This window comes from Ruegeria sp. YTSB088 (assembly GCF_059609825.1).
Genome location: NZ_JBXWMM010000008.1, coordinates 166,386 through 216,288 on the forward strand (window position 1 = coordinate 166,386; position 49,903 = coordinate 216,288).

Annotated in this window: 52 protein-coding genes (1 of these 52 running past the window's edge); 19 read left to right on the forward strand and 33 right to left on the reverse strand. The window is 55.1% G+C overall.

The window, feature by feature from the left end:
* The 10 genes from AC2FFA_RS14690 to AC2FFA_RS14735 all read right to left on the reverse strand — a co-directional run.
* Positions 1–779 carry the 5' portion of a cytochrome-c peroxidase gene (locus AC2FFA_RS14690; protein WP_117870041.1) on the reverse strand. 349 nt of this gene lie to the left of the window's left edge, so only the first 779 of its 1,128 coding nucleotides appear in the window; it begins with the start codon at positions 777–779; its stop codon lies off the left edge, out of view.
* A complete protein-coding gene (locus AC2FFA_RS14695; protein ID WP_162896822.1) occupies positions 776–1,081 on the reverse strand; it encodes a hypothetical protein in 306 nt (101 codons plus the stop codon). Before AC2FFA_RS14695 ends, AC2FFA_RS14690 begins: the two co-directional genes overlap by 4 nt.
* A gap of 68 nt (positions 1,082–1,149) precedes the next feature.
* A complete protein-coding gene (locus AC2FFA_RS14700) occupies positions 1,150–1,956 on the reverse strand; it encodes an amidohydrolase family protein (protein ID WP_117870045.1) in 807 nt (268 codons plus the stop codon).
* Between the two features lie 21 nt (positions 1,957–1,977).
* The gene (locus tag AC2FFA_RS14705; protein WP_117870048.1) at positions 1,978–2,844 is read right to left on the reverse strand and encodes a dioxygenase family protein; all 867 of its coding nucleotides are present in this window, start codon (positions 2,842–2,844) and stop codon (positions 1,978–1,980) included.
* A gap of 10 nt (positions 2,845–2,854) precedes the next feature.
* Positions 2,855–4,159 (reverse strand): TRAP transporter large permease, encoded by a 1,305-nt coding sequence (locus AC2FFA_RS14710; protein ID WP_117870050.1) that lies wholly within the window; start codon positions 4,157–4,159, stop codon positions 2,855–2,857.
* Positions 4,156–4,707: a TRAP transporter small permease subunit gene (locus AC2FFA_RS14715; protein ID WP_496852157.1), complete on the reverse strand. Its 552-nt coding sequence runs from the start codon at positions 4,705–4,707 to the stop codon at positions 4,156–4,158. The genes AC2FFA_RS14710 and AC2FFA_RS14715 overlap by 4 nt, the downstream gene beginning before the upstream one ends.
* A 30-nt stretch (positions 4,708–4,737) precedes the next feature.
* Complete coding sequence (locus AC2FFA_RS14720) at positions 4,738–5,811, reverse strand: C4-dicarboxylate TRAP transporter substrate-binding protein (protein WP_496852158.1); 1,074 nt, start codon at positions 5,809–5,811, stop codon at positions 4,738–4,740.
* Positions 5,812–5,840: 29 nt separating this feature from the next.
* Entirely contained in the window at positions 5,841–6,296 is a 456-nt protein-coding gene (locus AC2FFA_RS14725; protein ID WP_496852159.1) for an OsmC family protein, read from the reverse strand.
* Between the two features lie 18 nt (positions 6,297–6,314).
* Positions 6,315–6,980, reverse strand: coding sequence for a malonic semialdehyde reductase (locus tag AC2FFA_RS14730; protein ID WP_496852160.1), 666 nt, complete (start codon positions 6,978–6,980; stop codon positions 6,315–6,317).
* Positions 6,977–7,861, reverse strand: a complete 885-nt coding sequence (locus AC2FFA_RS14735; RefSeq protein WP_496852162.1) for a fumarylacetoacetate hydrolase family protein — start codon at positions 7,859–7,861, stop codon at positions 6,977–6,979. Before AC2FFA_RS14735 ends, AC2FFA_RS14730 begins: the two co-directional genes overlap by 4 nt.
* A gap of 83 nt (positions 7,862–7,944) precedes the next feature.
* Between AC2FFA_RS14735 and AC2FFA_RS14740 the strand changes: the two genes are divergently transcribed.
* From AC2FFA_RS14740 to yghX, 5 genes are all read left to right on the forward strand, one after another.
* Positions 7,945–8,331: a YciI family protein gene (locus AC2FFA_RS14740; protein WP_496852163.1), complete on the forward strand. Its 387-nt coding sequence runs from the start codon at positions 7,945–7,947 to the stop codon at positions 8,329–8,331.
* A gap of 42 nt (positions 8,332–8,373) precedes the next feature.
* Positions 8,374–9,039, forward strand: a complete 666-nt coding sequence (locus tag AC2FFA_RS14745; protein ID WP_299898915.1) for a GntR family transcriptional regulator — start codon at positions 8,374–8,376, stop codon at positions 9,037–9,039.
* A 1-nt stretch (position 9,040) separates the two neighbouring features.
* Entirely contained in the window at positions 9,041–10,339 is a 1,299-nt protein-coding gene (locus AC2FFA_RS14750; protein WP_496852164.1) for a malonyl-CoA decarboxylase, read from the forward strand.
* Complete coding sequence (locus AC2FFA_RS14755) at positions 10,336–11,859, forward strand: malonate--CoA ligase (RefSeq protein ID WP_496852165.1); 1,524 nt, start codon at positions 10,336–10,338, stop codon at positions 11,857–11,859. The genes AC2FFA_RS14750 and AC2FFA_RS14755 overlap by 4 nt, the downstream gene beginning before the upstream one ends.
* A gap of 89 nt (positions 11,860–11,948) precedes the next feature.
* Positions 11,949–12,836 (forward strand): YghX family hydrolase, encoded by an 888-nt coding sequence (gene yghX, locus AC2FFA_RS14760; protein WP_496852167.1) that lies wholly within the window; start codon positions 11,949–11,951, stop codon positions 12,834–12,836.
* Between the two features lie 339 nt (positions 12,837–13,175).
* Here yghX and AC2FFA_RS14765 read toward each other — a convergent pair whose 3' ends face one another.
* The 4 genes from AC2FFA_RS14765 to AC2FFA_RS14780 all read right to left on the reverse strand — a co-directional run bounded on the left by AC2FFA_RS14765 (position 13,176) and on the right by AC2FFA_RS14780 (position 17,251).
* Positions 13,176–13,505 (reverse strand): transposase, encoded by a 330-nt coding sequence (locus tag AC2FFA_RS14765; protein ID WP_496852169.1) that lies wholly within the window; start codon positions 13,503–13,505, stop codon positions 13,176–13,178.
* A gap of 590 nt (positions 13,506–14,095) precedes the next feature.
* Positions 14,096–15,175: a tricarballylate utilization 4Fe-4S protein TcuB gene (tcuB, locus tag AC2FFA_RS14770; RefSeq protein ID WP_496852171.1), complete on the reverse strand. Its 1,080-nt coding sequence runs from the start codon at positions 15,173–15,175 to the stop codon at positions 14,096–14,098.
* Entirely contained in the window at positions 15,165–16,559 is a 1,395-nt protein-coding gene (gene tcuA, locus AC2FFA_RS14775; RefSeq protein WP_496852172.1) for an FAD-dependent tricarballylate dehydrogenase TcuA, read from the reverse strand. Before tcuA ends, tcuB begins: the two co-directional genes overlap by 11 nt.
* An 11-nt stretch (positions 16,560–16,570) precedes the next feature.
* Positions 16,571–17,251: a GntR family transcriptional regulator gene (locus AC2FFA_RS14780; protein ID WP_496852173.1), complete on the reverse strand. Its 681-nt coding sequence runs from the start codon at positions 17,249–17,251 to the stop codon at positions 16,571–16,573.
* A 122-nt stretch (positions 17,252–17,373) separates the two neighbouring features.
* Here AC2FFA_RS14780 and AC2FFA_RS14785 point away from each other — a divergent pair, with 122 nt between their 5' ends.
* Entirely contained in the window at positions 17,374–18,393 is a 1,020-nt protein-coding gene (locus tag AC2FFA_RS14785) for an AbrB family transcriptional regulator (protein WP_496852174.1), read from the forward strand.
* Here AC2FFA_RS14785 and AC2FFA_RS14790 read toward each other — a convergent pair.
* The 5 genes from AC2FFA_RS14790 to AC2FFA_RS14810 form a co-directional block, all read right to left on the reverse strand.
* Positions 18,362–19,342 (reverse strand): D-2-hydroxyacid dehydrogenase family protein, encoded by a 981-nt coding sequence (locus tag AC2FFA_RS14790; protein ID WP_496852175.1) that lies wholly within the window; start codon positions 19,340–19,342, stop codon positions 18,362–18,364. The genes AC2FFA_RS14785 and AC2FFA_RS14790 overlap by 32 nt on opposite strands.
* On the reverse strand, positions 19,339–19,575 hold the full coding sequence (locus tag AC2FFA_RS14795; RefSeq protein WP_496852177.1) for a hypothetical protein: 237 nt from the start codon (positions 19,573–19,575) through the stop codon (positions 19,339–19,341). Before AC2FFA_RS14795 ends, AC2FFA_RS14790 begins: the two co-directional genes overlap by 4 nt.
* Before the next feature lie 52 nt (positions 19,576–19,627).
* The gene (locus AC2FFA_RS14800) at positions 19,628–20,716 is read right to left on the reverse strand and encodes a 4-oxalomesaconate tautomerase (RefSeq protein ID WP_496852178.1); all 1,089 of its coding nucleotides are present in this window, start codon (positions 20,714–20,716) and stop codon (positions 19,628–19,630) included.
* Between the two features lie 43 nt (positions 20,717–20,759).
* Entirely contained in the window at positions 20,760–22,790 is a 2,031-nt protein-coding gene (locus AC2FFA_RS14805) for a tripartite tricarboxylate transporter permease (RefSeq protein ID WP_496852179.1), read from the reverse strand.
* A gap of 83 nt (positions 22,791–22,873) precedes the next feature.
* Entirely contained in the window at positions 22,874–23,962 is a 1,089-nt protein-coding gene (locus AC2FFA_RS14810; protein ID WP_496852181.1) for a tricarboxylate transporter, read from the reverse strand.
* A gap of 139 nt (positions 23,963–24,101) precedes the next feature.
* Between AC2FFA_RS14810 and AC2FFA_RS14815 the strand changes: the two genes are divergently transcribed.
* From AC2FFA_RS14815 to AC2FFA_RS14825, 3 genes are all read left to right on the forward strand, one after another.
* On the forward strand, positions 24,102–24,770 hold the full coding sequence (locus AC2FFA_RS14815) for a response regulator transcription factor (RefSeq protein ID WP_496852182.1): 669 nt from the start codon (positions 24,102–24,104) through the stop codon (positions 24,768–24,770).
* Between the two features lie 26 nt (positions 24,771–24,796).
* Entirely contained in the window at positions 24,797–26,134 is a 1,338-nt protein-coding gene (locus AC2FFA_RS14820; RefSeq protein ID WP_496852183.1) for a sensor histidine kinase, read from the forward strand.
* A 228-nt stretch (positions 26,135–26,362) separates the two neighbouring features.
* Positions 26,363–26,887 (forward strand): site-specific integrase, encoded by a 525-nt coding sequence (locus AC2FFA_RS14825; RefSeq protein ID WP_496852184.1) that lies wholly within the window; start codon positions 26,363–26,365, stop codon positions 26,885–26,887.
* 392 nt (positions 26,888–27,279) lie between these two features.
* Here the strand turns inward: AC2FFA_RS14825 and AC2FFA_RS14830 are convergent, their stop codons facing one another.
* On the reverse strand, positions 27,280–27,951 hold the full coding sequence (locus tag AC2FFA_RS14830; protein WP_496852186.1) for a GntR family transcriptional regulator: 672 nt from the start codon (positions 27,949–27,951) through the stop codon (positions 27,280–27,282).
* Positions 27,952–28,069: 118 nt separating this feature from the next.
* Here AC2FFA_RS14830 and AC2FFA_RS14835 point away from each other — a divergent pair, with 118 nt between their 5' ends.
* The 4 genes from AC2FFA_RS14835 (at position 28,070) to AC2FFA_RS14850 (ending at position 32,119) form a co-directional block, all read left to right on the forward strand.
* Complete coding sequence (locus AC2FFA_RS14835; protein ID WP_496852187.1) at positions 28,070–29,068, forward strand: TRAP transporter substrate-binding protein; 999 nt, start codon at positions 28,070–28,072, stop codon at positions 29,066–29,068.
* Between the two features lie 78 nt (positions 29,069–29,146).
* Positions 29,147–29,632, forward strand: a complete 486-nt coding sequence (locus AC2FFA_RS14840) for a TRAP transporter small permease (protein ID WP_058276303.1) — start codon at positions 29,147–29,149, stop codon at positions 29,630–29,632.
* 10 nt (positions 29,633–29,642) lie between these two features.
* The gene (locus tag AC2FFA_RS14845; protein WP_496852189.1) at positions 29,643–30,926 is read left to right on the forward strand and encodes a TRAP transporter large permease; all 1,284 of its coding nucleotides are present in this window, start codon (positions 29,643–29,645) and stop codon (positions 30,924–30,926) included.
* A gap of 47 nt (positions 30,927–30,973) precedes the next feature.
* On the forward strand, positions 30,974–32,119 hold the full coding sequence (locus tag AC2FFA_RS14850) for an alpha-hydroxy acid oxidase (protein WP_496852191.1): 1,146 nt from the start codon (positions 30,974–30,976) through the stop codon (positions 32,117–32,119).
* Positions 32,120–32,143: 24 nt separating this feature from the next.
* Here the strand turns inward: AC2FFA_RS14850 and AC2FFA_RS14855 are convergent, their stop codons facing one another.
* From AC2FFA_RS14855 to AC2FFA_RS14915, 13 genes are all read right to left on the reverse strand, one after another.
* Positions 32,144–32,557, reverse strand: a complete 414-nt coding sequence (locus tag AC2FFA_RS14855) for a methylglyoxal synthase (RefSeq protein WP_496852192.1) — start codon at positions 32,555–32,557, stop codon at positions 32,144–32,146.
* Positions 32,538–33,056: a 2,4'-dihydroxyacetophenone dioxygenase family protein gene (locus AC2FFA_RS14860; RefSeq protein WP_496852194.1), complete on the reverse strand. Its 519-nt coding sequence runs from the start codon at positions 33,054–33,056 to the stop codon at positions 32,538–32,540. Before AC2FFA_RS14860 ends, AC2FFA_RS14855 begins: the two co-directional genes overlap by 20 nt.
* 9 nt (positions 33,057–33,065) lie before the next feature.
* A complete protein-coding gene (locus AC2FFA_RS14865; RefSeq protein WP_496852196.1) occupies positions 33,066–33,767 on the reverse strand; it encodes an SDR family NAD(P)-dependent oxidoreductase in 702 nt (233 codons plus the stop codon).
* Complete coding sequence (locus AC2FFA_RS14870; RefSeq protein WP_496852198.1) at positions 33,764–34,390, reverse strand: 2-dehydro-3-deoxy-6-phosphogalactonate aldolase; 627 nt, start codon at positions 34,388–34,390, stop codon at positions 33,764–33,766. Before AC2FFA_RS14870 ends, AC2FFA_RS14865 begins: the two co-directional genes overlap by 4 nt.
* Positions 34,387–35,307 carry a 2-dehydro-3-deoxygalactonokinase gene (locus AC2FFA_RS14875; protein ID WP_496852200.1) on the reverse strand — a complete coding sequence of 307 codons (921 nt, stop codon included), beginning with the start codon at positions 35,305–35,307 and terminating at the stop codon, positions 34,387–34,389. Before AC2FFA_RS14875 ends, AC2FFA_RS14870 begins: the two co-directional genes overlap by 4 nt.
* Positions 35,288–35,977, reverse strand: coding sequence for an RraA family protein (locus AC2FFA_RS14880; RefSeq protein ID WP_496852202.1), 690 nt, complete (start codon positions 35,975–35,977; stop codon positions 35,288–35,290). Before AC2FFA_RS14880 ends, AC2FFA_RS14875 begins: the two co-directional genes overlap by 20 nt.
* A gap of 12 nt (positions 35,978–35,989) precedes the next feature.
* Positions 35,990–37,021, reverse strand: coding sequence for a C-terminal binding protein (locus AC2FFA_RS14885; protein WP_496852204.1), 1,032 nt, complete (start codon positions 37,019–37,021; stop codon positions 35,990–35,992).
* On the reverse strand, positions 37,014–37,508 hold the full coding sequence (locus tag AC2FFA_RS14890; RefSeq protein ID WP_496852205.1) for a lactoylglutathione lyase family protein: 495 nt from the start codon (positions 37,506–37,508) through the stop codon (positions 37,014–37,016). The genes AC2FFA_RS14885 and AC2FFA_RS14890 overlap by 8 nt, the downstream gene beginning before the upstream one ends.
* Before the next feature lie 22 nt (positions 37,509–37,530).
* Positions 37,531–38,319, reverse strand: coding sequence for an SDR family NAD(P)-dependent oxidoreductase (locus AC2FFA_RS14895; RefSeq protein WP_170378463.1), 789 nt, complete (start codon positions 38,317–38,319; stop codon positions 37,531–37,533).
* 1 nt (position 38,320) lies between these two features.
* Complete coding sequence (locus tag AC2FFA_RS14900) at positions 38,321–39,322, reverse strand: ABC transporter permease (protein WP_170765386.1); 1,002 nt, start codon at positions 39,320–39,322, stop codon at positions 38,321–38,323.
* Positions 39,319–40,842: a sugar ABC transporter ATP-binding protein gene (locus AC2FFA_RS14905; RefSeq protein WP_496852207.1), complete on the reverse strand. Its 1,524-nt coding sequence runs from the start codon at positions 40,840–40,842 to the stop codon at positions 39,319–39,321. Before AC2FFA_RS14905 ends, AC2FFA_RS14900 begins: the two co-directional genes overlap by 4 nt.
* An 84-nt stretch (positions 40,843–40,926) precedes the next feature.
* Positions 40,927–41,961 carry a sugar ABC transporter substrate-binding protein gene (locus tag AC2FFA_RS14910; protein WP_496852209.1) on the reverse strand — a complete coding sequence of 345 codons (1,035 nt, stop codon included), beginning with the start codon at positions 41,959–41,961 and terminating at the stop codon, positions 40,927–40,929.
* A gap of 26 nt (positions 41,962–41,987) precedes the next feature.
* Complete coding sequence (locus tag AC2FFA_RS14915; protein ID WP_496852210.1) at positions 41,988–42,857, reverse strand: SMP-30/gluconolactonase/LRE family protein; 870 nt, start codon at positions 42,855–42,857, stop codon at positions 41,988–41,990.
* A gap of 106 nt (positions 42,858–42,963) precedes the next feature.
* Between AC2FFA_RS14915 and AC2FFA_RS14920 the strand changes: the two genes are divergently transcribed.
* The 6 genes from AC2FFA_RS14920 to AC2FFA_RS14945 all read left to right on the forward strand — a co-directional run bounded on the left by AC2FFA_RS14920 (position 42,964) and on the right by AC2FFA_RS14945 (position 49,128).
* Positions 42,964–43,635, forward strand: coding sequence for a GntR family transcriptional regulator (locus AC2FFA_RS14920; RefSeq protein ID WP_170431691.1), 672 nt, complete (start codon positions 42,964–42,966; stop codon positions 43,633–43,635).
* A gap of 147 nt (positions 43,636–43,782) precedes the next feature.
* The gene (locus AC2FFA_RS14925) at positions 43,783–45,336 is read left to right on the forward strand and encodes a sugar ABC transporter ATP-binding protein (protein WP_496852211.1); all 1,554 of its coding nucleotides are present in this window, start codon (positions 43,783–43,785) and stop codon (positions 45,334–45,336) included.
* Positions 45,337–45,338: 2 nt separating this feature from the next.
* Positions 45,339–46,325, forward strand: a complete 987-nt coding sequence (locus tag AC2FFA_RS14930; protein ID WP_496852216.1) for an ABC transporter permease — start codon at positions 45,339–45,341, stop codon at positions 46,323–46,325.
* 56 nt (positions 46,326–46,381) lie between these two features.
* Positions 46,382–47,377, forward strand: coding sequence for a substrate-binding domain-containing protein (locus AC2FFA_RS14935; RefSeq protein ID WP_010437236.1), 996 nt, complete (start codon positions 46,382–46,384; stop codon positions 47,375–47,377).
* A 51-nt stretch (positions 47,378–47,428) separates the two neighbouring features.
* Positions 47,429–48,331 (forward strand): hypothetical protein, encoded by a 903-nt coding sequence (locus tag AC2FFA_RS14940; RefSeq protein ID WP_496852212.1) that lies wholly within the window; start codon positions 47,429–47,431, stop codon positions 48,329–48,331.
* Positions 48,319–49,128 (forward strand): NAD-dependent epimerase/dehydratase family protein, encoded by an 810-nt coding sequence (locus AC2FFA_RS14945; protein ID WP_496852213.1) that lies wholly within the window; start codon positions 48,319–48,321, stop codon positions 49,126–49,128. The genes AC2FFA_RS14940 and AC2FFA_RS14945 overlap by 13 nt, the downstream gene beginning before the upstream one ends.
* Positions 49,129–49,903: the final 775 nt, after the last annotated feature.

Genomic DNA, 49,903 nt, shown 5'->3' on the forward strand with positions numbered 1-49,903 from the left:
CCTTCGTCGACCTCGGTTTCATTCAGAAAATATGGTACACTGGCATCGTGGAACTCATTGTTGGAAAACCTCGGGCCGTTGTGGCAAAATACGCAATTCCCGCGCCCTAAAAACAGCTGAAGACCTCGCTGGGCTGCCTCAGGGTAGTAGGCAGCCGCTGGAAAATCTCGACGCTCTAAGGCATCGCGAAAATCGTCAAACTGCGTCCGGTCTGTAACCAAAATCTCCAAGTAAGCCGAAAGAGCTTTCGCGGCATTCACCAGAACAAGCTCTGGGCCCTGATTTTGGATGACGCCAAAAATAGCTTCAAAGTCATCAATGTAGGCACTTTCAGACATTGCTGTTTTTAGGCTTTCGGGGCTGTGCGCCATCTCTTGTTCTTCGATGATCGGATGCAGGCTGGCTGCCCAAAGGTTATCGCTTTTGCCACCCCACCCATACCAGCGGAGTCCGGCCAGGTTCCGCAGTGATGGAGTGTTTCGGTCCAACAGTACACGGCCGAGCGCCCGCGCCTCCGACGTTGCAAACGCCTGTTCAGGATCATGACAACTTGCACAAGAAAATGCACCGTCGACGGATAACACCGGATCGTTGAATAAGGCCTCTCCAAGCGCGATCGCTCTGGCATTGTTCGAAACCCTATTGCTTGGGTCTGACTGGAAGGATGGTGGCCACGGCCCAAAGGAAAGCGTTTGTTCAATTTCGTCTGCAGATAACAAGACCTCTGCACGCACTGCCCCTGTCAAGGCTATGAGCGCAGCTGTAACCCACAGCTTCATTTCAGCGTAATTTCTGACGAATAGAAAATTGATTGGCCATTGATGTCGACATCGACCTGCAGCTCCCACAAACCCGGCATGTGAAACAGCATATCATCAACGCGGAACGCTCCGCCGCCCAAGGCGGTAACATTGGGGGTATAGTTCATACCGTGTCGATGAGCCGGCATTATTGCATCCACATGCAATTGGCGAACAGCAGTCCCATCGCAAACTGAAACCAAAATGGAAAACGGTTGCGCCAACGGAATTTCGTCGACAGCCAGATACACCTCGGGCGCGTTTTGAGCGTCCGAATTCATGCGTTGCCCCGTCGCCTCACAAGCAACGGCCGCGCTAGACCATATAAGAAACCAAGCAGCGCAGTGGGTCATTCTGATGCCAGCAAACGTTCTGCGTTGGCATAGGCAATGTTGTCTGCGATCTGGTCCGGCAACAAATCCAACCATTCACGCGAAAAATCGGCATGAGGGCCTACGTAGTACCAACGTTCAGGTGCGAACGTGTCCGTACCAACCATGAAACGATCCGGATGGGCTTCGAAAGCCTCCTTCCAATCGGGGTCAATTCTGCCTCTTGAAGCCATGTCTGAACGAAACGCCAGGTCGGCCCAAAGCCTGGGATAGGTATCCAGCGCGTCAACAACACTCGCTGGATCATCAAAGCCAGAGTGGGCCCACAGTACCCGAGCTTCAGGCCAGGTTTCGAAGATCAGGTCAACTGCCTCTCGATCGCCGTGGTGGTGTAGAATGAGGTTCCGCTCTTTCGCCAGTGCAATCATGCGCTGGATAACCGGCGTCTTAATGTCGTCTCCGTAAGCGTGAAACTCGCCGATGGCTTCGTAGTCGTTCTTGGCCAGATTTGCTTCCAAATAGTCGATTACAGTTTCATCGTGCATCCAGGTGTTGATTTCACCGCGGCGACGGTAAGGGCGCAGTGCTGGCACGACTATATCTGGTGCTGCGGCCAACAATAGTTGAGTGCCATTGTCATCCGAGCTGGAGACCAGGGCTTTACGAACGCCCGCATCCCGAAGGATTTTGGCCACCTGTTCGGGAGGAACCAGTTTGACGGCATCGTGGCTGTAATGAATATGCGCGTCAAAGATCGGGCGCTCTTCTGCGATAGCACTACTGCAAATCAGCGCGGCACCTAATATGAAGATATGTTTCAGCACCTCAAGCCTCCTCAATATCGTTCAGACTTTGGCAAGCCTCACATCGAACTTCACGTGCAAGAAAGGTTCAGTGATCTTACCAGAAAGCTCCATGCCATCAGGAAATTCTGAAACTGGCCTTTCAACATAGGTCATCACCAGATCGTCGCGCACGCCAAACACCGTGTCTTCATCCAGATAGGGATCATCGTCGGGAAATATTTCTGTCACCAACGAGCGATAACCCGGGGCCTTAATGATGTAGTGCAAGTGCGACGGTCGCCAGGGATGGCGGCCGCAGGCGCGCAGGATATCCCCAACCGGCCCGTCAGATGGTACAGTGTATTCCACTGGCTTGACAGTGGTGAAAGCATAGCGGCCATCTGAGCCGACCGTCATCAAGCCATGAAAAGAATAGGTATCCTGTTCCTCATCCTGACTGGCGTAAAGCCCGTTTGGCGCGGTTTGCCAAATGTCGAGCTCAGCACCCGCAATCGGATTGCCCTTTGTATCCCGGATCACGCCTTCGGCCAGCAGAACCGGCCCTCCATAGTGGCGTTTCATATCGCCACCGATCGGCAGCGGGGGTGCGCCAGAGACATGGAATGGCCCCAGCACGGAGGAACTGGTCGCGTCAGGGCTGGAATGCAGCATATCCACCAAAGACGACAGGCCTAGCACATCCGAGGCCAGAACAAACTCGTGCCTGTCTTCTGTTTCTATGGCGGCGCACCCCTCAAGAAACGCTATTCCTGCGCGCCATTCGTCATGTGTCAGATTGGTCTCACGGGCAAAACCATGAAGGTGTTTGACCAGAGACCCCATGATTTCACGCATCCTTGGATCGGTATCTTTGGACAAGTACCCCATGAAAACGTCGGTGATATTGTCTGAGGTAACAGAGCGCATCTTGGCCTCCTTATATCAGGGCAAGGCTGAGGATCGGGAATTCGATCAGAATGAACAGAACGATCAGCATCACGAACGCAAAGGGAAGTGCGCCCATGAAGACGTCCATTAGCGATATGCGGTCATCGTTGATCGTGGATTTGATGACGAAACAGGATATGCCTAGCGGCGGGGTCAAAAGTCCGATTTCAGCGCCGACAACGGTGATGATACCGAACCAGATCAGCGACATATCCAGAGCTTCGGCCATGGGCAGAAACAGCGGGACAACGATCAGAATGATGGACGCCGTATCGAGTAGTGTTCCCAAAAAAAGCATCAAGAGGACGTAGAGCAGCATGATCGACCAAAAGGACGCTGAATTCCCCGCAAGCAAGTCTTGCAACTGATTGGGCAGCCCGGCCAGTCCCAGCATGCGGCTGTAAATCGAAGCTGCCGTAATCAGGAACAAAATCGCCGCTGTAATGTGACCGGTTTCCAGCAACGCTTCCCAGAACGCTCTTGGTGTCATGGACTTGCGCACAACTGCGATCACGAGCGCAACCAGTGCCCCGGCGGCACCCGCCTCGACAGCGGTTAGCCATCCTGTGTAAATGCCACCGAGCACTACCGTGATAATGAACAATGTGGGCAGGGTCTTAGATGCGATCTCGCGCCCGGACATCCATTCGGTGTCTTCGACGACCCGGCCGCCCACAAATGCAGGTGTGAAGCGGCCCATCAACCAGATCGCGCCCACATAAGCTATCGCCAGCATGATACCGGGTATTACTCCCGCCAGAAACATGTCCCCTACGGACTGTTCGGCGACAAAGGAATAGATGATCAGCATCGCCGAGGGTGGAATAATCATCCCCAAAACCGACGACCCGGCCACAACCCCAACCGCAAAACGTGGATTATATGCCTGCGCCATCATCTGCGGGACCGAGACCTTGGTGAACACTGATGCGGACGCAATGGACGACCCGGTAACGGCCGCAAACACGGCGTTTGCTCCGACGGTCGCCATTCCGATACCGCCTTTGACCTTGCGAAACCGCATGGTCATGACTTCGTAAATGTCCCTGCCTAGTCCCGCTTTTGAAACGATGAGACCCATAAAGGTAAACAGCGGGATTGTCGCGAAACTGTATTCCATCGCGCTGTCGCCCACCGCAACCTTCAGCAGGTTGAGCGCAAGCGTGAAGTTGTCCCGCATCAGCCAGATCGACACGAAGGAGACCACGCCCAAAGCAATCGGAATGTAGACACCTGCGTAGATCAAAAAGACGATGGCAATGACCGAGATCAGGCCAATCTCAATCGGCGTCATTCTGCGGCCTCGTCATGCTCGGGTGTACGGACAAGCTGCGGGCGGTCCTGCGCCGTGACGACCTTAAGCAGGAAGATCACGCAGGCAAGCGCAGTACCGCACGCGATGACCAGTTTGACCGGCCACCATGGTAATGTGAAAAGACCGGGTACTCCGAAGTAGTCCTGTGTCTCCCACATATGAAGAAATTCTGGGAAGGTTACATACGCAATCAAAGCCATAAAGATTGCCGATATGGCGTTGATGATGCGCCTCAGGCTGGCTATTAGACCCGGGCGGCGATGGTGTAGCAAGTTCAGGAACCCGTCTGAGCGGGTCAGCCGATCCACTCTGACGACGTCGGCCAACTGCAAGAAAACGATCATCACGACCGAAAACTGGACCATCTCGTAGGTCCCGCGCAGAGGGGCTGAAAACAGGCCACGCGCGATGACGTCAACATTCAGAATGACCACCAACGCAAGGACGACGAGCGTACCCAAGGCGTTGGCGGCGATTGCGAGCGAATTGGCGACCCGCGACAGGCCAGCAACTGCGGTCTTCAGCATGAAAGGCCCCTTTCGTGGATCGCCAGACAGTTATTCAGCCGTCCAGTCACGCACGCCGGTGAATCCGGCATCCTGAAGCTTGCCGAGGTAAGCGGCCAGCATTTCCGTTCCTTGTTCGCCGTTGTCATTCAGCGTCGCGGCCCATTCCTGCGCGACATTCGGCATGGCGTTTGCCCAAGCGGCACGGTCTTCGTCCGAAACCTCAACGATTGTTCCACCCGCTTCAACATACGCATCCCGCGAAGCAGCGGCGCGGTCCATCGCGATGCCGGCGACATGGTCACGGTAATCGATGGCAACCGCCGTCAACACCTCTTTGACTTCGTCCGGCAGGCTTGCCCAATAGTCTGCATTAACCGTGATGGTTTTTGAGTTCACAGCACCCAGATCGGCCTTGAGCATATACGGGGCAACTTCAGCGATCTTGAACGTCTTCGCCGCTTCGGGCCACAGCATTCCACAATCAACCAGACCCGTCTGAAGCATGTTGTAGAAATCGGTCAGCCCACCGCGCACACCTGCCGCATCCTTGATGCCTTCGAGATACCGCAGATTCAGGCCTGCTCCTGCGATTTTGCGGCCCTCAAGATCAGCAACCGAAGAAACAGGTTCCGTGCAGAAAATTTGATAGGTGTCGAGCACAACGCCCGTGGCAAGATAAACTTGGTTCTGCGCGGCAAACTCGTTCTGCATCGCAGGGTATTCGCGCGCGATTTCATCCACTGCCTTAGCCACGGCACGGGAGTCCGACGCCACGAAGGGTGTCGATCCCGAAATACCCTGGCTGGGCAGCTTAGAAGAATGAAAGATGGTTGTGACGATACCTATGTCGCCAAGGCCAAGCTGAATCCCTTCTAGAACGCCTTTCGGCTTAACGATTGAACCGCCATAGTTCTCTTGCCAGTTCATTTTATAGTTGCCGGAAACGCCCAGCCGTTTATCCACTTCTGGAATGAAGAAGTTGGTGAATTCTTTCACCCACAACGCGCGGTCGGGATAGCCATCAATTACGACGGCAGAGATGGTCTCTTCTGCCGCGACGGGCATTGCCATGACGCCTGCCAGAGCAGCGCCCATTAGGCTGCGTTTGGTCCAGTTTTTCATTTCTCTCCTCCCAGAAAGTCGGGTCTTTTTTATTTTTTTGTTTTGACCCAGTTGACGGTCAGGTCCGTGCCTGCCGCTTCAAACAGTTTTGCGATGGCGCAATACTTGGCTGTCTCCTCGCCCACGCGCGTCAGTTCCTCCTGACTGGCGGGCGTCTCACAATTCACGGTGAGTTCGATTTCCGGAAACGGAACATCGATCTCCTCCTCCATCAGCACACCACGCCGATCCAGCCTGCATTTCGCGTCGATTGTCACCGCGCCAAGATCAATTCCCAACCGGTGTGCATTCTTGTGCCCGATGACGTTCGTACAGGCGATCAAGGCTGCCATTGCGGTTTCGGTCGGAGACGGGCCAAGATTTGTTCCGCCGCGTTCGACGGGTTCGTCGACAACCACATCAAGATCGCGAATTGGGATCTCAGTACGCGCATGTGTCGGGCATTGAGCTGTCGTTCGGTAAGTCACGACAGGTTCTACTTTCATAGCCACAGCGTCACCTCCTCATGCATAAGTGCAAACCTTTTCGAATGGAAAACGTGGAAGCTTCTGGAACAGACCGGTCTCGTCTGCGTAGCCCAAATTGCAAAGAAAATTGGACTTGAGCGTCGCGCCCGCGAAGAACTCCTCGTCGACGATCTTGTTCGAAAAACCTGACATGGCGCCAACGTCCAACCCGACAGCCCGGGCCGCAATCATGAAGTACGCGCCCTGCAGAGTGCCATTTCGAAAGGCCGTGTCTGCCACGTAGTCGGGCTTGTTTTCGAACAATGGCCGACGGTCTTCGTGCGGGAAAAGAAAGGGCAGTTCCTTCCAGAAGTCCATGTCATAGGCAATGATCGCCGTGACCGGAGCATCCATCATCTTTGGCACATTCTTCGGCTTTAAAGACCTTGCAAGCCGCTCTTTCCCTTCGGGACTTTTCACGAAAATAAAGCGCGCGGGCAGCGTGTTCATGCTGGTCGCGCCGTTGATCGTGATGTCGTATATCTCTTCAAGCAACGCATCTGAAACTGGCTTGTCGGTCCACGCGTAGTGAGATCTGGACTCGCGTAAGATCAACGCAATCGCGTCATCCGACAAGCGTGGAATGCGTTCGCGCAGATCGCGGTGATCTTGCTGCGCCTTGGCGCGAAGTGCCTCCAGCTCTGCTCCGGTTGGTGCGCTCATGCTGCAGCCACCTTGGACTTGGCGTCCTTTTCGTCAATGATTGGGCTGGCGCAAATTCCGATACCTTCAATCTCGACCTCAACGGTTTCGCCGGGCTTCAACCAACGGGGATTGGGCTTTTTGGCGTGTCCGACACCAGGCGGCGTACCCAGCGCAATCAGATCCCCCGGCTCCAAAGTGGTATATTCCGAAATCGTCGCAATTACCTGCCGGACACCCCAGATCATATTGGCCGTGTTCGAGATTTGCAGGATTTCGTCACCAACACGGCTTTCGATCTTCAGACCTGACGCCCCTTCGGGCAACTCATCCGGCGTCACGGTGAAAGGACCGATCGCGCCCGTGTCATCAAAGTTTTTGCCGGGCGTCCACTGAACGGTTTTGCGCTGATAGTCCCGCAGCGAACCATCGTTGAATACAGTGTAGCCAAAGACATAATTCAGTGCGTCCTGTTCCGAGATATGGCGGCCGCGTTTTCCAACGATCAGCATAAGTTCGGCTTCGTAGTCGAGCTTCTCGGAACAGGCGGGCCGCACCATAGGTTGCCCTGCCGCCATGATCGAGTTCTTCCCGCGCATGAACAGCGTCGGATATTCCGGGATGTCATACCCGCCTTCCTTGATGTGGTCCGTGTAATTCAACCCCATGCAAATGATCGTTCCGGGAGCAGCAACGGGCAATGCCGGAGTGATGGAAGACACGGGCATACTGTCTGCCGCGTCAATTTTGCCGACAAGTGAGTCGGCCAGTTCAGGCTTGGCTATCAAACCCATCAAATCCGAACCGACGGCAGGGTCCAAAGCCGTTAGATTCACTGCGTTCTCGCCGTTTACAGCAAAAACCGCTGTGCTTTCCGAAGTCTCTCCCACCAGGTATTTCATTTTCACCATCCATGTCAGTTCGCTTGATTTTTGCCGACTATTTTGCCATATGTCAAATAATATCGATATTTTGGAGACGGCAAATGGTTGCTTGGGCAGACTACAAATCAGAAGCAAAAAGCCGCGGTGCGCTTGCTTTAGAGCTTTACGTCGCGCTGAGCACGCCAGCCAAAACGCCCGAAGATGTAAAGGCGTCACTGCCAGATCACTTGGCGTATCAGGCGCAGTTGGAACGTTCGGGGCAGCTGGCTTTTGCAGGCCCCATGTCGGATGAAACCGGCGAGCATATGCAAGGAATGGGCCTGATCATCTATCGCGCCGACAACCTTGAATCCGCCCGGAAGCTGGCCGAAGACGATCCTATGCACAAAAGCGGGGCACGTAGCTTTGTACTTCGGCGCTGGTTGATCAACGAAGGCTCGCTGAACCTTTCAGTTGGTCTATCGACTGGAACGAGTGCCTTCAGTTAAGTGCACTCAAGAGTATTTGCTGCGAAATAGGAACAGTCGGATATGGACGCCATGCTTGATACCGAGGGCAAAGAGACATCAGCCACTCATGGAGCGTATCGAAGGCTGCGCGAAATGATCCTGACCGGAGAATTACCTCCAGGTCAAAAACTCAAGATCGAACAGCTTCGCGGGCTTTTGGACACTGGCGCTAGTCCGGTTCGTGAAGCGCTTAGCCTTTTGACTTCAGACATGTTGGTCGAGCGGATTGATCAGCGCGGATTTCGGGCAGCGCCAGTCAGCAAGTGTAACTTCGAGGAAATACTTCTGTTGCGCTGCAACCTTGAGGAAACCGCGTTGCGCGCTTCCATCACCAATGCGGATGCGGCCTGGGAAGATCGGCTTGTCTTACGTCACCATCATATGAAAAAGGCCAGCCAGAACGGGGCGCGGGACTTTGAGGACGCTCACAAGGCGTTTCATATGGCCTTGTTGGACAATTCGAAACTGCCGTTGCTGCTGCGGTATTGCTCGCAACTTTATGACCTGAACATTCGCTACCGCTATCTGGCGGCCGGCGGGTCGAGCTACAAAAAGCGAGACATCGCCGCCGAACATCAGCAAATCCTGGACGCCGCATTAAATCACGACGCAGACAGCGCAACTCGGCACCTAATCGATCACTACCGCCGAACAGGTGAGTACCTTAGCAGCCAGATGGAGCCCTGAAATGCAGCGGAATTGGTTTCTGGGTGATCTACTAAACCAATTGCTAGACCGTCCCGACAATAGGCGTGGCAAGGATGACAAACGGTCCATTGCCGAGCTATGTGAGGCGCTTTTATCTGCGGAAGGTGAAGTATCAGGCTTGACGCTCGCGTCTACGATCCTTGAGCGCTACCACACCCTGAATGATGCGGAGAAACTAGACTTTTTTGTCTATTTGAATGACCAACTTGAGTTGGACGCAAATCAGCTTTCTGAAGCAGCCCGCCTCTACGCCAGTGACCAAAGTGTCAATATTTATCAAAAGCTTAGTGAAGTTTCAGAGCCACGGCGGCAAGAGTTATTGCGACGGTTGAACCAGCCGTCTGGTGCGACGCAGGAACTTGTAGCCATGCGCGTTGATCTGCTGTGCTTTCTCAAATCCAAACCGGAACTCAAGCGAACGGATATCGATTTCGTCCATTTATTGCGCAGCTGGTTCAACCGAGGCTTTCTTGTCCTCAAGCAAATCAGTTGGGACACCCCTGCCCGCGTTCTGGATAAGATCGTCGCCTATGAAGCGGTACACCAGATCAACGATCTGGACGATTTGCGGCGAAGGCTCTACCCGCCAGACCGTCGTTGTTTTGCGTTCTTCCACCCCTCGATGCCAGATGAGCCACTGATTTTTGTTGAGGTCGCTCTGACCGCTGAAATCCCGAATGCAATAGATACGCTTCTATCCGAAGCACGAGAACCGATCGAAGCCGAGCAGGCAAAGGTCGCGGCGTTCTATTCCATTTCAAACTGCCAAAAGGGTTTGGCGGGCATCAGCTTTGGGAACCTATTGATAAAGCAGGTTGTGACCGAACTTTCGCGGGAGCTTCGCGGGCTTGATACCTTTGTGACATTGTCGCCGATACCGGGGCTAAACCGGTGGCTGGCTGGTGAAACAGAAAACCCGGAACACGGGCATGCCGCCGAGGCCGTGCTTGCAGAAACAGCAACACCGCAGGACGTGCGCGCGATGGCCGCCCGATACTTGATGTTCGCCAAGCGCGAAGATGGAATGCCGCTTGACCCTGTGGCGCGCTTTCACTTGGGAAATGGTGCCGAGCTTCATGAACTGCATGCTCAGGCAGATCAGTCGCCAAACGGACGCGCCCACTCCGGAGGTGCGATGGTCAACTACCTTTACGATTTGAACAAAACAGAACGTTACCACGAAGAATTCGCGACACGTGCCACGATCCAAGCCTCGCGTTCAATTCGCGCGGCTTCAACTGCGACGCTTGTGGTAAAGCCTAGGGAAAATACAGCGTGACTAATACACTTTACGACAGTTTGTTTGCCCGCCACGAGGGCAACACGGCTCCATTCCTGCAACTCGATAATGGCCAGGTGGTCGCTTATGATGCGTTTCTGCAGCGCACCGCGCAAATCGCGCATGTCTTGCAGAACAGCGGAGTTTCCCCCGGCGGTCGCATCGTTGTGCAAGCGCCCAAGCAGGTCGACACGATTGCGCTCTATGCCGCTTCGGTTCAGGCAGGTGCTGTCTACCTGCCCCTAAACACTGCCTATACCATGGCAGAGTTGGACTATTTCATCTCTGATGCGCAACCTGCATTAATCGTTTGCGACAGCCACGACAAAGTTGAATTCGAACAATTGGCGACCCGGTCTGGTGCAAAGCTGCTGACCTTGGGTGGCGAAAATCCAAGCTTGAGCCGCGAAGCGGACGCACAGCCTTGTGTATTCGAAACCGTGGATCGCGCGCCGGACGACCTCGCGGCGCTTCTTTACACATCAGGTACCACGGGCCGGTCCAAGGGCGCGATGCTCAGCCACCGAAACCTGCTGTCCAATGCCCAAGCCCTTGTGGATTTGTGGGGTATCACCGACGCTGATCGCTTGATTCACGCGTTGCCTATCTTTCACACGCACGGGCTTTTCGTGGCGATGAACACCTCACTACTCGCCGGTTCCAAAGTGCGGCTGATGAAAAAATTCGACACCGGTATGATCTTGGAGGAATTGCCCCACTCGACCCTTCTAATGGGAGTCCCCACTTTCTATACCCGATTGCTGGCGGATGACGGTTTCACCGCAGAGATCACAGAGAACATGCGCCTGTTTGTTTCCGGCTCAGCCCCGTTGCTGGCAGAAACCCATGTGGCGTTCGAAACGCGCACCGGCCACCACATCCTTGAGCGCTACGGTATGACCGAGACGAACATGAATACCTCTAACCCTTATGGCGGTGAGCGTCGCGCGGGAACTGTTGGTATAGCCATACCCGGCACCGAGGTGATCGTAACCAACCCTGAAACTGGAGAACCGCTGCCCCAGGGCGAGGTCGGAATGATCGAAGTGCGTGGCCCCAATGTTTTTCAGGGCTATTGGCAAATGCCCGAAAAAACGGCTGAAGAGCTTCGAGAAAATGGATTTTTCATCACCGGAGATCTGGGCCAGTACAGCGAGGATGGCTACCTGTCGATTGTAGGTCGGTCAAAAGACCTGATCATCACTGGTGGTTACAACGTCTACCCCAAAGAAATTGAAGACGTTTTGAACGATGTCGATGGTGTTCAGGAATCGGCGGTCTTCGGGGTTCCCGACAACGAATTTGGAGAAGCAATTATTGCTGCTTTTGTTGCCGAGCCTGGAGCACAGCTTCAGGTGGAACAGATCGACTCGATCATCAGAAACAAACTGTCGCGATTCAAACATCCTCGCCGCTACGAACTCGTCCAGAAGTTGCCGCGAAACACTATGGGAAAAGTTCAAAAGAACGTGCTGCGCGAACGGTACGCGAACAAGGAACTGTCACCGGCGGTATCTTAGGAAGCCCATCCAGACGCTCAATCAAATCAGGACTTTCAGATCGGATACTACCCACCCTTCAGACTGCCAAACTCATCAGGAGATCCACAATGACTCGCATGACGGCAAAAGACTTCGACCAGGAACTTCTGGACCTGTATGACTTTTACGCGCACGGCAAGATCACCAAGCGCCAATTCCTGGACCGCGCAGGCAAGTTCGCGGTCGGCGGCGTGACAGCGGCCGCGCTGCTGAACATGCTCAGCCCGAACTACGCGATGGCTCAGCAAGTGTCGTTCAACGATCCCGATATCCACGCGGACTACATCACCTACCCTTCACCGAATGGAACCGGTGATGTTCGCGGCTATCTTGTCCGACCCGCAGGCGTTGAAGAGCCCCTGCCCGCGGTATTGGTAATCCACGAAAACCGCGGCCTTAACCCCTACATCGAAGATGTGGCGCGACGCTTGGCGAAAGCAGGCTTTATGGCTCTGGCTCCAGACGGTCTGACGTCGGTTGGCGGATACCCAGGCAACGATGCTGATGGGCGCGAGCTTCAAAAGACGGTCGATCGGGTCGAGCTGATGAATGATTTCTTCAATGGCTTTGAATACCTATTGAACCGAGAAGACTGCACCGGGAAGGTTGGCGCTGTGGGTTTCTGCTATGGCGGTGGTGTGGTCAGCGCAATTGCCGTAGCTTACCCCGAATTGGCCGCGGGCGTGCCATTCTATGGTCGCCAGCCAGCAGTTGAGGATGTGGCCAAAATTCAGGCACCGTTGCTGATTCAGATGGGAGAGCTTGATGAGCGCATCAACGCAGGTTGGCCGGATTTTGAAGCCGCCCTGCAATCCAACGGAAAGGTTTACGAGGCCTACATCTACGAAAATGCCAACCACGGTTTTCATAATGACAGCACGCCTCGTTACGACGAGGAAATGGCAAACCTAGCTTGGGACCGCACCATTGATTGGTTCAACACTTACCTGAAGTAACTACAGTATACAGCGAAGCGAGCATTGTGTTTTCCTCGCTTCGTCGCAACCCACAGTTTACCGGGGCCAAGTCATTTGAAACCCCAGTATTCTATTTCTCATGATCAGATTGATAGACAGGAACTCTTGGCTAAAAGGCTTGGGTGCAAAGAACATCTGATTTGAGCCCCAAGGCAGCAGTCTCAAATTCAATGAATCACTTTGACCGCTTTAAACGGATGGCAATCCCAAACAGATTAGAATTGCGAGCTATTTCGCAATACCGTTAGCATCGCGGAGAAAACGCGAAGTGTCTGGGTCAATCCAGGGTAGGTCAAAACTGCACCTCCGAAATCGGGGCTAAAGATCACCTTTTGTCGAATGAGCTGTCAGGTGCTCCGACCAAACAGTTGAAGCGAAAAAAGCAGAAGCTTTCTCGAGGATTTCATTTTCCAGCTTCAAACGTTTGTTTTCCTTCCGCAGACGGTCCAGCTCCGCCGCATCCGCCTGCTGCCTGCGCAGTGCCGCCATTGATCCTGCCGCTTCGATCTCCAAGCGCCACGTCTTCAATTGCGAGCTCGTCACACCCAGTTCCTTGGCCACGCCGGTTTGTGTTGCACCAGGCTCATAAAGCCGACCAACAGCTGCGGCTTTGAATTCATCTGTAAACGTTCGTCTCGATTGTCCCATTCCATGCTCCTTTCTTGGACAGGGGTACTTTACCCCGGTGTCCGGGAACAGGAACGAAGGTCATTCATCTAGTTAGCCGCGCAGTGTATAAATGGCGCCTATGCCCGCTGGGCAGCGGCGTTCCCATCTTTGCGTATGCGGGGTATTTTGTGCTGCGAATGCGCGCAGCACAAAACTTCAATGGCTGCGTTGGGCTCTCTACCGACATTAGATCGGTCGCAGCATGTTCGCCTGTCACGTAGCAGCGCTCCAGCAAGGACGGCCCATTCCCGCCGTCCATCGGGATTGTCAACGCCGCAATGCAGCTTCCCCAAGCAGACCTTAGTTTTCAGACTACAGTCATCACCCAGCTCAACTATTACCTATCGCTCCGGCGTCACAGCACCACACTTTCTGGCAGCAATCAAAGTGGCTTTTCGCCTCAATGGTGGCGCAGGCGTTTCAAACCGATATCTTAACCGTTGTGGTACCAGTAGATTGGCCACATTTTCCGCGAAGAAAGAGGGTGTCAGACGAGGGATCATTTGAAAAACGCTGTAAATAGCGATTTAGTTCAAATTCCTGTCACCGTGCAACTGGCCGACCGGCTGTTAGGAAACCGCCAGCAAATCACTTTTCCGTTGTGCGTCCCTGATAAGGGCAGCAAGCCGATAGAAACCATGAGCCATCTTGGTATAGGGCGTCAGAAGGAAGAACGTCAGTACCGAACCAAGATGGATGGCAAGCAGTGCAGGCATCAATGCTGTTGAACTGAGGGCGTATAGAACAAGTCCACTCAGCCCAACAAACCCGAGCAGCAGGATAAAACCGATATCACCTCCCCAGGCCGTGGGGTCACCGAGATCGCGGTCGGACTTTTGTTTGAGGTACACCATGGAACCGCAACCCAACGTCAGCAAAACACCCCCTGAAATCCCGAACAGTTTGGGCAAAGACCAGAACCCGTAGGGTGCGTGCAGTCCAAAGCCGTAATGCATAACCGTCGCGACCGAGGTTGAAGCAAAGCACAGCAGGAAGCCATACATAATGGCTTGATGAATGTGACGTCGAGCCTGGCTAAATCGGTCTTCGTCCTCGAAATTACAGCCCTCACCGTGCCCTGCGGCGAGGTCCTGCATCTTACCGGTGCGTTTGAAAGCAGCGGTCACGTCAGCCATTTGGATGGGTTTGCCGCCAACATCGATCCAGTAGCGCCTCAGGCTGATGGCAGTACTAAAGAGTGGCAACAGGAAGGCAGGGGCAAAGATCGCGACCATCGCATTATGCGAAAGGACACCATAGAAACCCTCCCCTCCGCTCGACCCAATGGTGCGAATGACCCAGAACAGCAGAGCAAATCCAATCACAAGCGCCAAGGCGATGGCTCCACCATGCGTGTGAAACCGGCGCGCCAGAGGTTGCGGCCAGGCGAAGCTTTCCCAGCTGCCCCGTCGAACCTCGGCCAAAACTTTGGGTAGGTTGAGGTCGAACTCGTGCGGTGCTGTGTACTGGCAAGCGTAATAGCACCCCCGGCAGTTGTGGCAGAGGTTTGCCAGTTGCGTGATATCGCTGTCTAAGAACGCACGTTCCGCATGCAAGGATGGGAAGACTGAGCAGTAGCCTTCGCAATAGCGGCACGCGTTGCAGATTTCGGCCTGACGGCGGGCTTCCTGGATCAATTCAGTTTGCATAAGTGGCGGCCTCACGTCCTGCGATGCGTCCGAAGACGGTTCCGATGGTCATGCCGAAACCCGCCAGATAGCCCTGCCCAAGGATCGACCCGGCCATGGTTTCTCCGGCAGCCCAAAGGTTTTTGATTTTACCGTCACGGGTCGAACACTGGGCCGTATCGTCGACTTTCAGGCCCAGATACGTGAACGTCACACCGGTGCGTAACGAGTACCCGTAGAAAGGCGGTTCAGTAATCGGGCGAGCCCAGTTAGTCTTGGGCGGTGTCAAACCAGAGGTCATTGCGCCATCCAATTCGGTCGGGTGAAACCCGCTGGTATCACCGCACGCGGTATTGAACGCGGCGACGGTCGCCGTCAGCTTGTCGGCTGGCAGATCCATCATCCCGGCCAGTTCTTCCAATGTGTCCGCCTTGAGCGGTGGAAACACTGACGGCATGAACAAATTCAGCGATTTAGCATCGATGATCACATACCCCACCTGATCCGGTTGGGCGGCCACCAGACGTCCCCAGATCGCATAGCGTTTGGGCCAGACGTCTTCGCCTTCATCATAGAACCGTTCTGCGTTCTTGTTCACGACGATTGAAAACGGAACGCAATCCAGACGAGTGACGATCCCGCCATCGAATTTCGGCGCACGCCCGTCGATGGCAACGGCGTGGCATTGGGTCGGATCGCCGACACGCTCAATGCCTTGATCCAGAAGGTTGGCCAACACTACACCTCGATTGTAGGGAGTACCCCGGATCAGGAAGTTCTTTGCAGGTTCGCCCCATGCGCGGGTGAGCCAATCAGTGTCGGCCTGAAACCCGCCCGAGGCGACAATCACGGCTTTGGGAGTAATGCGATGTTCTTGACCTTCATAGGTGAAATCCACCCATTCGATCTGATCACCATTCAGCTCCAGATGCGTGACTGCGGCTTCGTATCGGACGTCGATCCCCAATCCGGCGGCTGTCCGGTAATAGGCATTCACCAGAGATTTGCCGCCCCCCATGAAAAACGCATTGGTCCGGGCAAGGGACAATGTACCTGAAAGAGACGGTTGGAACCGGACCCCGTGCTCTTCCATCCAGGGCAAACATTCTTCCGAGGTTCGGATCACCAAGCGGGCCAGATGTTCGTCAGTCCTGCCACCCGTGACTTTCAGCAGGTCGGACAGGTACTCATCCTCGCTGTATTCCTCGATCAACGGACCTAAAGGACCGGTGTGCATACAGCGAAAGTTGCGTGTGTGGCGTGAGTTTCCCCCGCGATACGGTTTTGGCGCGGTTTCTAGGATCAGGACTCTCGCGCCTGCTTCGGCCGCGGTCATTGCCGCACATAGGGCCGCGTTCCCACCACCGATCACCGCGATATCATAAGCTTCCATTTGGGTGGCCATGTGCCGTGTTCCTACTGGCTTTGATCGCTTGTGCGGTCACGTTCCTGCAGCGCGCGGATACGCATGCGTTGGGCTGCCTGGATATGAGCGCGCATTTCCGTTTCTGCTGCGGCACCGTCGCGCGATTTCAGGGCGGTCATGATCCGCCGATGTTCAGTCACCGCCGTTTCTGCCCGATTACTGTCCAACAATTGTGATGGGCCAAGGATCAGCAGCGCCTTGTGCAGGGACAGCATGGATTTTGTCAGAAACCGGTTCTTGGCTGCATCCAGCAAAGTGGCGTGAAAAATCCGGTTGATCCGGGCTGCGTCCGGACCCGTACCGGCCTCGGCCAGTCGATCATTCAAAACCTCCAGCTCATCAAGTTCAACGTCCGAAGCCGCACGCGCTGCCAATCGAGCCGCTGTGCCTTCAAGCACGGCGCGCATCTCATAAAGCTCCATAACTTCGGCGTAATCGAGGCTGCGGACCGTTGCGCCCAGCCTTGGCACATGAGTGACCAGCCCGTCCGCCTCAAGCTGCCGGATCGCTTCGCGGATCGGCGTCCGGCTGACACCCAACCGTTCGGACAATTCAATTTCCCTCAGGCGGTCGCCGGGAAAAAGGGTTCCTTCGCGAATCTCGTTCAATAGGCGCTGATAGGCGGAATTGCCTTGTGGGCCGGGTTGTATTGGGTCGTCCTGGATGGTCATAACGCTCACGCTTGCATATTGCGTCCATTTGAATACATTTGGATACAAACTGAGTCAATAACCCCGGAAGCCAAGATTTGCCCAGCTCGGACAACCAACCAGCTATGCTGAAAAAAAGGTCAATGACACTTGGCCTTGCGACACTTGGCACGCTAATCTTCTGGGCGTTAGATCTGCCGTTGCCGTTTCTGTTCGGCCCCATGACAGCATGCCTGATTGCAGCTCTGGCCCATGCGCCGCTGGCAGGGTTCGGACGGATCTCGGTCGCGGCCAGAACCATTCTGGGCGTCGCGGTTGGCGCATCGATCACACCCAGCCTATTTGCCGAACTGCCGAAAATGGCAGCGTCGATCATGCTGATCCCGTTCTTCATCATCCTAATCGCATTGATCGGCGTGCCGTTTTTTCGCAAGGTCTGGGGCTTCGACGACAAGACAGCGTTTTACGCCGCCATGCCCGGTGGTCTGCAAGACATGATCATATTCGGCACCGAGGCCGGGGCTGATCCGAGAACACTGTCGCTGATCCACGGAACACGCGTGTTGATTATCGTGACACTGGCACCACTGTTTCTAACGATTATTTACGATGCCGAACTCACTAACCCCATTGGACAGCCCGTCAGCGATCTGCCGGTTAACGAACTTCTGCTCATGGCGTTAGCAGCCTTTGTCGGATGGAAAGGCGGTGAAAGAATTGGACTGTTCGGAGCATCCATCCTTGGGCCGATGATCCTGACGACCGCATTGTCTCTGGGTGATTTCATCCATGCGCGGCCACCCCGCGAAGCTATTCTGGCTGCCCAGTTCTTCATCGGATGCGGGATAGGCGTAAAATTTGTTGGCGTGACATGGGCTGAACTACGTCGAGTCGTCGCTGCTGGCGTCGCCTACGTAATTATTCTCGCCATTCTGGCTGCCGGATTCACGGCTGTCGTTACCACACTCGGCTTGGGTCAACCGCTCGAAGCGTTTCTTGCGTTTGCGCCCGGAGGTCAGGCTGAAATGACCGTTCTTGCCATCGTCTCAGGCGCTGATCTGGGATTTGTCATCACCCATCACCTGACACGGATTGTGCTGGTGATCATCGGCGCGCCTATCGCAGCCGGTCTTATTCTGCGTTGGTCCAAACCTTGGGATTGATCATATGGATCGGAGCGCCCTCGGTATAAGCGTTTACCTGATCGAAGATATCCGCAAACTGCAGGTCGAACTCATCCTCCGTCACAAAGCCAATATGCGGCGTCGCGATCAGGTTCGGATGTGACAGTAGCGGGTCACTTGGGTCGGTCAGTGGTTCGGTATCAAAAACATCAATGGCCGCTTTCCCCGGTCGACCAGTGTTGAGCCCCTCAAGCAGTGCACCCGGTGCAATAAGCCCCGCCCGCGACGTGTTCACAAACAACGACCCCGACTGCATCGCGGCAAAGTCTGATGCCTGGATCGCTCCACGCGTGTCCGGTTTCAGGCGGACATGAACCGACACCACATCGCTGTCGGCAAAGAACGCTTCCCGACTGGACGCGACATTGACACCGTCCGCCCTCGCCCGTGCACGACCTTCTTCGGACGACCACCAGATGACGTTCATACCAAATGCCTCGGCATAGCCTGCTACTGCCCGAGCGATACGACCGTAGCCATAAAGACCCAGCCGGCGCCCGCGCAGCGTCTTACCCACCCCAGCCTGCCAGTGTCCTGCTTTGACCGACGCCAACTGAGCCGGAAGATCGCGCATTCCGGCCATGATCAAAGCCCAGGTCAATTCTGCTGCGGCATAAGACGGAGTGCCGCCGTGCATGTTCGAACATAAAAGTACACTGTGATCAGAACATGCCTGCACATCGACGTGGGGATATACGCTGCGCTGACTGATTAGCCGCAAGTTAGGCAGCTTCTCAAGCAACGCTCGGGTAATCTTGGTACGCTCTCGGAACAGAACCACAGCATCGGCATCCTGCAACCGCGTTGCCAACACGCCGATATCTTCAACGTGATCCGTCCAAACCGTCACCTCATGATCCGCAAGCCTTGCAAAACAAGGCAGGCCGCGTAGCGTGTCGAACCAGTCATCCAGAATGTGAACTTTCATCGACTTTCAATGCCTTGCCCGGTTTCCAGTTTTCTTGGCGTCGGAACAAAATGCGGGACCTCAAGCGCCGCGAGCGCATTGCGAACACGTTGGCTCTGATCCAACAAATGATTGAATTGTTCATCGCAGCCAGCGATCGGCGTCGGATAATCCGCCATATCCTGCCGCAATGCAGTCTGCGCCAATTTGAGTTCCTGCCGGGCAATATCGAGGCATTCAGAGTAGTCATTCATCGTGACATCTCCCAGTATGTATACCATAGTATACTAGTTGATTTATGCCTGTTCAACTCCCATCCCACACAGATTGCGGTACATAGATTTTGCCATCCGCCAGCTTGCGCGCTGTTCGCACCAATCCCGCCGCATTGAGCGTGAAACCATCTTCTCTGGAAAAATCCACCAGAACATCGATTTTACCCGAAGCGTGCTCAAGGACGACTTCAGCAGGCCCGGACGCGGCTCGTTCCAATGACCCATCCGCAACAGTTCCCGGCGTCAACGCGCAGGAGGCCATGCATTGCGCCCCTGTTACCGCCATCGTCGGATGTGTATTCCACGGCATGAAATACCTGACCGAAAGTGTGCCCCCGTCCCGAGCAGGTGCAAGTATGCCGAATTTTGGGGTCACGGACTGGGACACATCCCCCATTCCCATCAACCGCCCCGCTTCAATCCGAACGGCCTCCATCCGCTCAAAGAACGCACGATTGCTGTCCAGTTCCTCCGCGCTTTCGTATCCGGTAAGGCCAAAATCAGAAGCCCGCGCAATGGCCATCGGCATCGCGACGTCCATGCAAGTAAGCTCGATACCCTGTACCGAGTCGCGCAGATGACCAGTGGGCAGGAACGCGCCAGTGGATGAACCAACAACACCCATGAAGCTTAGCCGCACCGGTGCGGCACGCCCCGGCACACCCGCTATTTCCGCATCTCCCTGATAGGTTAGTTCGCCGCCAGGTGTCGGCACCTTAGCCACCACCTGCGCTCCGGTGTTGACAGCGCGAATGCGGATTTCGGTTTCATCGCCCCGCGGCTGGACCAAACCCATTTCGATTGCTGCAGGGCCGACGCCGGACAGGATGTTCCCGCAGGTGGGTTTGAAATCGACCAGCTTTTCCTCAACCGAAACCTGGGCGAAGAAGTAATCGATATCTGCCCAGTTTTCGTTACTGGCCGACAGCATCGCAACCTTGGTCGTGACGGCCGCGCCGCCGCCTATCCCGTCGATATTCAACGGGTGTCCAGCGCCAACCGCAGCGACCAGAACGTCAGCCAGGGTTTCCAGATCCTCCGGCAAGTCAGAGCGTCGGAAGTAGGGGCCGCGAGACGTGCCACCCCGCATGAAAATGAACGGAATTGCGGTTTGGGTCATGGCGCGCCCCTTCGGTTTTCGCGCACGCCTGCGACGGCGGGCCTCATTTCAGCGGCCATGGCAGATAAACCATATCCTGCAGCAAACCCGGCGGGAAATCGCGGTTCAAGGCACCTGCCATGACGCACATGATACCGATGCCACAGGCTGTCAGGACAAAAGTCATCTGCCAACTGGACCCGGCCCGGACGCGCAGGAACGCAATCAAGAACCCGATCAGCGCAAGGATAAAGCCCACAACCCAGGTCGCCGCGATCAGGCTGGCGAACCATGCGAGCGTGGACCACAGCCCATGAGGCGCGCTGGCGTCCTCACCCGCAACTTCCTTGTCGGCAAAGATCGCATCGCCCTCGGGGCGGCGCATCATCTGGATCAGCAGAACGACACAACAAAACAGCGACACATACCCAATCACAAGAGGGATGATCTTGTCGGTCATATTGTAGTCGGGGATGATATTGGCGTTGATCAAGGCAACGACCAGATAGGCCATGATCGCCAGCAGGAAGATCAACGGTGCGCGTTTGCTGCCGGACTGAACATCGCCCTCGGCCATGATCATCTTGGCCTGACGGATACCCAGAATGATTGAGACAATCGTGACCACGATCAGAATGATCACAATGGGGCTGAAAACATATTCCATACCTTCGCCAAAGCTTTTGCGGAAGCGGAACGAAGCGATCTGGAATGCCTGGTTGGTAAACTTTTCAACCGGGTTCGACAGCACGAAGCCGATCAGGAACGCCGGGCGCGACCAGTCGAAGCGGCGCAGGAAGATACCGATCAGGCCGATCACGAACAGGGCCAACAAGTCTTCGAAGTTCTGACCTGACTGAAAAGCCGCAAAGCTGATCAGCATAAACAGAAACGGTGCCAGATAGGTAAACCGGATCGTGGTAAGTTTGGCGATGCCGCCCGAGGCAGCGATACACAGAATGGTGCCCACGACATTTGCCAGCGCCAGCAGCCAGACGATCGAATACGTGATATCCAGATTGTCCTGCAACATGCTGGGGCCAACTTCGATATCACCTGATCCCAGCAAGGCAACAGCTCCGATGAAAATTGCCATAGACCCGGATCCGGGGATGCCAAACAGCAGCGTTGGCACCAGACCACCACCCTCTTTTGCATTGTTCGAACTTTCCGGTCCTATGACGCCGCGCACTTCGCCCTTGCCGAAGTTGCTCTTGTTCTTGGTTGTCTGAAGGGCATGGCCATAGGCGATCCAGTCAACAACCGAGCCCCCAAGTCCGGGGATAACGCCTACGATCACACCGATGATTGAGCAGCGGACCGAAAGCCAGATGTTGGCGAACCAGTCCTTGACTCCATCCAGCCAACCGGCCCCCAACGAAGCTCCCTTGGCAATCGGCTGATCCTGACGGAGCAAGGAAACGATTTCAGGGACGGCAAAAATACCCAAGCCGACAATGACCAGCTTCAGGCCATCGGTCAGGTAGGGAATGTCATAGGTGGCCATACGCAGCGAGCCACCGGCATCTGCCTCGCCGATGGTGCCGACCATCAGACCGAGCCCAGCGGCGGCAACGCCTTTCAACGGGATGCGCCCTGCCAAAATAGCCACCATCGAAAGGCCAAGGATGGTGATCATTAGCATCTCGGGAAGGCCGAAGGCCAAAACGATTGGCCGTGCGATCAGAATGAACATGGTCAGGAAGGTCGCGCCGACCAAACCCCCGAACAGGGATGAGGCAAAGGCCGCAGACAACGCGCGCGCTGCCTCGCCCTTTTTCGCCATCGGGAAGCCGTCAAGCACAGTTGCCTGCGAGGCCGAACTGCCAGGAATTCCCATCAGGACCGAGGCAAATGTGTCAGAGGTCGGCACGACGGCGACCATTCCGATCATCAGTGCCAGACCAAGGATCGGGTCCATGCCGAACATGAAAGGCAGCAAAAGCGACAGGCCGGCGATGCCGCCGAGCCCGGGAAATACTCCCACGGCCAGTCCCATGACAACGCCGAGCACAAGATAGCCCAGAACGATAGGTTGCAGGATCAGAGCCCACGCATCACCAAGCGCAGGAAGAGCTGTGGCGAAAACCTCCATAGCGGCCGCCTTTCATTCAATTTTTTAAAAAATTCAGATGGCGCGACCCTCGTGTGGGAGGGCACGCGCTGTGAAAGGCTGGCTTAGTTCAGCTCCACGCCGTAGGAATCTTTTAGCCAGTTCAGGACATACTGCTTGGCGTTGTCATCCACACTCGTTGCAGTTTGCAAGGCGGCTTTGGAGTCGTCTCCGACAAACACAGGGTACTTGCCAACTCGCTTGGACGAGATATCGGCAAAATCCGCACGCTCAGTGACAGCTTGGAAGGCTGCTGTGTACGTGTCGACGACATCCTGCGGGGTATCACCCGGCAAGAAGGCCAGTTTCTGAACCGGGAAACCCGCAACAAAGAAGGCTTTCCACGCATCCCACGCCTCACCGCTGGTTTTACAGCTATCGGTGGCTTCGCAAACCTCTTTGAAGGTCGGGATATCCGGGAACGTCGGGTCGCGCACGATGTTGCCATCCGCGTCCAGCGCACCCCAGGTCATCATCGGAACAGCCTGACCGGCCTCGACCAACGGCGCCGAACCGCCCAGATAGCCAGAGGAGGTTTGATAATCGATGTTAGCCTCGCCACGTTCGAACATAAGGCGGCCATCACCGCGACCCTTAATGCCAAAGACCGGTTCAACATCCATGCCCAGCATCTGCCACGCCAGTAGCGGTACTAGGTCCAGCCGGGTGGCCCCTTGAGAACCATAAATGAAGCTTGTGTCTTTCAGGGAGTTTGCAGAACCGTCGAATTTGGCTCCATCCTCCGCGTTTAGATAGGCGACACCCCCGGTGCCTGATGCCATGACTGGAATCCAGTCGTTGTATTCATAACGCACGCGCGGATCGTTCAGAAGATACGGAAACTGAGTTGAACCGGATGTGCCGAACAAAAGCGTGCCATCGTCGTGCTCTTGTTCCTGAAACCAGTTGGCGCCTTTGGTCGAGCCTGCACCCGGCATGAACTTCACCACAACCGTTGGCTGGCCGGGCAGCGCTTCGGATAGAAGCGGTGCAAAGAAGTTGGCCCATTTGGCCGAACCGCCCGTTTCCGAGAACGGGATGACCCACTCAATAGTCTTGCCCGAGAAATCGACTTCGGCGGCGACAGGCGCAGCCATCCCGGCGGCGGCAATCAGCCCCACGACGGCGCGACGGGTGAAGTTGGAAATGGCCATTGGTTCCTCCCTGTTGACCAGACAACCACGTCAGCGCCCTCCGCGCCACCGTGATCGCAAATAGAACTGCGGGGTTGATTCCCCCTCCCATCTGGCAATCATGGAACGCCAACCTTGCGCGAAACTTGCAGGAGACCCGATGCGGATCGTCATCGTCGAGGATAATGAGCCACTTGCCAACGCGATTGCATATCGCCTGCGTGATCGCGGCCATGCGGCTGATGTGCTGACCGATGGCGACGAGGCTGACGTCTATTTGGAACAGGAAGGTGCAGACTTGATCGTTCTGGATATCAACTTACCAGGCCGGTCCGGGCTTGAAATCCTGAAATCCTTGCGCAGTCGCGGAGATGGTGCGCCGGTGATCCTGCTGACCGCCAGGTCAGAGACAAGCGACCGTGTCTTGGGCCTGGATTTGGGTGCTGACGATTATCTGGTCAAACCATTCGAGATGGATGAGTTAGAAGCCCGCATTCGGGCACTTTCGCGTCGAAAGGATCTCGACTACGGCGCGCGCGAAACCATCGGTGGGTTGGAATTCGATCGCTCTGCACGACAGGTCACCGTTCACGGAGAGGTAATGGACGTGCCACGCCGGGAATTGGCCGTGCTTGAATGCCTGCTGGAACGCCGAGGCAGGATTGTCCCCAAAAGCCAACTGACCGACTACGTCTATGGCGTCGGGGCGGATGTCGAGGACTCTGCCGTAGAACCGCATGTGTCGCGGTTGCGAAAACGGCTTCAGGATCTGGGCATCAGGATTAAAACGGCCCGCGGGCTTGGCTATTTGCTTGAGGTGCAGAAGTGATCCCGCACCGATCACTTAGGCTCAGGTTGTTCCTGCTGATCCTCACGCCTTTGGTTTTGCTTTCATTTCTGCTTGGGTTTTGGCGTTTTACCATCGCTCAAAAAACGGCGCAGGAGCTCTTTGACGAGAGCTTACTGTCTGCGGGTCTCGCTATTTCACGGGACGTGGCTATCTCGGGTGGCGACGCGTTGTTGCCCTCTACGCGCAGTATGATCCGCGAAGCATCCGGTGGAGAGATTTTCTATCACGTGACTGGTCCAGGCGGCAGCTATGTCACTGGGTACGCATACCCACCAACATCTACTGCATCATCCCAGCAAGACCCTTACAAACCACTTTTTTTTGAATCTGTGCACCGGGAGGTGCCAGTCCGGGTTCTCAGAATGACCGAGCGCGTCACTTTGGAAAATCTGGTGGGAGACGCGACTGTAACTGTGTGGCAGCTCATGGCCGACCGAAACGCATTTGCAAATCAGTTATCGATCCGCGCCGCAATTCTGATGGGCATTTTGTTGACGACACTTGCCTTTGTCGTTTGGTTCGGCGTTGCCCGCGGTCTACGGCCGTTGCTCGATTTACAGGAAGCGATTGCACTGAGATCGCCAGACGACCTCAGCAAAATCAAACGCCCGGTTCCGGTCGAAGTCCACGGCATCGTCAAAACCCTGAATCGGCTTTTTGCGCAGGTGGAGCACAGTATCAACGCCCACCAGACCTTCATTTCCGAGGCGGCGCATCAGTTGCGAAACCCGGCAGCAGCCGTACAATCCATGGCTGAAGCACTTCAGGAGGCTAAAACGGATGAGGACCGGAGCAAGCGTATGTCGGAGCTTGTGATTGCGGCGAAAAACTCTGCAACTGTCGCCGAACAACTGTTGTCGCTTGAAAGGCTCAGGCAACCGACGCACCAAGATCAAAAGGATGAGATTGATATCCGCTCGGTTGTAGAAGAGGCCTGCACGGAGATGGGTGTTCACATCCTCGCGAAGGGTATCGAATTTGATGTCACGATGCCCGAAGCATCGATCATGGTGTCCGGTGATCGGGTATTTCTAACTGAGGCAATAAAGAACCTGCTGGATAATGCGGTAAAGCACGGCGGCGCTAAGTTAAATAGAATTTCAGTTGTGCTGCAGTGTGACGGCGGCTCCGTCAGTTTAACAGTGGCCGATGACGGAGCGGGTCTTTCGCCTGACCAAAGCGAAGCAGCGTTCGCTCGATTTTCGCAACTGGAACACTCCGAAGGTAGCGGATTAGGCTTGTCAATCGTCTCTGCCGTGGCGCACCGCCACGGAGGGTTAATCTCTATAAACCGGGTCGAAAGAGGAGCGAGCATTACACTTGAGCTTCCGATAGCCCTGTAAATCGTTTTGGATTTTATTGACGATTCCGAAACCTGTCCCAGCCATAAAACTTTTTCGCAAGCGTAGTAAAATTCTGCTTCCACGCCTGCCAAGCGATCCTGCGGCGTCAACTGAAGTTATCTTTGGGCTCTTTGCAGACCTCAGGTGCAGCGCGACATCCCGTGCTACCTTGTGATGTCAACGTCGGGTTGTCGCATCGGGAGGGCATTGTGGATCGGAGGATCAGTCATGGAAACACCCAACCTACCTGCCATTCGCGCGCTTCGCCCCGGTTGGAACAAAGGTCGAATTGTCGGCCAGAAGCGCCCGTTGAAGCCAAAACATGTCTGGGCGATCCGAGTTCGTCTGGAACTCGCTGAGACCCATCGAGACCTCGCGCTTTTCAATATGGCGATCGACAGCAAATTACGCGGTTGCGATCTCGTTCGCATGCAAGTCGTCGATGTGATGGCTTCTGGTCAAATCAAAGAGCGTGCATCTGTCCCACAGAGCAAGACACAGAAACCTGCCCGGTTCGAAATTTCAGAAGGCACACGTGCATCCGTTGCGAAGTGGATGAAAGACCCGTTGATGGTCGGTTCCGAATATCTTTCGTCGGGCCGCTTTCATGAGCGCCTCCACATCTCAACACGTCAATATGCCCGGATTGTTCGGGACTGGGTAACGTCGATTGGCCTCGAAGCAACTGCCTATGGCACTCATCCGCGTTCGCCACGTGGCAGATCAGCAGGAACAGGCGCCTTCGGCGTCTGATCTGCAAATCAGCCCTGATTTTCCCAAAAGGGAAGTCAGGATCATGGAAATCGGTCTAGGGGCTGGATGAAGGAAGTGAGGCGAAAATGGCAACGTTCTGTCGCTGGTGGCAGAACTATGTGTCGCCTGACAACAGGAAATGTGGAACGTCACTGATATTTGACTCAATCGACAGACAAAACCCCAATAAATCGGCCAATCACGTCATTCATTTCTGACCCAATCGTCAAGCATTTCTGACCCAACACAAAAAACGCCCTCTATTCGTGGCCACGGCCCGTGTCTCAGAACAGCCCAACTCCGCTATTTTGAACTTAGGTTGCCCGCGCACGCAGCATTAGATTTTCTGCCAGATGCGCTTTTGGTGAACATAGTGATCAAATGGTGGGCACCTATGCTTGCCTTATACCAACCAAATCGGAGTAGGAACGCTCGCCGCGAGTGATTTGCCGTTCGAGGGTGTTCTTTGCAGCTTTTACTTTACCTTCACTCAGAAGCGCCGTGATCGTTTGATGCTCCTGGAACGACTTCTTCGTTCGATCAGAACGCTTGGACAGATGAGTCCGCATGGTTTGGACGATGTCGCCGACTTTTTGGTAACCATCTCTCAAATAGCTGTTTTCGCAGTACCTGAAAAAGGCGTGGTGAAATTCTGCATCTAGTTCCAAGTACTGCTCGAATTCATCTGCTTCCCGCGCTTCAGACATCTTCGATACAGTATCTGCAAGTTCATCAAGCAGAGCGTTACTATTTTTTTTGATTGCCTGCTCCATAGCAGCAGATTCGAGGATGAGTCTGTATTGGCAAAGCTGCACCACATCCTCTTGAGAAAGAGAAAATACAAAGGCCCCGCGGTGTGGAAAAATCTGAACAAGCCCCTGAAGGTTCAATGCCGCTAAAGCCTCGCGAATCGGAGTTTTACTGATGCCCATGGCATTAGACAACTTCACTTCCGGCAGCGCTTCACCAAGCCGGAACGTGCCTTTGATAATACCTTTTCGGATATGGTCTTCGGCTGTTTTACTCAACGAATCCGGTCTCTTAATCTGCAGTATCTCGCTCATATTCTCTCCGCCCTTGTTCGCCTTCCGAACACAATAACACATGTATGCTTGATTTCTACATTATATCTGATATCTCAGATAGTAGTTGAGAAGAAAACCGAATCCTTGGGAGGATACCTTGTTCAAGAAATCAACACTCGCACTAGGCGTCGTCATGTCTGCAGGGCTTGCCTTTGCAGCATCCGCTGAAACAGTCATTAAGGTCGGGCATGGCGCTGCGGAAGCGTTTCACATGCATCGCGCCCTTCTGAAGTTTGAAGAACTGGTCGAAGCCGGCTCGAATGGTGAGATTGACGTCCAGATCTTCCCTTCTTCGCAGATGGGCCCTGATCGTGAGATGATCGAAGGTGTTCAAACCGGCGTTCTTGAAATGGCCATTCCGCCGTCTTCTTTCTTCGCAGGCTGGGATCCGGCTTTTGCGGTGATCGAGCTTCCCTACATGTATGCCTCCAAGGACATCGCCTTTGATGTTCTTGATGGTGAGGCCGGTGACGGAATGCTCGGACGGGTCGAAAATCAGGGACTCGTCGGTCTTGGTTGGCTAGAATTGGGCGTGCGCAACGTGACTAACAATGTCCGCCCGGTTGAAACACCCGAAGACCTCAAGGGCGTTAAGCTGCGCACCATGAAGGTTCCGGCGCATGTGGCAACATTCGAGACACTCGGCGCCAACCCGACGCCGATGAACTTCGGCGAGGTTTACTCTGCCCTTCAGCAAGGCGTGATCGACGGGCAGGAAAACCCGCTGGCGATTATTACCTCACAGCGTTTCTACGAGGTGCAGAAATACCTTTCGACCACGGGCCATGTCTTCGCGGTCTACATGCCGGTCGTCTCCAAGCCATTCTTTGACTCGCTGCCTGCGGAGCATCAGCAACTGGTCCGGGACTCGATGGCCGCCGCACGTGAATATCAGGCTGAACTGGTCGCGAGCGAAGATGCGGAACAACTGGAACAGATTCGTGCTGCTGGTGTCGAGGTTCTGGAACTGACTGCAGAGCAGCGAAAGGCCTTCGCTGACAAAACCGAAAGCGTTCGCCTGCAATATCGCGACGAAGTTGGCGCCGAAGCCTACGACGCTTGGGTCGCGGCGGTGTCCGCAGCAGGCGGAAGCTGACCCACGGTTTACTCAGCCAATCCGGGCACCCGTGCCGAGCAGGTTCGGGCGCCCCTTTCGTTCAAGGGGAGGTGAACGATGTCGGTTATCAAATGGATCGATATGAATGCCGAAAAGGTCCTAGCCAGTGCGCTACTAGCCGCGATTGTCGTGTTGATCTTTGGCAACGTGTTCATGCGCTACATCATGAATGCCTCTCTTTCATGGGGAGAAGAGCTAACGCTTTGGCTATTTGTCTGGTTCGTCTGGCTTGGCGTCAGTTATGCCTTCCATACCGGCGATCATGTGCGCATTACAGTCCTGCGCGATGTCCTGAGCGAGCGGGCAAGGCTTTACGCGGATGTTGTGATCGCACTTCTTGTCCTTGGATTCCTGATCGTTCTTACAATTGAATGCATCAAGCTGATCCGGCAGCCCTTTGTGGCCAGCCAGACCTCAGTTGTTTTGGGGCTGCCAATCCCGATCCTGTATGCCTCAGCGCCGGTTGGTGCAGGCCTGTCCGCAATCCGCGTTACTCAACATCTGATCCGAACCCTGCACCTGATCGCAGAGACCAAAGCGTGAGGAACCCGGCATGCTTGCAACAACGCTTTTCCTGACGCTTTTCGCCCTTCTGCTCTTCAGCGTACCAATTGGCATCTGCCTAGGTCTTGCGACCATGATCGTAATGGTCTTCGTGGACGGCACGCCACCCATGGTTTTGCTGGCACGATCAGTGGTGACAGGCGCGGACTCGTTTCCCCTGATAGCTGTTCCTCTATTCATTCTGGCAGGCGACCTGATGCAGCACGGTGGAATGTCGCGCCGTCTGGTTGGGTTCGCCAATGCACTGATAGGTCATATCCGGGGCGGGCTGGCTTATGTGAACGTGCTTGCCTGCGTGTTCTTTGCCGCCATATCCGGGTCGTCCCCTGCAACTGTCGCCGCCATCGGATCAAACATGATCCCCGAGATGGAAAAGGTTGGCTATACGCGCAAATTCAGCGGCGCATTGACGGCGTCTTCAGGGATGATCGGCGTTATGATCCCGCCAAGTATCCCCTTTATCATCTACGGTGTTACTGCCGAGGTTTCGATCGGAAAGCTGTTCCTGGCGGGTGTTGTTCCCGGCATCCTCTTTGCCCTCATGTTCATGTTGGTCGCCCGTGTCCTGCTGCGAAAGGATGAGGTTGTTCAGCAATCGACAACCACGTTCTCAGGCCCGGGTGTCTGGCAGAGCTTCCGGTCTTCGATCTGGGCACTTCTGGTGCCTGTAATCATCCTTGGGGGCATCTACAGTGGCATCTTCACCCCAACCGAAGCAGGCGCCGTCGCTGTGGTTTACGCCGCCTTCATCGGCATCTTTGTCTATGGCGATATCACCGTCAGGGACCTGCCAGAGGTCTTAGCAGGCAGTGCAAAGACCAGTGGAACCATTCTGATATTGGTGATCATGGCGACCGCCTTTGGCAGACTGATCACGCTTGCAAGAATCCCGACGGAACTCGCCACAACAATCACCAGCCTGTCCGACAATCCGATCATCATCCTGTTGTTGATCAACCTGCTTTTGTTGGTGATCGGCATGTTCATGGAGACGATTTCGTCGATCATCATCATGACACCGATTCTGCTGCCGGTAGCAACTGCACTGGGTGTCGATCCGATCGTCTTTGGTGTCATTTTGACGGTCAATCTGGCCATCGGATTCTGTACACCGCCATTGGGTGTAAACCTGTTCGTGGCCAGCAGTATTTCGAAGGTCTCCATCGAAAGCCTCAGCCGGGCGATCCTGCCATTCTTTGCCGGCATGCTGATCCTGCTGATGTTCATCACCTATGTGCCCGCAATTTCTTTGGCCTTACCGTCCCTTTGGTGACCGGCTGAGGCGCTTCAAACGTTAGACAACGAAACCAGAGGACCCTGATGGATCTGGACCTATCCCACCCGTCGATAGAAGATCTTCGGAAAACTGCGCAAAAGCGCATCCCGAAGTTTGCCTTCGAGTATCTCGACAGCGCAACAGGCCGGGAACTAGGGTTGAAGGTGAACCGTGACGCACTTGATTCCATCAGGTTCATGCCGCGTGTTCTATGCGGCCGAACAAAGGCCGATCTGCAGACTAAACTGATGGGTAAAACATATGATCTGCCTTTCGGAATAGCACCTGTGGGCATGTCCGGCCTGATGTGGGCAGGTGCAGAGCCGATGCTTGCAAAGGCGGCGGTCGCGCACAACATTCCGTTTTCGTTGTCCAGCGTTGCGGTAGCGTCGCCGGAAGATGTGGCGCCCCACATTGGCAACAACGGGTGGTTTCAACATTACCCGGTGAACTCTGGCGAGTTGCGCCGCGCAATGCTGCCGCGGATCAAGGCAGCAGGGTTTCACACGCTGATTATCACAGTGGACGTACCAGAGGAGAGCCGGCGCGAACGACAACGCCGCGCCAACCTGACCGTGCCTCCAAAAGCTGACCTACGCACTCTGTTAGAAATGGCTTCACGTCCCGCCTGGTGCCTTGCGCATCTGCGCGAAGGCGTCATGCCACGCATGCGGTTCTTTGACGATTATGTCCCCACACGCGGGCGCGAAAGCTTTACCCACGCGGGCGCCTTGATCCGTGGGATTCCGGATTGGGAGTACCTGCGCGAGTTACGACAGGAGTGGGAAGGCAATTTGATCGTCAAGGGTGTCCTGCGGCCGGAGGATGCACAAAAAATGGTGGCCGAGGGCGTGGACTGCATCTGGGTTTCAAACCACTCCGGGCGTCAATTCGAAGCCGGGCCCGCCGTGATTGACCAACTCCCGAACATCCGCGAAGCGGTCGGAACAGATGTGCCACTGATCTATGACTCTGGCGTTGCCTGGGGATTGGACATCATGCGTGCCTTGGCGAAAGGTGCAGATTTCGTCATGGTCGGACGCGCCTTTCAATATGCCGTTGCAGCGTTCGGAGCACGAGGGATCGACCATCTCGTTCACATCCTGAAGGCTGACATTGAGGCCAACATGAGCCAGCTTGGCAGCGAAAACCTCGGCAGTCTGGCAGAGCACCTTCTGAGAACTGGCTGATCGGCGCTTGCGGCGCGTGGCGTATCACGCAGGCGCGTTGTCACCCTCGTCAATCAGCCCCTTGACGATCAGATCCGCGGTTGAGCGCGAACATGCCATTGGCAGATCATATACCGTTGCGAGACGGGTCAGAGCCTTAACGTCGACGTCGTGTGGCATGGGCGACAGAGGATCGACAAAGAAAATCAATGCATCCAGTTTCTCTTCGCAGATCATAGCGCCGATCTGTTGGTCGCCTCCGAGCGGTCCGCTTTTCAGGCAGGTCACATCCAGTTGTGGATAGGCTTGCTTAATGCGACTGCCGGTGGTCCCTGTCGAAATGATTTGTACTCTGGACAGGCGGGCCAATTGCAGACCCACCCATTCAACGATTTCGTCCTTTCGCGCATCATGGGCTACGAGGGCGAAACGCGGCGCATCACCGGATGAATTGTTCAACGTAATCTTCTCCAAGACCGACTTCCGCGAAGTGTTTTCGGCACAGATCAATCTTGGTAAAGACATCTTCGTAGCCAGTGACCTTGCCCCACGGATCAACATAGCACATCACGCCATTGACCTGGAAATAGGTGACCATCTCTTCGACGTCGTCGGGAACGACCAAAGTATGAGTCTCACCCGGCGGCTCAAAGACATATCCCCCTTCTTCCGCAATCCAATCATGTTCCAGATAATGCCAGCGCCCTTTCAGGACAAAACCGTGGACTGGCTGAGGATGGCGGTGCCGCGAAAGAACACCAGCTTTGCGCACTTTGAGAAGGTTCATCCAATAACCTTGCGAGCGGTTCAGGCAGAGCGGTCGAAACCAGACGTTCTCTGCCTGCGGAACCCACAGTCTGTCGTCCTCGCTCATGGCATTCGGGATCACGATCTCGTCTTGCGCATCCTTGGGGAACGGCAATTGATATGGCATTCGGGCGGTGTCTTCGTCATTCATTGGTTTTCCTCACATAGCGAGATAGCCGCCATCGACCGGATAGATTGATCCGGTCACAAAGCTGGCGTTTTCACTCAAAAGCCATTGCACAAGCGCACCGACTTCTTCGGGTTTCCCCCAGCGTTTCATAGGCGTACGCGCCATGATCCCCGCTGTTCTTTCAGGGTCTTCCCGAAGGCCCTGGGTCATCTCTGTCTCAATCCAACCCGGCGCGATGGCATTGACCCGGATACCGTCTTCGGCCCAGCGACCTGCGAGCGCCTTGGTCAACTGTGCCACGCCGCCCTTAGAAGCGGAATACGCCGGAACCAAAGGCCCACCAAAGGTACTGAGCATAGAGGCGGTGTTGACGATGGCACCACTCGCTTCAGCCAACAATGGATGCGCGGCAAGACAGCAGCGCATGGTGCCTGTCAGATTCACATCGAGCACCTTGGCGAAGACGTCGATGTCATATTCTTCGCCACGCAAAAGAATACCTGCGCAGTTCACCAAGGCATCGAGACCCGTGAGTTCGCCCAAAACACCATTGATGGACGCCTGGTCGGTGACATCCAAGATCTGCACCTTTATCCCGTTCTGAGGCTCGAATGCATCCAATTCGGATTGGGAGGCGGATGCGGCAATGACGGACCAACCTGCGTCTGCTAATGACCGTGCAACACCCGCACCAATCCCTCGCGTACCGCCCGTTACAAGGGCCTGTTTCATCCAAGTTCCTCCAATACACTGGTGAAGGCGCGCGCGCGCCTGCCGATATCATCCAATGTATAGCTCGGTTTGAACAGCGCGGAGCCCAGCCCATATCCATCTACACCCGCGGCATGATACGACGCCATCGTTTCCGGCGTTATGCCCCCTACCGCAGCGACGACTGCGTCTGCAGGCAATACGGCGCGCATGGCAGCAATGGCAGCTGGCGGCACCATTTCCGCGGGAAAGAATTTGAGGACCGATGCTCCGATATCCAACGCCGTAAAGGCCTCGGAGGGGGTCATGACTCCTGGACACCAATAAAGATCCCGAGCGACAGCCGCGCGCCCGACGTCCGGGTTCATATTTGGCGACACGATGATCCGCCCGCCTGCATCTGCGACCGCCGCGACTTGATCCGTGGTCAACACTGTGCCGGCGCCGACTATGGCTTGAGCGCCATGTTTCGCAGCGATCTGCGTAATCGATTCCAGCGGGTCCGGTGAGTTGAGTGGCACTTCGATTATCCGAAACCCGGCATCGAAGAGTACATCAGACACCGGGCGCGCATTTTCTGGTTTTAGCCCCCGCAAAATCGCAATCAGTGGGTTCTCGGCAAGAGCTGCGGTGAGGTCAATCATCCAACCAACCCCGCAGCGCGAGCAATCAGAAAATGCCCTTTCGCAACGATATCATCTGGCGCGCGACGGCTGTCGAAACCAGCAGTTCGAAGCGCTATTTCGTATCGGACGGACAAGTCGCTACGTCCAACAACAGTGATCGTGCCGACATCTTCTAATTCACCGGTCGCAGCAGCAACCTCGGTCCCGATCAACAAGCCCGACAAGTAGTCGGCCGTTGCAACCTTCGGGATTTTGCCCATAAGAGGAAGCGTCCGAACATGAAACAGGCTGTGCAGCAAGTTCGACTCACCACTGAGGCCCGCCTTGACGCCCATCACGAATGCGTCTTCGCTGAAGGCGTCCTCCTTCATCAAGGTGCCAAGGATCGTGTGTTCTTTCAGCGCCGAAAAGATCTCACCTGTCATGTAGGTCGAGAAATCCACGATCTTCCCGTCGGCAACCTGAACCCATTTGCTGTGCGTTCCCGGCATCACGAACATACCTTCGCTCAAACCTAGCGAAGATGCCCCGATGATCTGGGTCTCCTCGCCGCGCATTACGTCCGGTCCTCCGGCATGTTCCGTCGAGGCACCTGTCACAAAATGAATACGCGCTCCGTTGGCCGCTTCGTGGGGGACCAACGCTCGCGCAAGACCGCCAGCACCCAGCGGCATTTCGGCATACTGCGTTTCTACCCAACCATTGCGGCTGGTGATCATGCCGGATGCCAGGATCGGCAGGTTAGCCTTGGCGACCCAAGGGCCGATTAGACGATCAAGGACCGCCTCAAAGGTTTGTCCCGCAACCTGCATGATACCTTCAGGCGACGAGACCCCATCGATCACGTCGCCCTCCGCACCAATTAGAAATGCACGAAACGATGAAGTGCCCCAATCTACGCCGATCAGCGCTGGTTCAGATGCGACCGAATTCATTTAGCAGATCCTCAACGGTTTTGCCTTGGGCCACCCATTTACGGGTTTCCTCCTCACGGTCAGCTTGCTCTTGAGCAAGGCGCACGGTTTCTTCGGCAATTCCCTGTGGAACCACGACGACGCCCATAAGATCAGCTACAATGAAATCTCCGGGGTTTACCACGACGCCCCCACAGGCGATTGGCACATTGATCGAAAGTTCTTCTTTACGTTCCGAGAACATCGTGTGCGTTCCGCGCGGCGTGATCGCGCGCGTCCAGATTGGCCAGTTAATGTCTTCCAACTCATCTGTGTCACGCCCGGTGCCATCTACGATCATACCCCGAATGCCACGGTTCTTGGCCAGGCCACCCATTAAACCGCCGCAGACTGACGTTTGACGATCACCACCCGCGTCCACAACGATCACGTCCCCGGGTTGTCCCATTTCAAGCGCTCGCAATGGGTCGACAAGATCACCTTTTGAAAGCTGGACCGTCACGGCCTGGCCTGTCACCTTGGCGCGGAAAGCGGGCTTGATGGCGCTGTCCATCACGCCTGTTCGGTACTGCACATCCGCAAAAATGGCAGCAGCAGAGTACGCCTCCAACACCTTGTCGAATTTTTTTAGAAGTTCCGAGTTTCTTTCAAAATCATTAAAAACCCTAAGGTCCGTGCTGACGTCTGGCATTCTTGTCTCCTGTTATGCGGTAGATACGGCCAATGCGTCGGCATTGACTGTGTAGTCGGGGTTTTGTCCTGTCAGGACCTTGGCCACTTGCGTAGCCGCGGTAACCCGCGCTGCGTGTATCGATTCCTCGGAATAGTAGGCGGCATGTGGTGTTACGAGGACGTTGGGCAGTGTGAACAACGGGTTGTCATCAGGCGTCCAGTTGGCGCGCTTTGCCGGCTCTTCTTCGGGGTCGTCGAGCCCTGCAGCGGCCAAATGGCCTTCGGTCAGCGCCCGGAACAGGGCTTTGTTGTCGACCGTTGGTCCGCGTCCAGTGTTCACGAGTATCGCACCGGGTTTCATGACCGAGAATTCGGCATCCGACAAAAAGTGATGCGTGTTCGGCGTCATCGGCGCCTGCATCAGGATATAGTCGGACCTTGCTAGCAATTCGGGCTTGCTCACCAGCTCGACCCCAATCTTCGCGGCGACTTCTCTTGGCAAATACGGGTCGTAAGCGATGACCGTAACTCCGAAAGATTGCGCCCGCGCAACGATGGCTTGCCCGATTTTACCCAGCGAAACGACACCCATCGTCCGCCCGCGCAACCGGTAGACCGGCTGCCCGCTTTGCCATTGCCAGACCCCTGCATGAGTGGCTCGATCATAGTCGGGCAACTTGCGCGCCAGGGTCAGCCAAAGGGCAATCGCGTGATCAGCGACTTCCTCGGTGCAATAGTTTTGCACATTGGTGACCAGAATGCCCTTTTCCGTCGCCGTGCCGACATCCACGATATCTACGCCTACGCCATAACGCGCGATGACCTCGCAGTTCCGCATCCGCGTAATCGTTTCTTTCCCGATCCGGGCATATTGGTTCATCATCGCTGCGCAATGCGGCGCGACATCGAACAGGTCTTCCTGGCGCTTGGCCTGAAGCGCAATCACCTCGGCTCCCGCGGCTTCCAGGATTTCCGTCTCAACGGCAACATCACCAAAGTCGTAATCGGTTATCACGACCTTGGGTTTGTCCGTTCTGGGGGAAAAGTCGGCGCGATCAGTCATAAGCACCCGCCGAATAGGTCAATTCGTACGAGTGGCTGTAGAGCTCGAAGATGTTGCCAAACGGGTCTTCCATATAGACCATGCGATAGGGCTTTTCACCTGGGTAATACTTGCGCACTTGCCTCATGCGCTGGCGCCCGCCCAGGTCTTCGATAACCTTGATGCGGCCTTCCAGATCCTCGTCCTGTACGCAGAAATGAAACAAGCCACGCCGCCAATATTCAAACGGGCGTTCTTCTTCGACGGTCTTTGGGAACTCAAACAATTCGATGCCAACACCGTCGCCCATTGACAAGTGCGCGATACGGAAGCTTCCCCAACCTTCCCCAAACACATCGTCGCACATCTGACCGATGGCGCTTTCGTCATGCAGGATTTCAGTTGGTTCCATCAGCACGTACAGGCCGAATGCCTTGGAATAGAACTCCACGGCTTTTTCCAGGTCGGGAACTGTGATGCCGATGTGAGAGAAAGTGAGAGCGGCCATGTAGGGCTCCTCCAGTTAGAAGTTAAAGAATGTTGCGAACGATGCCGCCTTCGATCCGGTGCGCAGAACCATTGGAGGCTGTGCTTGCTGAGATCGTGACGATCATGCGGGCGACTTCGTCTGGTTGGACAAAGCGCTGTATGAGCGATGTGGGCTCATCTGATTTAAAGTAATTGTCGACGATGGTGTCGAGCGGCTCACCCTTCTGATCGGCGAGGCCGTCAAAATAGGCCTCGACACCTTCTGTCCAGGTCGGACCAGGCAGGATCGAGTTAACCCGGACTTTTGTACCCTTTGTCAATTCTGCCATGCCACGTGTCAGGCCTAACATGGCAGTTTTAGTGACAGAGTAATGCACCATCTGAGGTAGTGGTTTCACTGCCGCTTCGCTGGCCATGTTGATGATAGATCCCTTATCCCGGCCAAGCATGTCTGGCAGGAAAATTCGGCTCATCCGAACGGCAGACAGGACATTGATGTTGAAATAGTGCATCCAGTCGTCATCCGTGAGATCCTCGAACGGCTTAACCGAAAAGATGCCGACATTATTCACAAGAACATCCACCGCACCGCGTGCGCGGGCAAACTCCGCCAGAGTTTCCGCATCAGACGTCTTGGTTAGGTCGGCCGCAATGCCTTCGACGTCGCCCAGAGATGACAGGTCGTCGACGCAGTCGGACACTTCCGCTGCGGTCAAACCATGCACGATGACCCGCGCGCCCTCTTCCAGGTAGATCCGGGCAGTGGCTTTGCCGATGCCGGAACCTGAACCAGTCACCAGGACCAGTTTATTTTTGAGCCCCAGATCCATCTCAGGCCTCCTTCTTAACGTTAGATGACTGCTGCGATGAAGGGCGGCCGAACATTCGACCCATCAAGGCCGAAATCTCCGCGCGCCACATGTCTATGCCGACGGCCAACAGAATGATCAGGCCCAGCACGATATTCTGAACCGAAGATGGCGCAGCGTTTAGGTTCAAACCATTCTGGACGATAACGATTGTCATCGCCCCCATCAGCGTGGCGAGGATGTTGCCGCGGCCACCTGCAAGGCTGGCTCCGCCGACAACAGCGGCGGCAATGGCCTGAAGTTCCAGCGTCTGGCCATAGTTGGGCGAACCAGAGTTGAGGCGCGCTGACATCAGGATCGCACCAACCGCAGTCATGAAACCCGCGATGACAAATGTCGTCGTCTGAACTTTTCGTACGTTGATACCTGTCAGAACGGCAGCGGCTGGGTTACCACCCACGGCATAGATCTCACGGCCGAGTTTCGTGAAGTTCATAGTGAACGCGGCAAGGACGTAGAAGAACACGAGGTAGAAGAAAGGCATCGGAACGCCGAACAGCTTGCCGTAAAAGATTGGCTCCAGCGCCGGATCCAGCGAGAAGATCGGAGACCCATTGTTGAAGGTCAGCGCAAGGCCCCTGAAGGCAATCAACGCCGCCAATGTTGTGATGAAAGACGGGATACGCCCGTAGGCTGTTATCAGCCCAATGAATAGACCAAGCAATCCGCCCATGAGAAGAATGAGTGGCAACGCCAGAACCAGTGGAATGCCAACAAATTTCAACATCTGTGCAAGGATCATGGTCAGCAAAGCCACCATAGACCCGGAGCTCAGATCGATGCCCGCAGCGAAGATCACGATAGTAGACCCGATTGCGATCAAGGCCACGATGCTTACCTGTAGCGACAGGTTTGAAAGGTTGCCCGGGTTCAGGAAGCGTTCGGTCGTAAGGGCCACGATCAGTGCGACGATCACCATTGCTGCAAATGGCCCGATCAACTGGGTGTCAAAGATCCGCTTCATGCGAAAGCCTCCTTAGGCTTGGATTGGGGGGTGTCGGCGGACGCGCGCACAAGATCGTCATGAGTAAGGTCGGATGCATCAACCGTGCGCACTATCGTTCCGTGCTGCACGACGGCAATCCGATCGCTCATCGCAAGCAACTCATCATGGTCTGAACTGATCAGAATGATCGATTTTCCCGCCCGAGTGAGCCTGTTAATCAGCTTGTAAACAGCGATCTTGGCGCCGATATCGATCCCTTGCGTCGGTTCATCAAGGATCAGGATGTCAGAGGCTGAGAACAGCCAACGTGCAATCACGATCTTCTGCTGATTACCACCAGACAAGAAGTTGACCGTCTTTTCCTCGGCCTGAGTCGAGATTTCCAGATCGCGGATCAGGTCATGGGTAGCTTGCTCTTCCGCCTTCAGATTTAAGACGCCGAACCGGCTTAACCCGCCAAGGGACGCTGCGGTGACATTCCCGCTTGCGCGGAAGTTGAAGAACAAACCGTCAAACTTACGGTTCTCCGGAACAAGGGCCAATCCAGCACGGATCGCATCGATTTCCCGGCGGAAGCGTACTGGTTTGCCATGCAGTGTTATCTGTCCGCCCGTCAGCTCGTCTGTCCCGAACAGGGCGCGAGCGATCTCTGTGCGGCCACTGCCCAATACGCCACCCAAGCCCAGAACTTCGCCCCGATGCAACGAAAACGATACATCTTTCACGCCCGAATCGGTGGCCAGACCCGCCGCCTCCAGCACAATATCCTTGGTCGCGTTCTGCTCCTTTGGATAATGCTCACCAATGTCTTCACCGACCATTGCGCTGACAATCTCAGAGACGCTGATCTTGGTCTCGCCACTTGCTCGCACAACACAGCCGTTGCGCAAGATCGTCACTTCATCAACGATCCGTTCAACCTCATCCAGCCTGTGCGACACATAGAGAATAGCGGTACCGCGCTCACGCATATTACGCAGTAGCTGGTGCAGGCGCTCAATTTCATCTTCACCCAATGCCGCTGTCGGCTCATCCAGGATGATCATGCGGGCATCCATAGCGACGGCCTTCGCGATCTCGACCAGTTGTTGCTCGCCTACCGATAGCGAGCCGGTGATGGTTTCGGGTGAAACATCGACATCCATTTCCGCCAACACGCGCGCGGCTTCGTCGTGGACCTTGGCCCAGTCGATCACACCAAAGCGGGACCGAGGCATATTGCCAAGGAAGATGTTTTCGCCAACCGACAAGGTGGGCACGATCGAGAATTCCTGAAAAACTGTTGCGACGCCAAGTTCACGTGCCGCCTGCGGATCGCTGATCGTGACCGGCTTGCCATTGTGCAGGATTTGACCGCTATCGGGTTGCTGCACGCCGGACAGTGTCTTGATCATAGTCGACTTACCACAGCCGTTTTCACCCAGCAGCCCATGAATGGAACCGGGCATAAGCCGGATGCAGACCTTGTCATTCGCCAAAACCCCAGGATAGGCCTTGGTGATATCGACAAACTCCCAAAGGGGCGTTGCGGGTGTCATTGCGATTGCCTCGATAAAAGGGGATCTCGGTTGAATTGCGACCCGGCAGCACGCGCACGCGCCACCGGGAAGCGGGGAGAAAGTTCAGTACTCTTTGGACGGCTGCGGGAAGAGCTTTTCTGGCTCTTGCAGCACGCTGATCGCACCGTCTTTGTCTTCAATCGATGTGGGCGTTTCGATCCAGCCGCCGGGATAGGACCCGTTGAGCGCATCAATGGTTGCGTGCATGGCCGCTTTACCCATTAAGAATGGCGAGGTGTTGACGGTTGCCGTGATGTTGCCAGCCGCGATTTCTTCAAGGCCAGACGTGTCACCATCATTGCCCAAAAGGACGATATCATTGCGGCCAAGTGCTTTTGCAGCAAATGATGCCCCAATGATCATGTAGTCGTTCGCCGCAAAGATCATGTCGAGATCGGGGTTCGACTGCAGGATATCCATACCAGCAGTGTTGCCGCCTTCAACGTTCCATTTACCATCAATGGATACCACAACGTCGAAGTTATCATTGCCCTCGATACCGTCGAGGAAGCCGCCCACACGTTCGGTCGAGTGATAGCCAGGCTGCCCTTCGATAATGCCGACCTTCAGCGGTTGATCACCATAAGTTTCAATGGCCCAATCAGCGATAGCATGCGTGCCGTTACGCTGAGAGTACCCGACAACGCCATGAATTGGTGTCGGGAAGTTCGGGATGTCCGAATTGATCATCAGAACTGCCATGCCCTTGTCTACTGCCTGCTTTAGCAGTGGTGCGGCAGCAAATTCATCGTGTGTCCCAAAGATGATTGCATCCACATCCTGCGTCAGCACATCCTGGATCATTCCCATTTGGCCGTTGATGTCCGCACCGGACTGGGGCGCAAGCATGAAGACTTCGACCCCGGCCTCAGCAGCAACCGCTTTGATGCCTTCACCGATGGCGATGTAGTAGTTGAACTCGGTCGCCGGCGGCATATACGCGATCCGGAACGTATCGTTCTTGGGTTCTATTGCATCGATTGGCGCTTGTGCCCCGTCCTCAAGTGGAACCGGTGTTGGATAATTTTCCGCCAGAGCGACCGCTGCCAGCGTGGCGAACCCCGCGGCAAGCGTAGTGGTCATAAGCGTTTTCAACATAGTTTTCTCCTCCAGAATTTCGTTTGTTATCCTTTGAATGGCGCGTCGATCACGCCACGAACGCCGGGTTTCACAGCAAAGAGGCCGCCGGATTCCGGTTCTTTTGTTAAAGCTGCTTCGTCACTCATCAGCCTTGAGGTCGTGATGAAGAGCGTATCGAGATCAGGGCCACCGAAAGCGCAACAGGTGGGCTTCCAGACCGGCACCTCGATCACGCGATCTATCGTGCCATCAGGTGCGACGCGAACAACGCGATGGCCTTCCCATTCGGCGTTCCAGACGCCACCTTCGGCATCAACACAGGACCCATCAGGCAAGCCGGGCTCATCATTGAAAGAAGCGTGCTGCCGACGGTTCGATACGGTTCCACTGCGGGTGTCGTAATCAAATGCGACGATTTCCCGATCCGGGGTATCCGCGAAGTACATCGTCTCACCGTCGGACGCAAAACAAGTCGAATTGGCGCAAGACACTCCTTCAATAATTGTCCGTACACTCAAGTCCTTGTCGACGCAGATGACTGACGAATCGGCCTTACCAGTAACTTCATTCATGCCTCCAACAATCAATCGCCCCTGGCGATCGGTTCGCCCGTCGTTCAGCCGTGTTTCTGGGTTGTTCGGCTCGAACCGTGCCACGAGGGTTTCCTCGCCATTGGGCGAATCGAACAAGACAACTCGATCAGCATAAGCAACAATCAGACCGCCAGACGCGCGCGGCGCGAAGCAACATACACGCTCCGGCATCTCATGAGAGGCGGTGTCTGACGTTGCAGCATCAAATGACCAAAGCGCACAGCCTTCAATGTCGGTCCACCAGACAAGACCATCGGCGGGATTCCAGAAAATCCCTTCCCCGTGCTGGTTCTTACAATCGACGACCAACTCTGCGCGCACTTTTTGATCTCCCAAATACATTCTGATATCTGATATACCAGCTTGCCTAATCTGGTGTATCAGATATCTTGCATCTGGCAACACCTTTTTTTGGAGATATCCTCAGATGGCGCTTGAGAGACCCAAGTCTTTGCGTGAACTCGCACTGGAACATTTGCGGAATAGTATTATCGATGGCTCCCTGAAAATGGGTCAGGTTTTGTCGGAGCGAAAAATCTCCGAAGAGCTGGGCGTATCAAAATCGCCAGTACGCGAAGCACTCGCTCAATTACGTGACGAAGGGTTGGTCAGTATCGAGCCTCAAAAAGGCGCACGCGTTTTTTCGCTTTCTGAGCCGGAAGTGACTCAGATCTGCGATTTCAGACAGGCTATCGAAACTGCCGCCTTTGAACTTGCGTTGTTGCGGAACCCGGAAGGTCTTGCCAGCGACATGCAGCGTGTCGTGAAGGACATGGAGAAGGAACGCAGGCGAGGTAATGAAAAGGGCTACCTTTCACTGGATACCACATTTCATCAGTTGATTTTTGAACATGCCGGTAACGATTATCTGACGGCCAGCTATACACGCTACATCGGTAAGATTGCCGCATTGCGAACCCATTTGGCGAAGCTGCCACAGCATACTGAGCTCTCCTTCGACGAGCATTCGAAAATCGCTATTGCCGTTCGCGAAGGTGACATGGCCAAAATCAAATCTCTTCTCACAGCGCATATTGACCGCACCAGACAAGCCTACAAAAGCGCCGCCATCGTCCTCGAAGGAGCGACCGCATCCTAGCAAAAACGTAGCTTCGTTGTGACGGGGGCGGGCCAGAACGGCGCCGCCCCTTTCTTTTGGGCACCTCACGGTCTTTTCTTTTTCAGTTGACATCTGAGATATCAGATGCCAATCAAAAGACGGGAGGAAGCTTGTATGACGCCAGCAATGAAACCTGACTCACCGAGGCTACAGCCACTGATCCAGCTGGATCGGGTTGGCAAAAGCTTCGGCACGAACATTGTTTTGGATGGCGTCGACTTTGAATTGAGACCCGGCGAAGTTCACGCGCTATGCGGGGAAAACGGCGCCGGAAAATCCACTTGTCTCGGCCTGTTTTATGGACTTCACCAACCTTCTGCTGGGCGTATCCTGTGCGACGGCAAGGAACAGCGAGTCGAAAGCCCATCACACGCGCAATCCCTGGGCATCGGCTGTGTTTTTCAAGAACTCAGCCTCGCTGGCGCGCTCTCTGTTGCGGAAAACATCTACGCGGGGCGCGTACCCACCCGGTTTGGCGTAGTTGACTGGCCTGAACTGCGCCGCCGTGCGGAGGCGTTACTGGCGGAATTCGGTCTGGATATCGACGTCTCAACACCCGTGGAAAACTTGCCAATAAGCTCCCGCCAGATTGTTGAAATCGCCAAGGCGCTGTCGTTGAATTCCCGCGTCCTTTTGCTGGATGAACCGACATCAGCATTGGCACCCGACGAAGTAGACGCACTATTCGAAGTCCTAAAGTCCCTGACAAAGAAAGGGATTGGCATCGTCTATGTCAGCCACCATATGGCCGAGATTTTCCAGATCTCGGATCGCATTACCGTTTTGCGAGATGGGCGCCACATCAGCACTTTACCGGTTTCGGAAACTTCTCAGGAACAAGTCGTCGCCGAGATGATCGGCGGCGCTCACCCCGGTGATGTCACGCGGTCAGGTAAGGTTAATGGCGAAGAGGTTTTGCGTGTCCAAGAATTAACCCATCCAGATGAATTCGAAGACATTTCTTTCTCCATTAAAGCCGGAGAGATTGTAGGGATGGCAGGGTTGATGGGCGCTCGCCGCAGCGAGATTGTTCGATCGATTGTCGGGTTGATGCATGGCGCGACCGGGGAGATCAGACTACACGGCAAGCCTGTTAACTTTGCGTCCTTGCGGCAGGCGATGCGTGCTGGGGTCGGGTTTGTTCCCGAGGAACGCAAGACTGAAGGCCTCTTTCTGGAACAATCACTCAGCGACAACCTGATCGCGGCCAGTCTTTCCGATCATGCGTCTGCTGGGTTCATGCGTTCGGGCTCGATCAAAGCAGCCAGCCAAACAGCCATTGACGCATTCAGTGTCAAAACCAGCGGGATTAACGAACTTGTTGGTGATCTCTCAGGGGGCAATCAGCAAAAGATTATGTTGGCCAAGTGGCTCAAACGTGCGCCAGCTCTTCTGATCATTGAGGAGCCCACAAAAGGGGTCGATGTCGGAGCCAAATTCCAAATCCACACGGAACTTTTGCGTCGAGCAGCCGAGGGAATGGCCATCCTCGTAGTGTCATCCGATTTTCCCGAACTGGTCTCTCTCTCGACCCGCATCCTTGTCGTCCACGACGGTCGCCTCATGGGAGACATCGCAGCCGCTGAGGCAACCGAAACCACGCTTCTTCAAATGGCCGCCGGAAATTCCGTTCCAATTGTGGACGCACCCCAAACCAATAAATCAGGAGTCGCGACGTGACCATGACCGCTCAAGCCAACTTGCCCATGAAGCGTCCGCTGCTGCGCCGTGTTTTACAAGCTTTTGTCGATATTCGTGAACTGACGCTGATAGTTCTGATCGCCGCCATCATCATCGTGATGTCCAACGTTAATCCCTACTTCCTTAGCTTCTCGAACTTTCGAGCCGTGGCCGTGGGCATGGCCCCGACCGCGATCATCGTGATCGGTATGGCGATCTTGCTTGCATCTGGCGGGTTCGATCTTTCCGTCGGGTCGGTAATGGCCTTGTCTTCTACCGTCGTAGCCATGCTGCTTTTGACTGGCATGCCAATTCCGCTCGCTGTGGTATGCGGATTAGTGTTGGGTGGAATTGTCGGCGTAGTAAACGGTTTGCTGGTGACCGGACTCGGGATCAATCCGCTTATCGCGACACTTGGCACGATGTCGATCGCGCGCGGCATCGCTCTTGTCCTGACCGAAGGTTTTTCGGTTTCAAGCCTGCCTGCATCATTTGCCTGGACCGGCAAAGCCGACATAGGCGGCTTTCCTGTAATCGTCTTGTTCACCGTTCTGCTCGTCGTCCTGTTTGACCTGGCCGTCCGCCATACACGCTTTTTCCGTCAGGTCTATTTCATCGGCGCCAATGAAAAGGCCGCGATGTTGTCAGGCATCCATGTCACACGCGTGCGTATCATTCTGTATGCACTGACCGGTATTCTGGCTGCTTTGGCGGGTGTATTGCTGGCCTCCCGCCTGATGAGCGGTACGCCCACGGCAGGCAACGGTATCGAACTTCAGGTTCTGGCGGCAGCTGTCATCGGTGGCGCATCCCTACGCGGCGGCGAAGGTACTATTCTTGGTGCTTTCCTCGGCGTCGTTTTCGTCGCGTTGATCAACAACACTATGACGATGCTGGCCGTATCGATCTACTGGCAGATGATCGTCATCGGCGGTGTACTCGTTACAGCGGTCGCCTTGGACATGCTGATCCGAAGCAAACGGGGCTAATCCCGAAGCTTTCCAAAACTTAACAACAACCAAAGATCCAAAACAGGGAGACTACGATGACTGAATTGAACGTGAATCGGCGCAGGCTGCTGACAGCGGGCACCACCGCTGGATTGGCCGCAGCGTTCGGACTGCCCATGCTGTCCAAAGAAGCCATGGCGCAAGCGGCCGGCAAGGAGTATGTGTTCCTGTCCATTGTCACGCAGGTACCGTTCTGGGTGGATTATCGCAATGCGATGGAAGACCTTGAAGAATTGATGGGCATCAAGGCCACGTTCACCGGCCCCTTGGATTTTGACACGGCCGCGCAAGCACGCCAATTGGATGAACTGATCGCAAGACGTCCCGCGGGCATCCTAATCTTCCCTGGTGATCCGGCCACGCTGGCCCCCGGCGTCGAACGTGCGGTCGAGGCAGGCATTCCTGTCACATGTTGTATTGGCGATATTCCCGACAGTCCCCGGTCCACATTCCTTGGTATCAACGGCGTTCAGGCAGGACGTGTCGGCGGCGAAATGCTGGCGCAAGCGATTGGCGGTAAGGGCAAGGTTATCCTCGGCACTTTCCCAGCCCCCTCCACATTGGAGCGGGTCGAGGGGTACAAACAAATCTTTGCCGAGAAATACCCGGATATCGAAGTGGTCGACGTAGTCAACGACAAGGCCGACCCGTCCTATGCGCCGACAGCCTACCTTCAGGCCATTCAGGCGAACCCGGATATTGTTGGCATTGGCGGCACGGACGGCGATAGCGGCAAAGGCGCTGCAATTGCCGTCAATGAGGCGGGACGCAAGGACATCAAGATCGTCGCGATGGACCGAAATGATGATATGCTTCCCTATATCGAAGACGGCACAATTCACGGCGCAGTGGCTCAGAAATCCTATCTGGAGATCTTTCTCGCCTTCCACATGATGCATTGGCAGAACACTGACGCGCTGAAGGTCTTGCCCGATTGGAAGGCGGCTGGCATCAATCCTCTCCCCGAGCGCGTTGAAACCGGGGTTATGCCGATTACGGCCGAAAACGTCGTTCAGTTCAAGCACACCTAAGCGATTGTCCCGGCGCATTCGATCGCGCCGGGAAACCGATAGGAGGGGTACATGTCGGACAGATGGAGCGTTCTTCACCTGCAGCAAAACGATCTGCAGCTGACACTCCTGCCCGGCATCGGGGGCCGCTTATGGGATATAAACTTCCAAGGTCGCTCCCTCCTATTTCAAAACGCAGATCTCGACGGTTTGGATGTCGATGACACACGGCTTACTGATCTGCCCACACGCTCTCCACAATTTGGTTTTCCACTCTGGGGCGGCGAGAAGACTTGGATCGCCCCGGATGCATCATGGATAAACGGCGCTCCGTTTCCCGTGTTGGACAGCGGCCCCTATCAGATCACTTCGAGAAGCAGCACTCGTATCGACATGACCAGCGCAGTATGCCCGACCTCGCACTTGTCAGTGTCGCGCCGCATCACGCTGACCTCGGCGGAAAGCTGGGATATAGAACACATCGTGGTCAACCATGGGACCTCGTCGCGCCTGACTGGCATTTGGTCAGTCATGATGCTTAACACCCCCACCAAAATCGGTGTCGAAATGGAAGACCCTGCGTTTTATCCTGTTTTTGGCTCTGCCGAAGGGATGATAGCGACGCACGGCAATGGCATTGTCGTGGATTGCAACAGACAGCAGGAATTCAAAGTCGGGTTACCGAACCCCAACGGTCGTACACTGATGCGGTGCGGCCCTAACACCCCGTTGCTAATGTGCTCGGTACCAGAACCTCAACAGGGCGATCAATTTGCACACGACTATCCGTTTGAGGTCTTTAATTCAGCCGATTACGCCTATTGCGAAGCGGAGTGGCACTCCCCGGCACGCAACCTCGCACCGAATGAAACGCTGAGTTTTCGGCAAACGTTCCGCGTCTTGACGGATGAAAATGCAACCCAATTGCCATTGGGGCTCACAAACAACAAGGAGTTCCTGTCATGCATGTCTTGATTACAGGCGCAGGCGGGCATCTCGGCCGCAAACTTTTCAACGCGCTAGAAAGCGACTCCGATTACACCGTCTCTGGCATCGACATCCGTCCCGTTGATCATCCCGACATTCACACAGCAGACCTGTCCGACGACAGCAGTTGGGTCAGTTTGCTTAAGGGAGTGGACGTTATCGTGCATCTAGCTGGTGACCGAGAGCCCTCCGCCACCTGGGCCTCCGCGATCAAACACAATATGGATGCAACGCTTTCTCTCTATCACCATGCGGCAGCCATGGGCGTCAGCCGCGTGGTTCTTGCCAGCTCCAACTGGGTTCACGGCGACAAAAGGTTCACGCATCAGGTGCTCAACAGCACGACACCACCAGGGCCAGTAAACGCCTACGGCATGTCAAAGCTATTCTGTGAACGGACAGGGGCTTATTTCGCTGAGCATCACGGACTGTCGGTCATCTGCTTGCGCATCGGCTGGACGCAATGGACTCACGGCAACCAACCCGGCACACACATGGCGATGGGCCGGTGGGGTCAGGAAATGTGGTTGAGTGATCGGGACTTTCTAAGCGGAATGCGCGCCGCAATAGATGCCAAGGATATTTCCTTCGCAGCCCTAAACCTAATGTCAGATAACCCAGGTATGCGCTGGGATATCACCGAAACACGACAAACGATTGGCTACTCTCCAAAGGATGGAAGCCCCGCGAAAATAACATTGGGCATTTCCTTGAGATCCATGCTGCAGCGGCTGTTTACAGTCCGGCTCCCTAGTTATTTCACGACACGTTTTCCAGATTGGTAGAGTATAAGGCCCGGACATTGTTGCGTCTCGCATTCAGTTTCCGAAACCTCGCACCGAAGTAAGCGCTGAAAAGGTCATCTTTGTCAGTTTCGCGGTAGACGGAGAGCAACATAACGAGCGCCAGATTTGGCAACCATTGATGTTTGATACTTCGATAACAAACCGCAAACGTCGCTGAACGGGTGTTATCTGAAGCGATCTCTGGTTGAGTGCGAGCCTTATCTGCGGACCGAACGAACCATCATTTCAACCCCTCAGATAACCGTCATTGATCCAATGTGCATAGAACGCCTGCGATGAGCCCAAAGTGCAAAATGCTGCGGCAAGGATCAATTGGCGCTTACTGTTATGAAGCTGCCATTCAAGTTTGCGTATCTAAGAAATGCGAGTGAGAAATTTCGGTCCGCTCGATCCCCCGAAAGCTTCACTCGGCAACAATGAACTAGGCGATACGTAATGATCGCTTCCGTCGTCATATGCGCAAAGGCGAAACGAAATCAACGCCGCACATGTGCGAGAAAAACGACGTTTGGTCGGCTTTGAGGCCTTGGAAACAGGTGGGTTTTCCATGGGGTCGAAAGAATCCTTGACCAATTCCACCATCAGCACTAGCAAAAATGAAATGGCGTTTTGCCTAACGAAACGTCAAGGGAAAATGTAGCGCCGCTCGTATCGTGGAGCCACGCGCACACCAACAGTTAGGCTCCAGACTCATTAAATTACAGCCAGAACAGGACGGTAGCTGCGAGTGCGATTGCGGATAGGAAGACCTTCG

Bases quoted from the DNA above. Each gene is read 5' to 3' on its own strand.
- AC2FFA_RS14695 (WP_162896822.1), bottom strand. From the start codon at position 1,081: ATGAATTCGGACGCTCAAAACGCGCCCGAGGTGTATCTGGCTGTCGAC.
- AC2FFA_RS14705 (WP_117870048.1), bottom strand. From the start codon at position 2,844: ATGCGCTCTGTTACCTCAGACAATATCACCGACGTTTTCATGGGGTAC.
- AC2FFA_RS14710 (WP_117870050.1), bottom strand. From the start codon at position 4,159: ATGACGCCGATTGAGATTGGCCTGATCTCGGTCATTGCCATCGTCTTT.
- AC2FFA_RS14715 (WP_496852157.1), bottom strand. From the start codon at position 4,707: ATGCTGAAGACCGCAGTTGCTGGCCTGTCGCGGGTCGCCAATTCGCTC.
- AC2FFA_RS14720 (WP_496852158.1), bottom strand. From the start codon at position 5,811: ATGAAAAACTGGACCAAACGCAGCCTAATGGGCGCTGCTCTGGCAGGC.
- AC2FFA_RS14725 (WP_496852159.1), bottom strand. From the start codon at position 6,296: ATGAAAGTAGAACCTGTCGTGACTTACCGAACGACAGCTCAATGCCCG.
- AC2FFA_RS14730 (WP_496852160.1), bottom strand. From the start codon at position 6,980: ATGAGCGCACCAACCGGAGCAGAGCTGGAGGCACTTCGCGCCAAGGCG.
- AC2FFA_RS14735 (WP_496852162.1), bottom strand. From the start codon at position 7,861: ATGAAATACCTGGTGGGAGAGACTTCGGAAAGCACAGCGGTTTTTGCT.
- AC2FFA_RS14740 (WP_496852163.1), top strand. From the start codon at position 7,945: ATGGTTGCTTGGGCAGACTACAAATCAGAAGCAAAAAGCCGCGGTGCG.
- AC2FFA_RS14745 (WP_299898915.1), top strand. From the start codon at position 8,374: ATGGACGCCATGCTTGATACCGAGGGCAAAGAGACATCAGCCACTCAT.
- AC2FFA_RS14750 (WP_496852164.1), top strand. From the start codon at position 9,041: ATGCAGCGGAATTGGTTTCTGGGTGATCTACTAAACCAATTGCTAGAC.
- yghX (WP_496852167.1), top strand. From the start codon at position 11,949: ATGACTCGCATGACGGCAAAAGACTTCGACCAGGAACTTCTGGACCTG.
- AC2FFA_RS14765 (WP_496852169.1), bottom strand. From the start codon at position 13,505: ATGGGACAATCGAGACGAACGTTTACAGATGAATTCAAAGCCGCAGCT.
- tcuB (WP_496852171.1), bottom strand. From the start codon at position 15,175: ATGCAAACTGAATTGATCCAGGAAGCCCGCCGTCAGGCCGAAATCTGC.
- tcuA (WP_496852172.1), bottom strand. From the start codon at position 16,559: ATGGCCACCCAAATGGAAGCTTATGATATCGCGGTGATCGGTGGTGGG.
- AC2FFA_RS14780 (WP_496852173.1), bottom strand. From the start codon at position 17,251: ATGACCATCCAGGACGACCCAATACAACCCGGCCCACAAGGCAATTCC.
- AC2FFA_RS14785 (WP_496852174.1), top strand. From the start codon at position 17,374: ATGACACTTGGCCTTGCGACACTTGGCACGCTAATCTTCTGGGCGTTA.
- AC2FFA_RS14790 (WP_496852175.1), bottom strand. From the start codon at position 19,342: ATGAAAGTTCACATTCTGGATGACTGGTTCGACACGCTACGCGGCCTG.
- AC2FFA_RS14795 (WP_496852177.1), bottom strand. From the start codon at position 19,575: ATGAATGACTACTCTGAATGCCTCGATATTGCCCGGCAGGAACTCAAA.
- AC2FFA_RS14800 (WP_496852178.1), bottom strand. From the start codon at position 20,716: ATGACCCAAACCGCAATTCCGTTCATTTTCATGCGGGGTGGCACGTCT.
- AC2FFA_RS14805 (WP_496852179.1), bottom strand. From the start codon at position 22,790: ATGGAGGTTTTCGCCACAGCTCTTCCTGCGCTTGGTGATGCGTGGGCT.
- AC2FFA_RS14810 (WP_496852181.1), bottom strand. From the start codon at position 23,962: ATGGCCATTTCCAACTTCACCCGTCGCGCCGTCGTGGGGCTGATTGCC.
- AC2FFA_RS14815 (WP_496852182.1), top strand. From the start codon at position 24,102: ATGCGGATCGTCATCGTCGAGGATAATGAGCCACTTGCCAACGCGATT.
- AC2FFA_RS14825 (WP_496852184.1), top strand. From the start codon at position 26,363: ATGGAAACACCCAACCTACCTGCCATTCGCGCGCTTCGCCCCGGTTGG.
- AC2FFA_RS14830 (WP_496852186.1), bottom strand. From the start codon at position 27,951: ATGAGCGAGATACTGCAGATTAAGAGACCGGATTCGTTGAGTAAAACA.
- AC2FFA_RS14840 (WP_058276303.1), top strand. From the start codon at position 29,147: ATGTCGGTTATCAAATGGATCGATATGAATGCCGAAAAGGTCCTAGCC.
- AC2FFA_RS14845 (WP_496852189.1), top strand. From the start codon at position 29,643: ATGCTTGCAACAACGCTTTTCCTGACGCTTTTCGCCCTTCTGCTCTTC.
- AC2FFA_RS14850 (WP_496852191.1), top strand. From the start codon at position 30,974: ATGGATCTGGACCTATCCCACCCGTCGATAGAAGATCTTCGGAAAACT.
- AC2FFA_RS14860 (WP_496852194.1), bottom strand. From the start codon at position 33,056: ATGAATGACGAAGACACCGCCCGAATGCCATATCAATTGCCGTTCCCC.
- AC2FFA_RS14865 (WP_496852196.1), bottom strand. From the start codon at position 33,767: ATGAAACAGGCCCTTGTAACGGGCGGTACGCGAGGGATTGGTGCGGGT.
- AC2FFA_RS14870 (WP_496852198.1), bottom strand. From the start codon at position 34,390: ATGATTGACCTCACCGCAGCTCTTGCCGAGAACCCACTGATTGCGATT.
- AC2FFA_RS14875 (WP_496852200.1), bottom strand. From the start codon at position 35,307: ATGAATTCGGTCGCATCTGAACCAGCGCTGATCGGCGTAGATTGGGGC.
- AC2FFA_RS14880 (WP_496852202.1), bottom strand. From the start codon at position 35,977: ATGCCAGACGTCAGCACGGACCTTAGGGTTTTTAATGATTTTGAAAGA.
- AC2FFA_RS14885 (WP_496852204.1), bottom strand. From the start codon at position 37,021: ATGACTGATCGCGCCGACTTTTCCCCCAGAACGGACAAACCCAAGGTC.
- AC2FFA_RS14890 (WP_496852205.1), bottom strand. From the start codon at position 37,508: ATGGCCGCTCTCACTTTCTCTCACATCGGCATCACAGTTCCCGACCTG.
- AC2FFA_RS14895 (WP_170378463.1), bottom strand. From the start codon at position 38,319: ATGGATCTGGGGCTCAAAAATAAACTGGTCCTGGTGACTGGTTCAGGT.
- AC2FFA_RS14900 (WP_170765386.1), bottom strand. From the start codon at position 39,322: ATGAAGCGGATCTTTGACACCCAGTTGATCGGGCCATTTGCAGCAATG.
- AC2FFA_RS14905 (WP_496852207.1), bottom strand. From the start codon at position 40,842: ATGACACCCGCAACGCCCCTTTGGGAGTTTGTCGATATCACCAAGGCC.
- AC2FFA_RS14910 (WP_496852209.1), bottom strand. From the start codon at position 41,961: ATGTTGAAAACGCTTATGACCACTACGCTTGCCGCGGGGTTCGCCACG.
- AC2FFA_RS14920 (WP_170431691.1), top strand. From the start codon at position 42,964: ATGGCGCTTGAGAGACCCAAGTCTTTGCGTGAACTCGCACTGGAACAT.
- AC2FFA_RS14925 (WP_496852211.1), top strand. From the start codon at position 43,783: ATGAAACCTGACTCACCGAGGCTACAGCCACTGATCCAGCTGGATCGG.
- AC2FFA_RS14930 (WP_496852216.1), top strand. From the start codon at position 45,339: ATGACCGCTCAAGCCAACTTGCCCATGAAGCGTCCGCTGCTGCGCCGT.
- AC2FFA_RS14935 (WP_010437236.1), top strand. From the start codon at position 46,382: ATGACTGAATTGAACGTGAATCGGCGCAGGCTGCTGACAGCGGGCACC.
- AC2FFA_RS14940 (WP_496852212.1), top strand. From the start codon at position 47,429: ATGTCGGACAGATGGAGCGTTCTTCACCTGCAGCAAAACGATCTGCAG.
- AC2FFA_RS14945 (WP_496852213.1), top strand. From the start codon at position 48,319: ATGCATGTCTTGATTACAGGCGCAGGCGGGCATCTCGGCCGCAAACTT.